This window comes from Halomonas sp. YLB-10 (assembly GCF_003856855.1).
Lineage (GTDB): Bacteria > Pseudomonadota > Gammaproteobacteria > Pseudomonadales > Halomonadaceae > Halomonas > Halomonas litopenaei.
On sequence record NZ_RRCU01000006.1, the window covers coordinates 344212 to 387601 of the forward strand.

47 protein-coding genes and 1 tRNA gene (1 of these 48 cut by a window edge) are annotated in these 43390 nt (G+C 63.1%); 31 read left to right on the forward strand and 17 right to left on the reverse strand.

Translation table 11 applies throughout. The features are described 5' to 3' along the window. Window positions 1–115, reverse strand: partial view of a Fe-S biogenesis protein NfuA gene (nfuA, locus tag EBB56_RS15425; protein ID WP_045992189.1) — the 5' portion only. Its footprint begins 476 nt before the window's first position; 115 of the gene's 591 nt are visible here — the first part of the coding sequence; it begins with the start codon at window positions 113–115; the stop codon falls past the left edge of the window. 320 nt (window positions 116–435) lie between these two features. On the opposite strand from nfuA, the gene metH reads away from it, so the two are divergent. From metH to EBB56_RS15450, 5 genes are all read left to right on the forward strand, one after another. After that, complete coding sequence (metH, locus tag EBB56_RS15430; RefSeq protein ID WP_124804744.1) at window positions 436–4137, forward strand: methionine synthase; 3702 nt, start codon at window positions 436–438, stop codon at window positions 4135–4137. After that, on the forward strand, window positions 4137–5552 hold the full coding sequence (locus EBB56_RS15435) for an MATE family efflux transporter (protein ID WP_185696458.1): 1416 nt from the start codon (window positions 4137–4139) through the stop codon (window positions 5550–5552). The genes metH and EBB56_RS15435 overlap by 1 nt, the downstream gene beginning before the upstream one ends. Before the next feature lie 140 nt (window positions 5553–5692). Next, window positions 5693–7345 (forward strand): nitrite/sulfite reductase, encoded by a 1653-nt coding sequence (locus tag EBB56_RS15440; RefSeq protein ID WP_124804745.1) that lies wholly within the window; start codon window positions 5693–5695, stop codon window positions 7343–7345. Beyond that, complete coding sequence (locus tag EBB56_RS15445) at window positions 7338–7880, forward strand: DUF934 domain-containing protein (protein WP_124804746.1); 543 nt, start codon at window positions 7338–7340, stop codon at window positions 7878–7880. The genes EBB56_RS15440 and EBB56_RS15445 overlap by 8 nt, the downstream gene beginning before the upstream one ends. A gap of 560 nt (window positions 7881–8440) precedes the next feature. Beyond that, window positions 8441–9274: an AraC family transcriptional regulator gene (locus EBB56_RS15450; protein WP_185696459.1), complete on the forward strand. Its 834-nt coding sequence runs from the start codon at window positions 8441–8443 to the stop codon at window positions 9272–9274. A 57-nt stretch (window positions 9275–9331) separates the two neighbouring features. Here EBB56_RS15450 and EBB56_RS15455 read toward each other — a convergent pair whose 3' ends face one another. Then, window positions 9332–9778, reverse strand: a complete 447-nt coding sequence (locus EBB56_RS15455; RefSeq protein ID WP_124804748.1) for a hypothetical protein — start codon at window positions 9776–9778, stop codon at window positions 9332–9334. 244 nt (window positions 9779–10022) lie between these two features. Next, a complete protein-coding gene (gene smrA, locus EBB56_RS15460) occupies window positions 10023–10640 on the reverse strand; it encodes a DNA endonuclease SmrA (RefSeq protein ID WP_124804749.1) in 618 nt (205 codons plus the stop codon). Between the two features lie 168 nt (window positions 10641–10808). Here smrA and EBB56_RS15465 point away from each other — a divergent pair, with 168 nt between their 5' ends. The 5 genes from EBB56_RS15465 (at window position 10809) to EBB56_RS15485 (ending at window position 13385) form a co-directional block, all read left to right on the forward strand. Beyond that, window positions 10809–11240, forward strand: coding sequence for a gamma-glutamylcyclotransferase family protein (locus EBB56_RS15465; RefSeq protein WP_124804750.1), 432 nt, complete (start codon window positions 10809–10811; stop codon window positions 11238–11240). Between the two features lie 81 nt (window positions 11241–11321). Continuing rightward, window positions 11322–11672: an arsenate reductase family protein gene (locus tag EBB56_RS15470; RefSeq protein ID WP_124804751.1), complete on the forward strand. Its 351-nt coding sequence runs from the start codon at window positions 11322–11324 to the stop codon at window positions 11670–11672. 71 nt (window positions 11673–11743) lie between these two features. Further along, window positions 11744–12364: an NAD(P)H:quinone oxidoreductase gene (wrbA, locus tag EBB56_RS15475; RefSeq protein WP_045992200.1), complete on the forward strand. Its 621-nt coding sequence runs from the start codon at window positions 11744–11746 to the stop codon at window positions 12362–12364. Further along, window positions 12361–12765, forward strand: a complete 405-nt coding sequence (locus EBB56_RS15480; protein ID WP_045992201.1) for a DUF2069 domain-containing protein — start codon at window positions 12361–12363, stop codon at window positions 12763–12765. The genes wrbA and EBB56_RS15480 overlap by 4 nt, the downstream gene beginning before the upstream one ends. Before the next feature lie 131 nt (window positions 12766–12896). After that, window positions 12897–13385, forward strand: coding sequence for a cytochrome c (locus tag EBB56_RS15485; protein WP_185696460.1), 489 nt, complete (start codon window positions 12897–12899; stop codon window positions 13383–13385). A 12-nt stretch (window positions 13386–13397) separates the two neighbouring features. On the opposite strand, the gene EBB56_RS15490 is transcribed toward EBB56_RS15485, so the two are convergent. Next, complete coding sequence (locus EBB56_RS15490) at window positions 13398–14225, reverse strand: cytochrome b/b6 domain-containing protein (protein ID WP_124804753.1); 828 nt, start codon at window positions 14223–14225, stop codon at window positions 13398–13400. A gap of 264 nt (window positions 14226–14489) precedes the next feature. On the opposite strand from EBB56_RS15490, the gene pdxH reads away from it, so the two are divergent. Then, complete coding sequence (pdxH, locus tag EBB56_RS15495) at window positions 14490–15131, forward strand: pyridoxamine 5'-phosphate oxidase (protein WP_108133409.1); 642 nt, start codon at window positions 14490–14492, stop codon at window positions 15129–15131. 78 nt (window positions 15132–15209) lie between these two features. Here pdxH and EBB56_RS15500 read toward each other — a convergent pair whose 3' ends face one another. Further along, a complete protein-coding gene (locus EBB56_RS15500) occupies window positions 15210–17957 on the reverse strand; it encodes a bifunctional acetate--CoA ligase family protein/GNAT family N-acetyltransferase (protein ID WP_124804754.1) in 2748 nt (915 codons plus the stop codon). 228 nt (window positions 17958–18185) lie between these two features. Between EBB56_RS15500 and EBB56_RS15505 the strand changes: the two genes are divergently transcribed. After that, complete coding sequence (locus EBB56_RS15505) at window positions 18186–19121, forward strand: histone deacetylase family protein (protein WP_124804755.1); 936 nt, start codon at window positions 18186–18188, stop codon at window positions 19119–19121. 332 nt (window positions 19122–19453) lie between these two features. Beyond that, the gene (locus tag EBB56_RS15510) at window positions 19454–20086 is read left to right on the forward strand and encodes a helix-turn-helix domain-containing protein (protein ID WP_124804756.1); all 633 of its coding nucleotides are present in this window, start codon (window positions 19454–19456) and stop codon (window positions 20084–20086) included. Window positions 20087–20117: 31 nt separating this feature from the next. Here the strand turns inward: EBB56_RS15510 and EBB56_RS15515 are convergent, their stop codons facing one another. Then, entirely contained in the window at window positions 20118–20975 is an 858-nt protein-coding gene (locus EBB56_RS15515) for a formate dehydrogenase accessory sulfurtransferase FdhD (protein ID WP_045992208.1), read from the reverse strand. 223 nt (window positions 20976–21198) lie between these two features. Here EBB56_RS15515 and EBB56_RS15520 point away from each other — a divergent pair, with 223 nt between their 5' ends. The 11 genes from EBB56_RS15520 (at window position 21199) to glp (ending at window position 32042) form a co-directional block, all read left to right on the forward strand. Further along, window positions 21199–21630 (forward strand): DUF3305 domain-containing protein, encoded by a 432-nt coding sequence (locus tag EBB56_RS15520; protein ID WP_045992209.1) that lies wholly within the window; start codon window positions 21199–21201, stop codon window positions 21628–21630. Continuing rightward, on the forward strand, window positions 21627–22439 hold the full coding sequence (locus EBB56_RS15525; protein ID WP_124804757.1) for a DUF3306 domain-containing protein: 813 nt from the start codon (window positions 21627–21629) through the stop codon (window positions 22437–22439). Before EBB56_RS15520 ends, EBB56_RS15525 begins: the two co-directional genes overlap by 4 nt. A gap of 119 nt (window positions 22440–22558) precedes the next feature. Continuing rightward, window positions 22559–24361, forward strand: coding sequence for a 4Fe-4S binding protein (locus EBB56_RS15530; RefSeq protein WP_124804758.1), 1803 nt, complete (start codon window positions 22559–22561; stop codon window positions 24359–24361). A 2-nt stretch (window positions 24362–24363) separates the two neighbouring features. Then, window positions 24364–25017, forward strand: a complete 654-nt coding sequence (locus tag EBB56_RS15535; protein ID WP_124804771.1) for a molecular chaperone — start codon at window positions 24364–24366, stop codon at window positions 25015–25017. 2 nt (window positions 25018–25019) lie between these two features. Further along, a complete protein-coding gene (locus EBB56_RS15540; protein WP_045992212.1) occupies window positions 25020–25232 on the forward strand; it encodes a twin-arginine translocation pathway signal in 213 nt (70 codons plus the stop codon). Window positions 25233–25250: 18 nt separating this feature from the next. Further along, window positions 25251–28106, forward strand: coding sequence for a formate dehydrogenase subunit alpha (locus EBB56_RS15545; RefSeq protein ID WP_108449302.1), 2856 nt, complete (start codon window positions 25251–25253; stop codon window positions 28104–28106). Between the two features lie 34 nt (window positions 28107–28140). After that, entirely contained in the window at window positions 28141–28764 is a 624-nt protein-coding gene (gene fdh3B / locus EBB56_RS15550; protein ID WP_045992214.1) for a formate dehydrogenase FDH3 subunit beta, read from the forward strand. Between the two features lie 9 nt (window positions 28765–28773). Then, a complete protein-coding gene (locus EBB56_RS15555) occupies window positions 28774–29817 on the forward strand; it encodes a formate dehydrogenase subunit gamma (protein ID WP_108133400.1) in 1044 nt (347 codons plus the stop codon). Between the two features lie 149 nt (window positions 29818–29966). After that, window positions 29967–30296, forward strand: coding sequence for a DUF1244 domain-containing protein (locus tag EBB56_RS15560; protein ID WP_108133399.1), 330 nt, complete (start codon window positions 29967–29969; stop codon window positions 30294–30296). A 20-nt stretch (window positions 30297–30316) separates the two neighbouring features. Next, a complete protein-coding gene (moaB, locus tag EBB56_RS15565; RefSeq protein ID WP_108133422.1) occupies window positions 30317–30829 on the forward strand; it encodes a molybdenum cofactor biosynthesis protein B in 513 nt (170 codons plus the stop codon). Beyond that, on the forward strand, window positions 30819–32042 hold the full coding sequence (gene glp, locus EBB56_RS15570; RefSeq protein ID WP_124804759.1) for a gephyrin-like molybdotransferase Glp: 1224 nt from the start codon (window positions 30819–30821) through the stop codon (window positions 32040–32042). The genes moaB and glp overlap by 11 nt, the downstream gene beginning before the upstream one ends. 68 nt (window positions 32043–32110) lie before the next feature. Here glp and EBB56_RS15575 read toward each other — a convergent pair whose 3' ends face one another. The 6 genes from EBB56_RS15575 to EBB56_RS15600 all read right to left on the reverse strand — a co-directional run bounded on the left by EBB56_RS15575 (window position 32111) and on the right by EBB56_RS15600 (window position 35112). Continuing rightward, entirely contained in the window at window positions 32111–32686 is a 576-nt protein-coding gene (locus EBB56_RS15575; RefSeq protein ID WP_124804760.1) for an ACP phosphodiesterase, read from the reverse strand. Window positions 32687–32696: 10 nt separating this feature from the next. After that, window positions 32697–33050, reverse strand: a complete 354-nt coding sequence (locus EBB56_RS15580) for a TusE/DsrC/DsvC family sulfur relay protein (RefSeq protein ID WP_045991752.1) — start codon at window positions 33048–33050, stop codon at window positions 32697–32699. A 9-nt stretch (window positions 33051–33059) separates the two neighbouring features. Further along, on the reverse strand, window positions 33060–33350 hold the full coding sequence (gene tusB / locus EBB56_RS15585) for a sulfurtransferase complex subunit TusB (RefSeq protein WP_108449307.1): 291 nt from the start codon (window positions 33348–33350) through the stop codon (window positions 33060–33062). Between the two features lie 112 nt (window positions 33351–33462). After that, window positions 33463–33843 carry a DsrE family protein gene (locus EBB56_RS15590; protein WP_045991751.1) on the reverse strand — a complete coding sequence of 127 codons (381 nt, stop codon included), beginning with the start codon at window positions 33841–33843 and terminating at the stop codon, window positions 33463–33465. Between the two features lie 83 nt (window positions 33844–33926). Beyond that, the gene (gene tusD, locus EBB56_RS15595; RefSeq protein WP_124804761.1) at window positions 33927–34319 is read right to left on the reverse strand and encodes a sulfurtransferase complex subunit TusD; all 393 of its coding nucleotides are present in this window, start codon (window positions 34317–34319) and stop codon (window positions 33927–33929) included. 121 nt (window positions 34320–34440) lie between these two features. Further along, complete coding sequence (locus EBB56_RS15600; RefSeq protein ID WP_045991749.1) at window positions 34441–35112, reverse strand: Bax inhibitor-1/YccA family protein; 672 nt, start codon at window positions 35110–35112, stop codon at window positions 34441–34443. Window positions 35113–35431: 319 nt separating this feature from the next. On the opposite strand from EBB56_RS15600, the gene EBB56_RS15605 reads away from it, so the two are divergent. The 6 genes from EBB56_RS15605 to EBB56_RS15625 all read left to right on the forward strand — a co-directional run bounded on the left by EBB56_RS15605 (window position 35432) and on the right by EBB56_RS15625 (window position 39791). Beyond that, window positions 35432–35521 (forward strand) — tRNA-Ser (locus EBB56_RS15605). A 53-nt stretch (window positions 35522–35574) separates the two neighbouring features. Further along, window positions 35575–37389 (forward strand): site-specific integrase, encoded by a 1815-nt coding sequence (locus EBB56_RS15610; protein ID WP_260425377.1) that lies wholly within the window; start codon window positions 35575–35577, stop codon window positions 37387–37389. A gap of 87 nt (window positions 37390–37476) precedes the next feature. Continuing rightward, complete coding sequence (locus EBB56_RS15615) at window positions 37477–37761, forward strand: hypothetical protein (protein WP_016854961.1); 285 nt, start codon at window positions 37477–37479, stop codon at window positions 37759–37761. An 880-nt stretch (window positions 37762–38641) separates the two neighbouring features. Next, complete coding sequence (locus EBB56_RS15620) at window positions 38642–38998, forward strand: RNase H family protein (protein WP_311767536.1); 357 nt, start codon at window positions 38642–38644, stop codon at window positions 38996–38998. Between the two features lie 36 nt (window positions 38999–39034). Continuing rightward, complete coding sequence (locus EBB56_RS22415; protein WP_366077750.1) at window positions 39035–39424, forward strand: helix-turn-helix domain-containing protein; 390 nt, start codon at window positions 39035–39037, stop codon at window positions 39422–39424. Window positions 39425–39440: 16 nt separating this feature from the next. Beyond that, window positions 39441–39791: a hypothetical protein gene (locus tag EBB56_RS15625; protein ID WP_045991746.1), complete on the forward strand. Its 351-nt coding sequence runs from the start codon at window positions 39441–39443 to the stop codon at window positions 39789–39791. Here EBB56_RS15625 and EBB56_RS15630 read toward each other — a convergent pair. The 4 genes from EBB56_RS15630 to EBB56_RS15640 form a co-directional block, all read right to left on the reverse strand. Then, complete coding sequence (locus EBB56_RS15630) at window positions 39709–40065, reverse strand: KilA-N domain-containing protein (protein ID WP_083970248.1); 357 nt, start codon at window positions 40063–40065, stop codon at window positions 39709–39711. The two genes, EBB56_RS15625 and EBB56_RS15630, sit on opposite strands and share 83 nt — an antisense overlap. After that, window positions 40010–40438 carry a Rha family transcriptional regulator gene (locus EBB56_RS15635; protein ID WP_083970249.1) on the reverse strand — a complete coding sequence of 143 codons (429 nt, stop codon included), beginning with the start codon at window positions 40436–40438 and terminating at the stop codon, window positions 40010–40012. The genes EBB56_RS15630 and EBB56_RS15635 overlap by 56 nt, the downstream gene beginning before the upstream one ends. A gap of 356 nt (window positions 40439–40794) precedes the next feature. Next, a complete protein-coding gene (locus EBB56_RS21925) occupies window positions 40795–40968 on the reverse strand; it encodes a hypothetical protein (protein WP_157033004.1) in 174 nt (57 codons plus the stop codon). Window positions 40969–41251: 283 nt separating this feature from the next. After that, window positions 41252–41881 carry a recombinase family protein gene (locus EBB56_RS15640; RefSeq protein WP_045991745.1) on the reverse strand — a complete coding sequence of 210 codons (630 nt, stop codon included), beginning with the start codon at window positions 41879–41881 and terminating at the stop codon, window positions 41252–41254. A gap of 321 nt (window positions 41882–42202) precedes the next feature. Between EBB56_RS15640 and EBB56_RS15645 the strand changes: the two genes are divergently transcribed. After that, window positions 42203–43099, forward strand: coding sequence for an FRG domain-containing protein (locus EBB56_RS15645; protein ID WP_083970691.1), 897 nt, complete (start codon window positions 42203–42205; stop codon window positions 43097–43099). Here EBB56_RS15645 and EBB56_RS15650 read toward each other — a convergent pair. Continuing rightward, window positions 43071–43280 (reverse strand): abortive infection family protein, encoded by a 210-nt coding sequence (locus EBB56_RS15650; RefSeq protein ID WP_260425378.1) that lies wholly within the window; start codon window positions 43278–43280, stop codon window positions 43071–43073. The genes EBB56_RS15645 and EBB56_RS15650 overlap by 29 nt on opposite strands. Between the last annotated feature and the right edge of the window lie 110 nt (window positions 43281–43390).

A 43390-nucleotide genomic window follows, 5' to 3' on the forward strand; every position in this document is an offset into this window, starting at 1 on the left:
GCGTGCCCGGCTGGGTGATGAAGATCCGCACCGCGATACCTTCGACGTTCTGCTTCTCGAGCAGCTCCGCCAGGTAGTCCTGTGCGCTGTCGGTGATCTGGATATTCTCGCTCATGGGTCTCTCGCTAGTTCGCCCCGCCTGACAGCGGGCGCTGTGGCCCCGCGGGTTTGGTCAGGACCATGGTAAGCGACACCTGCGTCAGACTCAATCCCGAGTATTTTACTCGGATTTTGGTTTCCGCCTTCGCAGGTACGCTGCCCCTGCCGCCAGGCCCGGTGCTTTGGTACCATATGGCCCCTTCGACCGACTCCCGAGACATCGCCGTGTATTCCGGCATGCACATGGGGGTCCTGCCGCGTGGACACAAGCGCTGGCCCATAAAAATTTTATCGTTCGTCGACCTGACAAGCGTCTAGCTGGAGACACACCCGCCCATGGCCGTAGCAGCACCGACCCCTCAGACAGCCCGCCTCATCGATAGCCTGAAAGACCGCATTCTGATGCTGGATGGCGGCATGGGCACGATGTTGCAGAATGCGGCCTTGAGCGAGGAAGACTTCCGCGGCGAGCGCTTCAAGGACTGGCCGTCGGACCTCAAGGGCAACAACGATCTGCTGGCCCTGACCTGCCCGGATCTGGTGGCGCGCATCCATCGCGACTATCTGCTGGCGGGTGCCGACATCCTCGAGACCAATACCTTCAACTCGACTCGCCTGTCCCAGTCGGACTACGGCATGGAGGAGCTGGTCCCGGAGCTCAATCGCGAAGCCGCTCGGCTGGCCCGCCAGGTGTGCGACGACGTCGGCGAAGAGACCGGGGTGCCCCGCTACGTGGCCGGGGTGCTTGGCCCTACCTCGCGCACCGCCTCGCTGTCGCCGGACGTCAATGACCCGGCCAAGCGCAACGTGACCTTCGATGCCCTGCGTGACAACTACCGCGAGGCAGCCCTGGCACTGATCGAAGGCGGCTCCGATCTGATCATGATCGAGACCATCTTCGACACCCTGAACGCCAAGGCGGCGATCTACGCCCTCGAAGAGATCTTCGACGAGACCGGCGAGCGCCTGCCGGTAATGATCTCCGGCACCATTACCGACGCCTCCGGGCGCACCCTGTCGGGCCAGACCACCGAGGCCTTCTGGAATTCGGTGCGCCACGCCCAGCCGCTGACCGTGGGCCTCAACTGTGCCCTCGGCGCAGAGGAGCTGCGCCCCTACGTCGAGGAGCTGTCGACCAAGGCCGACACCTTCGTCTCGGCTCACCCCAACGCGGGTCTGCCCAACGAGTTTGGCGAGTACGACCAGACCCCCGAGGAGATGGCCGAGATCGTCGCCGAGTTCGCGCGCAGTGGCCTGGTCAACATCATCGGTGGCTGCTGTGGCTCCACCCCCGAGCATATCGCCGCCATCCACCGCGCGATCAAGGACCTGCCCCCGCGCCAGATTCCAGACCGCAGCAGAGCCTGCCGTCTGTCTGGCCTGGAGCCATTCAACATCGAGCACGATTCGCTGTTCGTCAACGTCGGGGAACGTACCAACGTCACAGGCTCTGCTCGCTTCAAGCGACTGATCAAGGAAGAGGACTACACCACCGCCCTGGAGGTGGCGCTCGAGCAGGTCGAGAACGGCGCCCAGGTGATCGACATCAACATGGACGAGGGGATGCTCGAGTCCCAGGAAGCCATGGTGCGCTTTCTCAATCTGATCGCCGGTGAGCCGGACATCGCGCGGGTGCCGATCATGGTCGACTCCTCCAAGTGGGAGATCATCGAGGCCGGCCTCAAGTGCATCCAGGGCAAGGCGGTGGTCAACTCGATCTCGCTCAAGGAAGGTGAAGAGGCCTTCCGCCACCAGGCTACCGAGTGCCGCCGTCATGGCGCCGCAGTGGTGGTGATGGCCTTCGACGAGTCCGGCCAGGCGGACACCTTCGCGCGCAAGACCGAAATCTGCCAGCGCGCCTACCGGGTGCTGGTGGACGATATCGGCTTCCCCGCCGAAGACATCATCTTCGACCCCAACATCTTTGCCATCGCCACCGGCATCGACGAGCACAACAACTACGCGGTGGACTTCATCGAGGCCACCCGCTGGATTCGCGAACACCTGCCCCACGCCATGGTGTCGGGCGGCGTTTCCAACGTGTCCTTCTCGTTTCGCGGCAACAATCCGGTGCGCGAGGCGATCCACTCGGTATTTCTCTACCACGCGATTCGCGCAGGGCTCACCATGGGCATCGTCAACGCCGGCCAGCTGGCGGTCTATGACGACCTGCCGGAAGAGCTGCGCGAAGCCGTCGAGGATGTGGTTCTCAATCGCCGTGATGACAGCACCGAGCGGCTGCTCGATATCGCCGACAAGTACAAGGGCGACGGCTCCGGCGGTGAGAAGAAGGAGGACCTCGAGTGGCGTAGCTGGGAGGTCGAGAAGCGCATCGAGCATGCTCTGGTCAAGGGCATCACCGCCTACATCGAGGATGACACCGAACTGGCCCGCCAGCGCGCGACTCGCCCCATCGAGGTGATCGAGAGGCCGCTGATGGATGGCATGAACGTAGTCGGCGACCTGTTCGGTGCCGGCAAGATGTTCCTGCCCCAGGTGGTCAAGTCGGCGCGGGTGATGAAGCAGGCGGTGGCCTACCTGATCCCCTACATCGAGGCGGAAAAGAGCGAAGACACCCAGGCCAAGGGCAAGATCGTCATGGCCACGGTCAAGGGCGACGTCCACGACATCGGCAAGAACATCGTCGGCGTGGTGCTCCAGTGCAACAACTACGAGGTGATCGACCTCGGCGTGATGGTGCCTGCCGACAAGATCCTCAAGACCGCCCGGGAAGAGAACGCCGACATCATCGGCCTGTCGGGGCTTATTACCCCTTCGCTTGACGAGATGGTCCACGTGGCCAAGGAGATGCAGCGCCAGGGCTTCGAGCTGCCGCTGCTGATCGGCGGCGCCACCACCTCCAAGGCGCATACCGCGGTCAAGATCGAACCCCAGTACGAACAGCCGGTGATCTATGTGACCGACGCCTCACGTGCCGTGGGCGTGGCCGGCAAGCTGCTGTCACCGGGGCTGAAAGAGGCCTACGTCAACGAGATTCGAGACGAGTACGTCAAGGTCCGCGAGCGCAACGCCAAGCGCCGCCCCAAGGCCGCCGACCTGTCCTACGCCGATGCCCGGGCGCGCAAGCCGGCGCTGGACTGGCAGGGGTATACCCCGCCGGCGCCGACCTTTACCGGTCTCAAGGTGTTCGAGGACTACGACCTCAACGAACTGGTCGATCGTATCGACTGGACGCCCTTCTTCATGAGCTGGGAGCTGGTCGGCAAGTATCCGAAGATCCTCGACGACAAGGTGGTCGGCGAAGCCGCACGCCAACTGTTCGACGAGGCCCAGGTGATGCTGCGCAAGTTGATCGATGAGCGCCTGATTCAGGCGCGCGGGGTCATCGGCCTGTGGCCCGCCAACAGCGTCGATGACGACGTCATCGAAGTCTATTCAGACGAGACCCGCGGCGAGGTGATCGAGCGTCTGCACCATATTCGCCAGCAGACCACCAAGAACCGAGAGGGAGTTTGCTACAGCCTGGCCGACTTCATCGCCCCGAAGGACAGCGGCAAGCCGGACTGGATCGGGGGCTTCGCGGTCACCGCCGGTCACGGCGTCGAGGAGCTGTCTGCGGCCTACAAGGCCAAGGGCGACGACTACAACGCCATCATGGTGCAGGCGCTGGCCGATCGCCTGGCCGAGGCCTTCGCCGAACTGATCCATGAACGGGTGCGCAAGGAGTTCTGGGCCTACGTACCCGAGGAACAGCTCGACAATGAGGCGTTGATTGCCGAGAAGTACCAGGGCATCCGCCCTGCCCCCGGCTACCCCGCCTGCCCTGACCACACCGAGAAGGCGACGCTGTTCCGCATGCTCGACGCCGAGGCCAGCACCGGACTCGAACTGACCGAGAGCTTTGCCATGTGGCCGGCGGCGGCGGTGTCCGGCTGGTACTTCTCCCACCCGCAGTCGAAGTACTTTGCCACCGGCAAGATTACCCGGGATCAGGTCGAGGCCCTGGCCAGTCGCAAGGGCATGGAGCTGGACGTCATGGAACGCTGGCTGTCGCCGGTACTGTCCTACGACGCCTGATGCGTTCCCTGCAACAACAGGCCCTGCTGCCCGACCTGACGCGCTGGCGTCTGATCCTGCGCCTGGCGCTGCCGATCATGGCCGGCATGTTGAGCCAGAGCCTGATGAACCTGGTCGATGCCGCCCTGGTGGGCCGGCTCGGCGAGACCGAGCTGGCCGCCGCCGGCATCGGCGGCTACGCCATGTTCATGGTCACCGCCTGCCTGTTCGGGCTGTCGTCGGGGGTTCAGGCCCAGGTAGCGCGGCGCCATGGCGAACGCCATCAGACGCCCGTTGCCTCGGCGGCCGCCGAGCTTGGCGTTGAGCTGCGCCACGATCCACGCGGGGAGCCGCTGGCGGCGGGACTTACCCTGGCCGTCATGATCGGCCTGCCGTTGATGGTTCTGTGTCTGTGGCAGGCCGGTCCGATCATGGCCTGGCTCAACGACGATCCGCTGGTGACGTCGATGGCGGTGGACTACTTTCGCTGGCGTCTGATCGCGCTGCTGCCGGTGGCGATGATCTTCTGCTACCGAGGCTACTGGAACGGCATCCAGCAGACCGGCCTGTACCTGCGGATCATGCTGGTAATGCATCTGGTCAACCTGCTGGCCAGCATCGGCCTGATCTTCGGCTACTGGGGCCTGCCCGCCATGGGCGTCAGCGGTGCCGGGCTCGGCAGCAGCCTGTCGCTGTTTGCCGGTGTCGCCATCTGGGCCTGGTTGAGCCATACGCCTGGCCATCGCGGCACTCGTCACAGGCCGTGTCATTCGCCTTGGCGACTCGGCGGCAGCACCATGGCCACCACCCTGAAGCTGGCCACGCCGCACTCCTTTCAGCAGCTTTGGTTCGCCGCCGGCTACGCCGTGCTGTTCTGGATCCTCGGCCAGGTCGACACCGCCAGCGTGGCGGTGGGCCATGTGCTGGTTAACTTATCGCTGTTGCTGATTCTGCCCGGCGTGGGCCTCGGCATGGCAGCGATGAGCCTGGTCGGCGAGGCGCTGGGGCGCGAGTCGCCGGAAAGGGCCCACCGCTGGGGCTGGGAGGTGGTGCACATGGCCTGGTTGCTGCTCGCTGCCCTGTCCCTGCCCATGGCGTTGATGCCGGAAGCCGTGCTGGGCCTGTTTCTGCATAACCCCGAACTGATCGCCCTGGGCGTCGATCCGCTGCGCCTGACCGCGCTGATGATCGTGCTCGACGCCGCCGCCCTGGTGTTCACCCAGACATTGCTCGGCGCCGGCGCCAACCGTACGGTGATGCAGCTGACCTTGACCGGTCAGTGGCTGGTCTTCCTGCCGCTGGCCTGGTGGTTCGGCGTGCATGAAGGCTTCGGCCTGGCCGGCATCTGGTGGTGTCAGCTAGGCTACCGCGCGCTCAACTCGCTGTGCTTTGCGGTGATCTGGCAACGCCGCCGCTGGCAGAGTCTGAAGGTGTAGCGCCCCGCACGACGCCTATCAACACCTTTTAATTACCTTTTGCACCCAAACTATGACTATTTATTCTTTTATAGCATAATGGCGTGCAGGTAGAGTAACCCGCAACGTCCCGTCATTCCCTGGCTGCAGGAACGCGCTGAATGTATCGCTACGACAACCATGATCAGACCCTGGTCGACGAACGCGTCGCACATTTCCGCGACCAGATGCGTCGCTACCTCGAAGGCAAGATCAGCGAGGAAGAATTCCTCCCGATCCGGGTGCAGAACGGTCTGTACGTACAGCGTTACGCGCCCATGCTTCGCATCGCCATCCCCTATGGCATGCTGGCCTCCTACCAGCTGCGCAAGCTCGGTGAGCTGGCCGCCCGCTATGACCGCGGCTACGGCCACTTCACCACCCGTACCAATCTTCAGTTGAACTGGCCGAAGCTCGAGGACGTGCCCGAAATGCTCGCACAGCTCGCCAGCGTGCAGATGCACTCGATCCAGACCAGCGGCAACGATATCCGCAACACCACCACCGACCAGTTCGCCGGCATCGCCGCCGATGAAGAAGTGGATCCGCGTCCCTGGTGTGAGCTGATTCGTCAGTGGTCGACCTTCCACCCGGAGTTCTACTACCTGCCGCGCAAGTTCAAGATCGCCGTGACCGGCGCCGCCGAGGATCGTGCCGCCATTCAGGTCCACGACATCGGTCTGCGTCTGTGGCGCAACGACGCCGGCGACGTCCGCGTGAAGGTGCTGGTCGGTGGCGGTCTCGGCCGTACTCCGATGATCGGCGAGACCATCTGCGAGGACCTGCCCTGGCAGCACCTGCTGACCTACCTCGAGGCAGTGCTGCGGGTCTACAACCAGTTCGGTCGCCGCGACAACAAGTTCAAGGCGCGCATCAAGATCCTGACCAAGGCACTCGGCATCGACGAGATGCGTCGGCGCGTCGAGGAAGAATGGGCCCACCTCAAGGACGGCGCCCAGACCCTCAATCAGCAGGCCATCGACGACATGGCGGCGCACTTCGTCGATCCGCCCCGTCGCAAGGTGGATGACGCCGCCATCGAGGCCTTCGAGGCGTTGCGTCGGGACAACCGGGCCTTCGCCCGCTTCGTCACCAACAACGTCACCGACCACAAGGTGCCGGGCTACAAGGCCGTCACCCTGTCACTCAAGCGCAGTGGTCACTCGCCGGGTGACGTCACCTCCGAGCAGATGGCCCAGATCGCCGACCTGGCCGATGAATACAGCTTCGGCGAGCTGCGGGTGACCCACGAGCAGAATCTGGTGCTGTCCGACGTGGCCGTCGACCGCATCGAGGAACTGTGGCACAAGCTCGAGGAGCTGCGCCTGGCCAACCCCACCGTGGGCACCCTGGCGGACCTTATCTGCTGCCCTGGCGGCGACTACTGCGCCCTGGCCAACGCCAAGTCCATTCCGGTGGCCCAGGCGATCCAGGAGCGCTTCGACAGCCTCGACTTCCTCTACGACCTTGGCCCGCTGGATCTCAACATTTCCGGCTGCATGAACGCCTGCGGTCATCACCACGTCGGCCACATCGGCATTCTCGGCGTGGACAAGAAAGGCGAGGAGTATTACCAGATATCCCTCGGCGGCAGTCAGGGCAACGAATCCTCGCTGGGCAAGATACTCGGCCCCTCCTTCTTCCGCGAAGATGTGCCGGAGGTCATCGACAAGGTGCTGCAGGTGTATGTTGGCGCCCGCGAAGCCGACGAAACCTTCATCGACACCTATCGCCGCATCGGTCTGAAACCCTTCAAGGAGCACGTTTATGCCTGAGCAGACGCCGCAACGCCCGCTTATCAAGGAACGCCGCCTGGTGGAAGACGCCTGGGTGCTCCAGTCTGACGTCGATGACGAGGGTGCAAACCCCGTCAAGCCCATGACCATCGTCCGCCTGGACGTCTGGCTGGCCGCCGAGCGTCGCGACGACCTGGCGCCCTGGCTGCCCAGCGACACCCAGCTCGATGAGGACACCGTCGCCGCACTCAGAGACGCGCCGCTGGTCGCCATCGACTTTCCCAAATTTACCGACGGCCGCGGCTATTCGCTGGCCCGGGTACTCAGGGAGCGTCACGGTTTCAAGGGCGAGATCCGTGCCGTGGGCGACGTACTGATCGACCAGTTGTCCTATATGGCGCGCTGTGGCTTCGACGCCTTTTCGCTGCGCGAAGACCAGGTCGTGGAAGACGCCCTGGCTTCGCTCACGGTGTTCTCGCGCCACTACCAGGTGTCCGTCGACAACCCGGAGCCGATGTTCCTGCGCCGTCAGCGCGAGGCGCGTGAACGCCAGCGGGAAACTGCCGTCGCCTGACCCTATCCGGGTTGGACAGCTTGCCTGGTTCGACCGACCTCCTGCCAGGCAAGCAGGAAGCATCACCATCAACAATGCCGCGATCTCCGGCGCCATCGCCCCAGTGGTGACAGGCTGGCGCCAGCAGGAATCGCGGCATTGTCGTGTCTGGTGGAAGGGGCACCAGCAGATGGGATATCGATGTGCCGCGCTTTATACCCGTTCATGCCCATCCATGCTTATTCATGCACAATATGTAAGCCATAGATCCTGAAAGACGAGCCAATCTCATCTTTTTCTCAGGCATTGGAGGTAGCTCGCCACTGGCCGCCGAACCAGTTGGCGTAGTGATCTATGCTGAACAAGCGCTGCTCGAACGCGCAACAGATGATGATCACGCACCCCAGACCTTGTTCAGGCTCCTTATGTCCAGCGAAGCGCCATCCCCCCTGGCGGCCTTTCAGCGTCACTCGACGATGGTGGTTGCACCAGAGTTACGCTTTGACTACTGGCGCAGTCTTCATCCCTCCATAGCGCTCGACCTTCCCCAGGGCCGCCATGCCGGCGACTATCGAGCCTGCGTGATCAGTGCTTCAAGCGCTGGTGGTGCCGTCCTTGGCTGGTGTACCAACGACGACACCGCTGCTCACTTTGCCCAGGACAATGGCAACTGTGTGCTGGTCAGTCTGACGCTTGCCGGGGAGGCGCGCCTGCGGCAAGGCCCTGACCGACGACTTCGTGTCACCAGCCAGAGCGGCCTGGTGGTGCTGGATAGCTGCCAGCCACTTTCCAGCCTCGCCATGCGACATTCGATGCTGTACCTGATGATTCCTCGAGATCAGGTCCACGCCAAGGCGCCCGGTGCGCTTACGCTGGCCGGGTCGAGCCCTTTCTCCCTGCCCGACAACGCCATGACACGCATGCTCACGGCCCATCTGCTGGGTGTCATCAAGGAGCGAGAGGCCTTCGCTGGGGAGGCTCTGGAGTGCGCGCTAGATACCGCCTGCGACATGAGCCTGGTGGCGCTGGCACAGTTGAAAGGGCCGCTGTCGCTCGAGTGGGAGGCGACCCAGCGCGAAAGCCTGATGAATGCCGCCTGTCGTTATATCGAACTGCACGCCGGTGAGCCTCGGTTGAACGTCGACAGCATCGCTCACGCCTTGGGCTGCTCCCGTGCCGGGCTCTACCGCGCCTTTGCGGCCCATCCAGAGAGCGTGGCCGAGACCCTCAGGCGAACCCGGCTGGAACAGGCAAGGGCCAGACTCAAGACCCGCCATCCGCCCAGCATCGATCAGCTGTCGTACCACTGCGGCTACCTTAACGCCGCCAGCTTCACCCGTGCCTTCAGGCGTCAATACGGTGCCAGCCCCCAGGACTGGCACCGAGAGTGGTGCGAGCGTCAGTTGCTGCTCTGATGTCTGGTGACATCAATGTCCTTGTCTGTCGTCTCCGCCCCCGATGCCAGAGGTCGACTAGCCAAGCTCTTCGAGCAGATGGGCCCGGGCATCCTCCAGAGGCTCGATGACGTGAAGCGTGTAGAAAGACAGCAGCAAGGCCCGCTCTTGCTCGTCAAGCGGTCGAGAGCTCCCCTGGTCGCCCAGCGCCAGCCGCTGCTGACACCTTGTCGCCGTTTCACTCGCCTGCTCGACTAGTGCCATGGCGCGATCACGCAGATGATCCAGCTTTTGCTGGTCATGGTCGGTGAATACCGGGCCGAAGTCCTGAATCCGCCGGTTCGCCCGGTCCAGCCGGCGCAGCAATGGCATCAGCTCATCGCAGTGCCAGTAGGGGTGCCCCAAGGTAGGTATCGAGTGATGCTTGAACCACTGCCAGTGGTCGTGAAGTTCCGCGATGATCATGTAGCCCCCTGCCAACTGAATGACGTCGTAAGGCCACTGCACCGGCAGTGGATGACTCATCAAGTCGCTCCCCACCTTGCCGTGACCCTGCCAGCGCATTGCTTGCCACTATCGCGCTATAGGAACCCTAGTCGCGGCAGCCAGTGCAGACTGTTCCAACTTGATGCCGATTGTCTCGATGGCGTCCTTGGCGAGGCCACGCAAGCGATACGGCGCCATCTGCAGGATGGCGCCGGGTGGAAAGGAGTAACAAGAGGATCGATGCAGGAAAGCGGCCGGGAAGCCGCAACAGGCTTCGCCAGGTCTATCCGCGACGCTTCTGCTGGCGTTCACGGTTCGCCGCGCGGGCACGCTCGCTCTTCCTGAGCATCACCCAGGTGGCGCCGAGTCCACCGTCAGCCTCCTGAGCAGACACGAACGCCTGGACCTCGTCGAGGGCGGGTAGCCACTTGGCCAGACAGGAGCGCAGCACATTGGCGGCGCCATCGATCTCGCGGCTGCGTCCATGGACGATCAACACCGAGCGCAGATCCGCCGCGTAGGCGTCGCGGATGAACTGGGGCAGACTCCCCCGGCATTCATGCAACGGGCGCCGCAGCAGGTGAAGACTGGCCTGCACCGGATACCCGCCCTGCCGCAGGCGCTCGACCACCCCGGTCTGAATGCCATCGCGGCGATATTCCAGCGGATCGAAGGGAGGCACCAGGTCGACGAAGTCGTCACTGAGCCCGTCAAGCCCGTCGTCTCCACTCAGGGCATGACGGCGCCTGGCCATCTGTGATTCGGTTGGCGCGCCTCGGCGACGGCCGGCATCGGCGCGATTGTTGGCCTGGCGCAGTGGTTGGACGTCCCCCATCATGGCCTTGAAGTCCACATCATCATGGGCACCATCAAAAGACTCGGCGCGGAGAAATTCGCTCATGGGGCACCTCCTCGTCTTGGCGGGAATCTTTATCCTAGCAAGGCCGGGACCGCCGCCGATAGAGGGAAACCTCGGTTCGACAAGCCGGCCGCCTGGTGAGAGGCTAGTCAAGCGAGACACGCCACCTTTCGATTTCCGGCACACACCGCTCATTTGTCACTGGTCCCCATGAACACCCTGACGCTCTGGCTTGCCCGCCTGCTCTGTCTTGTTGGCGCACTGATCATCGGCCTTTATGGCTGGTTCTGGTACACCTACCAGAGCCCCTATGGCTATACACCTCCGGCCGCCATGGAGCAGTCCGCTGACGGCCCCCACCCAGTCTTTGTCTACGGCACCCTGCGCTCCCCATGGGTGCGCTGGCTGGTGACCGGAGAAAGACTCGAGTCGACGCCCGCACTGCTCCCGGGGTATCGCCGAGAGGGGCTCGACCTGGAGGTCGATCGTGACGACCAGGTGGCCGGACAGCTACTGGCGGTGGATAGCGAGACCCTGGCCGAACTGGACCGCTACGAGCGTCTGGGCGTGCGCTACGAGCGCGTCAGGCTAACCCTCGCTCGCGGCGCTGAGGTCTGGGCCTATCGCCTTCTCGAGCAATGACCTGTCTTGGCGGCGCGTCGTTGTGGCCGGTCGCGCCGGCGATCTACAATAGCCGCCGATTCCCACTCGACCGGAGCTGTCATGGCTGCACTCACGCTATTGCATAACCCTCGCTGTTCGAAGTCCCGCGAAGCCCTTGCCCTGCTGGAGCAGGCCGGCGCCGAGGTCCAGGTCCGCCGCTACCTCGACGATCCCCTGGACGGTGAGGAATTGCGTGGCCTGATCGCCCGGCTGGACGGCAAGCTCAGCGACCTGGTGCGCGCCAACGAGACCGAATGGAAGAGCCTGGGCGCCGACCGTGAGGATGAATCCCGGGTGGTGGCTGCCATCCTGGCCCATCCTCGAATCCTCCAGCGCCCGATTCTCGACAACGGCGAGCGAGCGGTAATCGGCCGCCCGCCCGAGGCCATCACGTCACTGCTGGAGAGTTGAGGCCAGCCAGCCTCTTCGCCCGTTGCCTCGGGCTTTCGTCAACCCATAGGCTCTTGCCATAAGGAAAGTGCATGTCGGATCTGCCCTACGTTCTGGTCCTTTACTACTCCCGCCAGGGCGCCACCCGGGCGCTGGCCGAGCGCATCGCCGCCGGTGTCGAGTCTGTCGCCGGCGTCGATGCTCGCCTGCGTACCGTGGCTCCGGTGTCACCGACCTGTGAAGCGGTGGACCCGGAAATTCCCGCCGAAGGCGCTATCTACGCTGACCTCGACGATCTTCGCAACGCCAGTGGCCTGGCGCTCGGCAGCCCCACACGCTTCGGCAACATGGCGGCTCCTCTCAAGCACTTTCTCGACGGCACCAGCGAGCTGTGGCTGTCAGGAGCGCTGATCGACAAGCCCGCCACCGCCTTCACCTCCACCTCGAGCCTGCACGGCGGCCAGGAGACGACGCTGGTAACGATGCTGATGCCGCTGCTCCACCATGGCATGGTCTACGCCGGGCTGCCCTACAGCGAGACGGCCCTGACCCGCACCCAGGGCGGAGGCACCCCCTACGGCGTCAGCCACCTGGCTGGCGTTCGCAGCGATCGCCCGCTGGACGAACACGAGCGTGAGCTGGCCTTCGCCCAGGGCGCGCGCCTGGCGCGGCTGACGCTCGCTCTGGCTGACGCCCGCAAGGGGGCCTCATGAGAGCCTGGCTTGAGGGGGTAGAACAGCGGCGCGGGCTTGACCGCCTGACCCGACAGTCGCGCCAGCTGGTGCTGGTCGGCTTTGGCCTGCTGCTGGCAATGATGGTGTACCGCGGTATCGCGGTGGAAGCCGACGGCAATCGTTTCGGTCCGATGATCGCCTTCGTGCTGCCTCTTGTGCTGTTTCTGCCATCCATCCTGACCCGCCGTCCACGGGGCCATGCCTGGCTGGCCTTCGTCAGTCTGCTCTACTTCGCCCAGGGGGTGATGATCGCCACCCTGCCGGGACTCGGTCTGCGTGGCGTCGCTGAGGCACTGGTGGCGCTGGTGCTGTTTACCGGCTGCATGGGCTACGCACGCTTTCGCTCTCGTCAGATGCGACAGCACCAGGGCAATTCATAGCTCTTGTTCAGGCCGACCGTCATGCCCTTCTGGCGGCAGCCGCTCTCCTTGCTATCTTGAGAATGTCGTTGCATTCGCGACGCCATCCTCGACAACGCCCGGCCCATGTCGCCAGGCAAGGAGTAAGGACAATGACCGTGACCCCGTTGCATGCCCTCGTGACCGGACTTGGACTAACGTTGGCCAGCGCCTGTGCACTCGCCGAGGAACTCCCCGATGCCAGCGTCGAGATCGAAGACGCCATCGAATACCGTCAGGACGCGCTGGGCGTGATGGCCTGGCAGATCGGCCCGCTGGGCGCGATGGCCCAGGGCAAGCGCGACTTCGACGCCGACCTGTTTCTCGAGAAGGCGCGTCGCCTCGCCGCCGTGGCACCGCTACCCTGGGAAGGTTTCGTCAAGGGCTCACTGCAGGGAGACGACCATGGCGTCGAGACCGATGCCCTGGCGGACATCGCCGATGACTACGAAGACTTCGACCAGCGCTACCACACCCTGATCGAGGAAACCGCAAAACTCGCCGAGATGGCCGACGGTGGTGACCAGGATGCGCTGTTCAAGCAGGTGGCCACCGTCGGCAATACCTGCAAGGGGTGTCACGACAACTTCCGCGCCGAGTGACCCTTCGCCGCTTCACAAGCGCCCCCACAGCCACATCACACACCCCGTACTGAACAGGGCCAGCAGCGCCGCTCGTACCATCAGGGCCGAGCGGCCAGGCTCTACCCCTTTGCCGCTGCTTCCAAGTTGCCCCTGCTGCTGATCTGACGTCCGATCTAGCTCTTGATCTGACTGTTGCTCTGGTTGTTGGTGGGTCTCTGTGTCCGTCTCGGCCCAGTGCGCACCCCGCGGCAGCGTCTTGCGGCCGCTGAACATGGCGCCTACCAGTCGCTCGCCGAGGCAGCGATGGGCTAGCAGAGCCCCCAGGTGAAGCACGATCAGCGCCAGCAGCACATTCGCGTTGAGGTGATGAATCCACAGAGCCGTGTCGCTGACTGCTGCTGGCACGAGGGTATGCAGCGGCGCCTCGAAGAAGATGTCATCGGTGACAAAGAGCCCCGTCAGCGCCTGAATCGTCAGGCTCGTCAGCATCGCCAGCACCGCCCAGCCCCCCAGCGGATTGTGACCGGCAAAGATATCGGCACGTCGCTTCATCAGGTCTCTGGCATAGGACAGCGTTACCGAAGGAGAGCGCAGCCAGGAGCCGATGCGCGCGTGGTGATCGCCGACCAGCGCCCACCCCCAGCGAAACAGCAAAAGCCCAAGCGCTATCAGCCCAGCCCTGGCGTGCACGTTCTGCGGAAAGTCGAACAGGTCGGTCTCCACCTTCATGGTCAGAAATGAGAGTACAACGCAGGCCACCAGCCCCCAGTGGAATAGCCGGATGGCCAGGCTCCAGACACGCCGGCTACGCCCTGACGGCCTGTGCTCGGCGGCTGACGTTGACTCGACAGATGGCATGGTCGCTCCCCCTCGCTGATAAAGGCACCACGCCTGGCGCCAGTGACGATATACTCAAGATAGCCACTCCCTGTGGTGGCGCCTTGCCAAAGCGGTACTTGCTAAAGCTGTAGCAGCTGACATTCATCATGACTCGCGACGATGACGGTGGTGTTCCCGGCGACGCGGGGCGACATCTCGGACACAAGGTGCGATGATTTATCAATTGGACGACGGTACCCCTAGTGGCCGTCCTTTTTTTGTCTGATTCCACCGGAGATACCGATGACCCGTGATATTGCGGACATTCGACGTGACTATGAAGGCGGCAGCCTGGACGAAGGCCAGGTACCCAAGGATCCCTTCACCATGTTCGATGAGTGGTTCGCCCTGGCCCTGGATACCGATCCCCAGGATGCCAATGCCATGACCCTGTCGACCGTGGACAGCCAGGGCCTGCCCCACGCGCGGGTGGTGCTGCTCAAGGGGTTCGATCAAAACGGGATGGTCTTCTACACCAACTATCACAGCCACAAGGGTAGCGAACTGGCCAACGTCCCCCATGCGGCCCTGACCTTCTGGTGGCCCAAGCTGGCGCGCCAGGTGCGCATCGAGGGACGCACCGAGCAGGTCGCCGAGCAGGAGTCGGACGAGTATTTTGCAAGCCGTCCCCGCGGCAGCCAGCTCGGGGCCTGGATCGCCACCCAGAGCGTGGTCATCCCCGATCGCGACTGGATCGAGCAGCGCCAGCGGCGCTTCGAGAAGGCCTACGAAGGCCAGGATATCCCGCGCCCGGTGCACTGGGGCGGCTACCGCGTCGTCCCCGAAATGATCGAGTTCTGGCAAGGACAGCCCAGTCGCCTGCATGACCGGGTTCGCTACGGCCGCCGCGATGGCCACTGGGAAGTGGTGCGGCTGGCACCCTGAACGAATCATCCGACCGGCTCCCGCCTTGCAAGCACAGGCGGGAGGCCAGGCCGGCGGTCCTGGAATCGAACCGACCTGCTACTCCATCGGCCGTTCCAGGCGGTGGCGCTGCCAATCGTTGCCCGGCTCGTTGAGGCGCAGCACTGCGTCCACCACCTGCTCCTCCATGTTGAAGCTTTGTCGGAACCCGAGGTGCTTCATCAGTGCGCGCATGGGGTGATTGTCGATCATGATCTTGCCGACCATCTCCAGGGTGCCGACCCCCTTGCAGTAGCGGATCATCTTTTCCATCAGACGACTGCCGATACCGAGCCCCTGAAGGTCATCGCGGATGATGATCGAAAACTCGGTTCGGATATTGTCGGGATCGTTCCAGACCCGAACCACCCCCAGCATCTCCTTGCTGCCGTCTTCGCAAAGACGCTCGGCGATAAACGCCATCTGTCGGTCGTAGTTGATATGGGCCAGGCGCGACAGATCGCCCTGGCTTAAATCGGTCTTGTTGTGGAAGTAGCGAAAGCGGATGCTCTCCTCGGACAACTGCCCGTGGAAGTCGGTAATCAGCGGGGCATCTTCAGCCCGAATGGGCCTGAACTCGACGTCCCAGCCGTTTCTGAGCTTGACCCACTCCCTCAGTTCTTCGGGATAGGGCATGATCGCGAAGCGCGCCGGAGAACCGAGGTCCATGGCGAAGTCCACCGCCACCATGCCGTCTCGATTGAGCAGCAGCGGGTTGATCTCGAGACCACGCAGCCGAGGCAGGTCGGTGGCCATCTGCGACAGGGTGACCAGTAGTTGGCACAGCCTTTGTTCATCGCGCTCTGGATCACTCGAGTGTTCACGAATCAGCCGCGCGGCGTGGGTACGAGACACCATGTCTGCGGCCAGCGTCATGTTCAAGGGCGGCAGGGAGACCTGTCGATCCGCCAGGATATTGACCTTGTAGCCGCCGATGCCGAATAGGATCAGTGGTCCGAAGACCGGGTCCCGAGTGATGCCCGCACACAGCTGCATCGAATGCTTGCCCCGTTGCATGGGCTGGAGGCAGAACTCTCGCACGCGAAAGCCGGGAAATTTCTCTGAGACCTTCTCGCTGAGACGATCCACCGCCTCGGCCACGTCGCCGGGTCCGGCCAGATCCTGGACCAGCCCCGCCGACAGCTTGTGAGGATGTCGCCGGTAACGAAATGGCCGACTGTTGCCGTCGTGCACGATCTTGATCGCGAAGGGGCCCGTCAGCTCCCGGGCGGCCTCCTCGGCGGCCGGGGCACCGTCGGGATAGCGACTCTCCACCACTGGCAGGCCGTAGGCCTTGAGCACCTGGGCGGTCTCGCTATGGGTCAGGCTCTCGCGACCATCGGCGAGCACCTCGTCGATCAGCCGGTGGCAGCGCTCTCGCACCTCGGCCGAGGTCGAAAACGGCAGGCTCGGGGGCGTCTGCTGCAATAACGACTGGACCCGCTGATAGTCGACCATGTGCATGAAGGCCTTCACCGCCTTCTCCGGCGACAGATAGGTGGGTACACCCGCTTCGTGACACAGGTGACGAGCGCCGATCGCCTGTTCGAAGCCCATCCAGCTGGTCAACAAGTTACGCCGAAAGCGCTTGCGTTCACGGATCAGCGCCTCGGCGGTCGCCTTGGAAGGCGCCAGACGCGTCGGAGCATGGACCACCAGTACGGCGTCCACATTGGGGTCGGCGGCGACGATCTCCAACGCCGCCACGAAGCGTTCCGGGGTGGCGTAGCCCCCGAGATCCACCGGGTTTTCGCCGGGCTTGCTGATATCGAGGTCTCGCTCGCGCAGCGACGCCTGGGTAGCCTCCTCAAATTCGGCCAGACGACCTCCGGCGTTGATCAACTTGTCGATGGCCAGCATGGCCGGTCCCAGCCCGTTGGAGACGATCGCCAGACGGTCGCCCTTGAGTGGGCGCATCCGTGACAGTGTCTCCAGTGCGTCATACAGCTCGTCGGAATCGTTGACCCTTACCACGCCAGCCCGCGCGAAGGCCGCGTCGAAGACCCGATCACGGTGGGTGACGCCTGGTGTCGGTGGCAGGCCGCTGAGGTCGGCTTGGCTGGTCCTGCCACTCTTGATTGCCAGTACCAGCCGATTGCGCGACGCGTCACGCACGGCGGTCATGAAGTGCTGGGCGTCGTGGACCCGTTCAAGGTGCAACAGGATCGCCTGGGTGGGCGAGTTCTGGTTGATGTAGTCGATCAGGTCGGGAAGCATGACATCGACGCTTTCCCCCAGCGTCAGCAGGTGAGAAAAGCCGATCCCGCGCCCGGCCGCCCAGTCGATCATGGCGTTGGCCAGCATGCCCGACTGCCCCAGATACGCCACCTTGCCCCTGGGCACCGTATGACTGGAGTAGGACGCATTGAGCCGTCGTCCCGGCACGATCAAGCCCATGCACTCCGGCCCCAGGATTCGAATGCCGGAGGACCGGGCCGCATCGAGCATGCGCTGGCGGATCGACGACTTGCCGCCTTCGTCCTGTTCCAGCTGACTGCCACCGGACAGTACCAGGGCCGCTCGCACCCCGCGTTCACCCAGCCGGCTCAACAGTTTCGGCAGGGTCGAGACCGGCGAACACAGGATCGCCAGGTCCACCACCTCGGGAAGTTGAGAGGTGCGAGCGACGCACTCGACCCCGTGGACGCTGGCGTACCCCTTGGGGTTGACCGCCCACAGCTTGCCGCCGTAGCCGCCGTCAAGCAGATTGCGAATGACCTGCCCACCCGTGGACTCAGGCTTCTCGGAGGCACCCACCACGGCGATCGAGGCGGGATCGAAAAAGCGACGAAGAAACTGGGTGCTCACAGGTGGTCTCCTCAGGCGACGGGTAGCCGACACCCTGGCGGCGAATTGTGCGCACTTGCGCACTTGAACGTTATGGAAATAGTGCCGGAGTGTGGCGCTACCCCACAACCACGTCCAGCGCTAGCTTGACCAGGAACAAGGCATCCTTGGCATCACGCTTCGACCATTTGCCACTGTCTCGGGGTCCGTATTACTCCTAAGGTGGCGCCAGACCAGTCGGAGATATCGATGATCACAGCCTTTCTCAGTCACCCGTACTGCCAGCGTCATGACATGGGGCCGGATCATCCGGAGAGTCCCTTGAGACTCGATGCCATCAGGGCGCAACTGATGCGCTCTGGCGTGCTGCAACACGCGATGCAGGCAGACGCTCGGGAGGCCACTGAAGAGCAGTTGCAGCGCGTGCATCCCGAGGCGCACCTCGCTCGGCTGGAGCAGGCTTCGCCCCAGGAGGGGCACGCCTCGATCGACGCCGATACCCTGATGAACAGCGACAGCCTGCAGGCCGCACGTCTGGCCGCCGGCGCCGTGGTCAAGGGGGTCGATCAGGTGTTCCGCGGTCAGGCCGACAATGTCTTCTGTGCGGTCAGGCCTCCCGGTCACCACGCCGAGGCCCAGGAGGCCATGGGCTTCTGCTTCTACAACAATGTTGCCGTCGGCGCGGCCCACGCCCGCGCCGTCCACGGAGCGCGGCGCATCGCCATCCTCGACTTCGATGTCCACCAGTGCAACGGCACCATCGACATCTTCAAGAATGACCCCGAGGTGATGGTCTGCACCAGCTTCCAGTATCCCTTCTACCCCTGGCGCTATCTGGATACCCCTTACCCCAACGTGGTCCACACGCCGCTGCCCGCCGGCACCGAAAGCGCTGGTTTTCGCGCGGCCATCGAGCGTGACTGGTGGCCCGCTCTTGAAGACTTCGGCCCTGAGCTGATACTGGTCTCGGCGGGCTTCGACGCCCATCGCGACGACCCCATGGCAGAGTTGTGTCTCGCCGACGAGGACTACCACTGGATCACCCAGGGTATCCTCGATATTGCCCGGCGACATGCCGAGGGCCGCGTCGTCTCGGTGCTGGAAGGGGGCTATGACCTGGCGGCGCTGGGACGTTCGGTGGAAGCCCATCTGCGGGCCCTGCTGGGGTTGGCCTACCAGCCCTGACGACGGCGACTGGAGCCGTCTTGGCGAATCGCCTTTCACCTGGTGGCTTGGCTCACCCCTTGCCCTTGCTTTGCCTTGTCCTTGCTTTGCCCTGCCCCAGCCCCTTACGTCGGCCTGTGTTTCCCGATGCCGGGAAACATGTCCGGGAAATATCGACGCGCCGAACCGCCTCATGGTGGACTCGGACGCCAGGCTGTCAGCAAACTCCAGTAGCAGGCCGGGGCAGATAGTCCAGATAGAAAACCCGGGTCGAATGCCCGCCGAGACACAGGCAGGGAGTGGCGACGCTGTGGTAGCCTAGAGGAAACCTGGTTTCCTATTGTGAACACGACATGGCGCAACACACCGATCAGGAGGCGGCACTCAAGATCGCCTCCGGCCGCAAGGCCTTCGTCGAACCCCTTCGTCTGGGGGAGCGACTCAAGGAGATTCGTCTGGCCAACCAGTGGACCCTGGAGGACGTCAGCCAGAAGACCGGTCTCGCGCGCTCGACCCTGTCGAAGATCGAGAACGATCAGATCTCGCCGACCTTTACCGCCGTTCAGAAGCTGATCGGCGGCCTCGACATCGACCTGCCCCAACTGCTGTCACCGCCCAGGCAGCAGACCCGCACCATGGGCAGGCGAGACATGACGCGCCGCGGCCAAGGCCAGCGCCACCCTACCCCAACCTACGAACACGAGCTGCTCAGCTGTGAGCTGGCGCAAAAGCGCATGATCCCGTTCAAGACCATCGTGCGCGCCAGACACTTCGAGGAATTTTCCGAGTGGGTGCGCCATGATGGCGAGGAATTCCTGATGGTGCTGGACGGCGAGATTCTGCTGTACTCGGAATTCTACGAGCCGCTGCGCCTGGTTGCAGGAGACAGCATCTACTTCGACAGCGACATGGGTCACGCGCTGGTTTCGGTGAGTGAAGAGGACGCCACCGTACTGTCGGTCTGTACCCGTCGCGAGAACACCTGAGCGACAACGTCTGGGAAGCCCCCGATGGCGCCTAGTCTTTCGTCTGCCGGCGCTTGATATCTCCGGGACGCCGGGCCGGCTGTGCGTCGAAGTCGAAGCGCTCGCGCCCATGGACAATCTGGAGCCTGCGCCCCTTGGCCCGAGCGATCAGCAGCACGCCGAAGCGCCGGGCTAGCTCCACGCCCTTCTGGGTAACGCCTGAGCGCGACACCAGCACCGAGATACCCATCTGGGCCACCTTGAGCACCATCTCAGACGTCAGCCGTCCGGTGGTATAGAAGATGTCCGCCTGGCCGAGCGGAAGGTCGTCGAGCCACTCTCGGCCAGCCAGGGTGTCCACCGCATTATGCCGGCCCACGTCTTCGACAAAGTCGAGCACCTCGGTCTGGCGACATAACGCACAGCCATGGACCGCCCCCGCGCTGCGGTAGGTCTCGTTGTAGTCTCCCAGGTTGTCGAGCAGCCGATAGATCACCGACTGACTCACCCTGGCCTGGGAAAGCCGGGTCTGTGGCACCGCATCGAGCAGGCGACCGAATACCGTGCCCTGGCCGCAGCCGGTGGTAACGGTGCGCTGGCCTAGCCGTTGCTCCAGATCCTCCGGCGAATGGCGAGTGACAACCGCCGCAGCCTCGACTTCCCAGTCGACCATCACCGCCTCGAGGTCTTCGCGCTGCGTAATCAACCCCTGATTGCGCAAATAGCCCACCACCAACGCCTCCGGGTCCGCTCCCAGCGACATCAGGGTGACGATTTCCCGCCGGTTGAGGTAGACCGTCAGCGAGCGCTCCGCGGCGATAGCCTGACGGTGCGATTCGCCGAACTCATCGACGACGTCGATCTCGATGGTGGGCGGCAACAGGGCGTGACTACGTTGTATGGTCGACATCTCGATCCCCGAGAAACATTTCCGATAGGCCTTTCCGATCGACCTTCCCATCGGACAATAAGCGCTGAGGTGGCCGGATAACGTCGAATTGACGGCGTGATGCGGAAACTGCTTTGCTAATACTGCTTGCTGACACGAGTCGGCCGATAAAAGCAGTCGGAACCACGGATCAGGTTCGACGGCATGACTGACCGCATCCTGCCATTGCCAAGGACATTACGCCATGACGAGGCTAGCCAATCGCCGGCCACTCAGTGTGACGATCACGCCACAGGACAAGGTAATCAAGGGCTTTCGCCAGCGCAGCTGGGCAGTCGAGCGTCTGGAGCCTGGCGATCAGGGGCCCAGCGTCGTGACGCTGGTGCTCAGCCTGACCGAGCGGGCGGCTTATCGGTTCAACCTTCAGGCCGCTGCCCCACGTCTGTTTATCCGCGCCGGACACAGCGACGGAGAGCCCCATATCGATGCCATCACCGCCAGCCAGGACGTCGCGGCCAATTGGATGGACGGAGAACACCGCGTGCTCGCCACAGAGATGCCACTGGCGATCCAGGCCTGGATAGAGGCCTATCTGGTGGCCCATGGCGAGGCGCCGATCGAGGGTCGCAAGAAAAAGCGCAAGGGTGCCGGACGTGCGCGGGAGAACACCCCATGAGTCGCCTGTCACAGTGGTCCCGCAGAAAGCTCAAGGACCCGTCGGTTGTCGACGGCACACCCCCTGACGCCACCGCCGCCAGTGATGCTGCTCTCGACACGCAGGGAGCCCCCGCCGCCCCAATTGCCAGCAGCGATGCCGAACCGTCCCACTCCGAGGTCGATACCGCTGCCGCGCCCGAGCACGATGCGCACGACGGCGCATCAATTGCGGACGCGACCTCTGATGCGGACGTCGAGCTACCGCCTCCCGAGTCACTGGCGCCCGGCAGCGATATTCGGGCATACCTCGCCTCGGGCGTGGACCGGGCGCTCAAGAAACGCGCCCTGCGCCAGCTGTTTCGCGGTGAACGCTACAACCTGCGCGACGGGCTGGATGACTATGATGATGACTTTCGCGCCAAGCTGACCCCCTTGCCCAGCGAGACCGCCCAGCGCCTGCGCCGGTGGTGGGATAACGTCGATGACGAGGAGGCCGCGGAAGATAGCGTCGCCGACTCAGCGGGCGAAACGCCAGACGCTCTTTCAGACACCCCGCCAGACGCCCTGCCAGACACCCCGCCAGGGCACAGCGATCAGGGAGACGGCGCTAGCGACGAGGACGTCGCCGATACCACCACGACGCCATCACCGTCACAGTCACAGTCGCAAGCCAACGCCACAACGTCGGAGGCCATGACACAAGCTGGCGAACGAGGTGTCTGCCACACCTCCGCATCCGCCAAGGCAGGCCGTGCAGCACCAGCCGCTGGCTGGGCGCTGGCTGCCAGCGAGGAAGATCCCGAGGGGCCTGGTCCCACCTCGTCATAGCGGTGCTTACCGCCTTCGACCAAGGAGTGTTGGCGCATTTGATGTACAGCGCTCACACTTGGGGATGACACATAAGAAAAAAATCATAACGAACACAAAGTTTTCGACCGTGAGTCAGCATGAACCAGAAAATCGCAACCGTGCCGGTGGACACCGAGGTCAACCGGCAGGCCCGTGAGCGAGCCCTTGGCGCCGTCTCGTGGCCGCTCAATCTCGTCGCAGCAACGGTGGGTTACCAAAGCCACGGCCATCTACTGGCGATTGGCGACAGCGCGTCCCTGCTGGAAGTACTGGTGCGTGCACGAGGGCTTGAACAAGGGCTTGCCAGTATCACGCTGGTGGTGACCGATGTGCCGGACGATGCGCTGTTGCAGCGTGCCGAGGCTGCCGATGTGCAGCTCCAGCCGCTACTCGCCTCCCAACTCGGACGGCTGCACCTGGAAGGCTACCTTGGCCACTTCAGCGCCTGGCTCGAAGGCCATGAGGGCCCCATCGAGCTTGCCCGGGCACTGCTGGGCCGAGAACACCATGACCTGGTGCTGGACCTGACACCGACACCGCGCCTGCCCCTGGAACTCCCGCCTCCCGGCTATTTTCATTCCCCGGTCGCCGGTGAAGCGCGCACGACACTGATCGACGGCCTCGGCGACTATATCGGTGAATTCGAAAAGCCCCGCTACTTCGAGGTCCACGCCGATCGCTGCGCCCACTACACTCGTGGCTTCGGTGGCTGTACCCGCTGTCTGGAAGTGTGTCCCGCCGACGCCATCAAGAGCGTCCCCGGACGCATCGATGCCCGCATCGAGATCGATCCCTACCTGTGTCAGGGGGTCGGTAGCTGTACCAGCGCCTGCCCCACCGGGGCCATCGAATTCCGCCAACCGCATAGCCTGCGCCAGCAGGACACCCTGCTCGCCTGGCTCGACCACTACCACGCCGCCGGCGGCCAGTCGGCGGTGCTGCGATTCGTTCAGGCCGATCAGGCCCTACACGTGCAATCCGACGCGGCCGGCCACGTCATCGATGTGGCGCTGGAAGATCTGGGTTCTGCCGGCGTCGACCATTGGCTGTCGGCCATTGCCGCCGGCGCCTGCGAAGTGCGCATCCAGGCCTACTCCGACATGCCGGACAGGCTGGTCGCTCACCTGGAGGATCAACTGGCCCAGGGCAGAGCGATCCTCGAGGCGCTGGGGCATGATCCCGGCCGATTGCAGTGGTTCAGCGATGAGGAGCAGGAAAGCTCGCTCGCCCTGCCTCGCCATGCGGGTCTGACGCCTCGGCTGCGCTCCCTGGAACAGGCTCAAGCGTTCGGGAGCGACAAGGACACCCCGTCGGCCACGGTACAAATGGCCGGCGGACGACCCGGCAATACAGGGGCAACAGATGGCGCAGAAGCGCCCGGCAAGCGCGAGCGTCTCACCCTGGTACTGGACCATCTGGCCGCCACTGGCCATGTGGACGGCGAGCGGCACCCGATGCCTCCGGGCAGCCCATTCGGTGGCATCGAGGTCAATGCCGATGCCTGCACTCTGTGCATGGGCTGTGTTGCCAGCTGCCCGACCGGCGCGCTCGGCGCCGGAGGTGACACCCCGCGCCTCGACTTTCGCGAAGCAGACTGCGTCCAGTGCGGCCTGTGCAGCAAGAGCTGTCCAGAATCCGCCATCCGCCTGTCTCCCGGCTTCCTCGCCAGCGCGGAACGCAGCCAGTGGCGAGTGTGCCACGAAGACGCACCCTTTCACTGCATCGTCTGTGGCAGCGCCTTCGCCAACGCCCGCACCATCGCCGCCATCCAGCAGAAACTGGCCAACCATGCGTACTTCAGTGGTGACCAGGCACGTCGGCTGGAAATGTGTCAGGACTGCCGGGTCAAGGACGTATGGCACGAGATGGCGACCAATCCGGAGGCCCAGCTCAAGCTATGACCATGCACGACATTCCTGACTCCCGCACCGAAGAAGCCGATCTGAGGGCCGACATCTACGCCCTGCTGGCGGCACTGCTGCGCGAGCCCCCCAGCGAAGCCCTTCGCCAGTGGCTTGCCGGCCTCGAGGGAGAGCCGGACGACATTCGTCTGAGCCAGGCCTGGAGTCGGCTGGCCGCCGCTGCTGCCGACAGCGACGTCGAACGCCTGGAGCGTGCCCACTTTCGTCATCTGATCGGGGTCATCCAGGGCGACGTGCTGCCCTACGCCTCCTACTACCGCGAAGGCGGCCTGATGGAAGCATCACTGGTCGCACTGCGCCGGGATCTCAAGGCGCTGGGCATCCAGCGCTCTGCCGACGTCTCGGAGCCGGAAGATCATCTGGCGGCAATGTGCGAGGTCATGGCGATGCTGATCGGCCAGAACGATCAGCGAGCCGGCAGCTTCTTCCATCGCCACCTGGCACCCTGGGCCAGCCGCTGCATGCACGATCTTGCCCGGGTCGACACCCCCTTCTATGCGGCGCTGGGTGAACTGGCGACGCTGTTTTTCCAGCGCGAGAGCGCCATCCTGATCGACAACACTACCCTTGGAACCCCTGTGCCCGGCACCAGCGTCCACGAGGACCGAGGCCAGGCCCTTGGAGCAGGAGAATGAGCATGAGCACAACGCCCAACACTCAACGCCGTCGTCTTCTCAAGGCCCTGGGGGGCGGCACCGTGGCCGCCGGTGCCGCGGTGGTGGTCGGCCAGGCCTCGGTAGCGGTTGCACGCGATGACAGCGCCACGACCGCCACCGAGAAAGCCGATGACAGCGCCGGTTACCGCGAGACAGAACACGTACGTGCCTTCTACGCATCCCTGCGCGACTGACAACAAGGAGAGCCTGCCATGCGACTGACACGTACCTCCACCACACCCAAGGTCTCCGGTCTCGGCATTTCCCGGCGCCAGTTCCTCAAGCGCAGTGGCGCGGCGACCAGCGGTGTCGCCGGTCTTGGACTCTTCGGCTCACCGATGATGCAACGCGCCGAAGCGGTCGAGAAGACGCCCTACAGCGATGCTCCGGTGGAAACCCGCCGCACCATCTGCTCCCACTGTTCGGTGGGCTGTGGCGTCTACGCCGAGGTCCAGGAAGGGGTCTGGACCCACCAGGAACCAGCCTTCGATCACCCGATCAATCGCGGTGCCCACTGCGCCAAGGGCGCTTCACTACGCCAGCACGGCCACTCCACCCGCCGCCTCAAGTACCCGATGAAGCTGGTCGGGGGCGAGTGGCAACGTCTGTCCTGGGACCAGGCCATCGACGAAATCGGTGCCAAGGTGCTGGAACTGACCGAGCAGCATGGCCCGGACAGCGTCTACTGGCTCGGCTCGGCCAAGTTCAGCAACGAACAGGCCTACCTGATGCGCAAGTTCGCGGCGCTGGCCGGTACCAACAATACCGACCACCAGGCGCGCATCTGCCACTCCACCACCGTGGCGGGCGTCGCCAATACCTGGGGCTACGGAGCGATGACCAACTCGCTCAACGACCTCCAGAACAGCCGCTCGATCATGTTCATCGGCTCCAACCCCAGCGAAGCGCACCCGGTGGCGATGCAGCACATCCTGCTGGCCAAGGAGCGCAGCCAGGCCGAAATCATCGTCGTCGATCCGCGCTTCACCCGCACGGCGGCCAAGGCCGACCACTACGTGCGGATCCGGCCGGGTTCCGACGTGGCCTTCATCTGGGGCCTGCTCTGGCACATCTTCGAGAACGGCTGGGAAGACCAGCAGTACATCGACCAGCGCGTCTACGCCATGGACGAGGTCCGCAACGAGGTTGCCAACTTCCCGCCGAGCGAAGTGGAGCGCATCACCGGGGTGCCGGAAGCCGCCATGTACGATACCGCCAGGCGGCTGGCAGAAAACCGTCCCGGCTGCATCGTCTGGTGCATGGGCGGCACCCAGCACACCACCGGCAACAACAACACCCGGGCCTACTGCATCCTCGAACTGGCGCTGGGCAATATCGGCAAGTCAGGCGGCGGCGCCAACATCTTCCGGGGGCACGACAATGTCCAGGGGGCGACCGATCTCGGCCTGATGTCGCATTCGCTACCCGGCTATTACGGTCTGTCGGAAGCCGCCTGGAAGCACTGGGCGCAGATCTGGGACCTCGATTACGAATGGCTCAAGAGCCGCTTCGATCAGACCGAGTACGCCGACGGCTACCCCATGCACTCCAGCGGCATCACGGTATCGCGCTGGATCGATGGCGTCCTCGAGGAAGACCAGGACATCTCCCAGCGCACCAGCCTGAAGGCGATGTTCTACTGGGGTCACGCGGTCAACTCCCAGACCCGCGGCACCGAAATGCAGAAAGCCATGCAGAAGCTCGAGATGATGGTCATCGTCGACCCCTATCCTACCGTCGCCGGGGTCATGCACGATCGCAGCGATGGCGTCTATCTTCTGCCGGCGGCCACCCAGTTCGAGACCTACGGCAGCGTCACCGCCACCAACCGCTCTCTGCAGTGGCGTGACCGGGTGGTGGAACCCGCCTTCGAGGCCAAGCCCGACCACAGCATCATGTACCTGCTGAGCCAGCGCCTCGGCTTCGCCGACGAGCTGTTCAAGAACATTCAGATCAACGGCGAGGAGCCGCTGATCGAGGACATTACCCGGGAGTTCAACCGCGGCATGTGGACCGTGGGTTACACCGGGCAGAGCCCGGAGCGGCTCAAGACCCACCAGCAGAACTGGCATACCTTCAGCTTCCGCGATCTGCGTGCCGAAGGCGGCCCGGCCGACGGCGATTACTACGGCCTACCATGGCCCTGCTGGGGTACCGCGGAGCTCAATCACCCCGGCACCCCCATTCTGTACGACACCAGCAAACCGGTGTCCCAGGGCGGCCTGACCTTCCGTGCGCGTTTTGGCATCGAGCACGAAGGCACCCCGATTCTCGCCGACAACTCGTTCAGCGCCGGTTCCGATCTCGAGGACGGCTACCCCGAGTTCAGCGCCCAGATGCTCAAGGACCTGGGCTGGTGGGATGAGCTGACCGACGAAGAAAAGGCCGCGGCGGAAGGCAAGAACTGGAAGACCGACCTGTCCGGCGGCATCCAGCGCGTTGCCATCGCCCATGAATGCTCACCTTTCGGCAACGCCAAGGCGCGCTGCAACGTCTGGACCTTCCCCGACCCGATTCCCAAGCACCGCGAGCCGCTCTATACCTCACGCCGGGATCTGGTCGAGGACTACCCCACCTGGGATGACGTCGCCTCGCACTACCGCCTGCCGACGCTGTACCAGAGCATTCAGCAGAATGATGCCAGCAAGAAGTACCCGATCATCATGACTTCTGGCCGCCTGGTCGAGTACGAAGGCGGCGGCGAGGAAACGCGCTCCATGTCCTGGCTGGCCGAGCTGCAGCAGGAGATGTTCGTCGAGATCAACCCTGCCCTGGCCAACGACCTGGGGGTCAAGGACGGCAACATGGTGTGGGTGGAAGGCGCCGAAGGCGGCCGTATCAAGGTCAAGGCCATGGTGACGCCTCGGGTAGCGCGGGAAGTGGTGTTCATGCCCTTCCACTTCGGCGGCATGTTCCAGGGCGAAAGCCTGGCCGATCGCTATCCGGATGGCACCACGCCTTACGTGATCGGTGAGGCGGTCAACACCGCCACCACCTACGGCTACGACTCGGTGACCCAGATGCAGGAAACCAAGTGCACCCTGTGTCGCATCGAACTCGCCAGCTAGACACCGACGTCACCGAACCAACAGGAGTTTCGACATGGCCCAGATGAAATTCATGTGTGACGCCGAGCGCTGCATCGAGTGCAATGGTTGCGTCACCGCCTGCAAGAACGCCAACGAGGTCGAGTGGGGCATCCAGCGCCGCCGGGTGGTCACCCTGAACGACGGCGAGCCGTCCGAGGTGTCCATCTCGGTGGCCTGCATGCACTGCGATGACGCACCCTGCATGGCGGTCTGCCCCACCGACTGCTTCTACAAGACCGACGACGGCATCGTGCTGCACGACAAGGATCTGTGCATCGGCTGCGGTTACTGCCTGTACGCCTGCCCCTTCGGCGCGCCGCAGTTCCCCCAGCAGGACGCCTTCGGCGAGCGCGGCAAGATGGACAAGTGCACCTTCTGCGCCGGTGGCCCCGCCGACAGCCCCGAAGAAGAGTACGAGAAATACGGCGCCAACCGCATCGCCGAGGGCAAGCTGCCGCTGTGCGCCGAAATGTGCTCGACCAAGGCGCTGCTGGCAGGCGATGCCCAGACCGTTGCCGACATCTTCCGCGAGCGGGTGGTGCGCCGTGGTCACAAGGATGGCGCCTGGTCGGATATCGGCAATGGCTCGCCCTCGGCGATCGACGCCATGGCCTACGACGCCACACGTAACCAGTGAGGAGGCCCCATGAACCTTCGTGATGCCTTGCCTCGACCGGGTGGAGCCCTGGGGCTGGTGCTGCCGGCACTGCTGCTGTTGCTGCTGGCCTGCGCCGCTCCCGCCATGGGTGCCGATCCCAATGCCGAGATCGCCACCGCCGTACCCAGCGCCGACGCCGACACCTGGCGCCAGGTGAAGGATGGCGAGTCCTTTATCGATACCCGCCATGATTCGACCTACAGCCTGATCAACCAGAGCGGCGAGAGCTGGCGCCAATGGCGCAACAAGTGGGTCTCGCCCTTCGGGCTGATCGCCGTGGGCGGCATGCTGGCGATGATCACCATCTTCTATCTGATCGTCGGTCGCAGCCGCCTCGATGAGCCACGCACCGGGCGTAAGCTGTTGCGCTGGTCGGTACTCAGCCGGGCGCTGCACTGGACCCTGGCGACGCTGTTCATCATCCTGGCGCTGACGGGCCTCAACATTCTCTACGGCAAGTTCGTGTTCAAGCCAGTGTTTGGCGACGCCTTCTGGGCTGCGATGATCAGCGGCACAAAGTTCCTGCACAACTACATCGGTCCGTTCTTCGGTCTGCTGCTGATCTTCGTGCTGTTGCGCTTTCTCAAGCACAACTGGATCAAGGCCCACGATATCGAGTGGTTCAAGCAAGGCGGCGGCATGGTCGGCGACAAGCATCCAGACGCCGGCTTTGCCAACGGTGGCGAGAAGGCCTGGTTCTGGCTGTTGGCCACGGCCGGCATGGTTGTCTTCGTCAGTGGCCTGGTACTGGACTTCCCGAACTTCGACCAGAGCCGGGACACCATGCAGTGGGCCAACATCATCCATGCAGTGGGTGCCCTCGCGCTTACCGCCGTCTCCTTCGGTCACATCTATATCGGCACCCTGGGGACCGAGGGTGCGCTCGAGGGCATGACCACCGGCTACGTCGACGAAAGCTGGGCCAAGCAGCACCACAACCTGTGGTACGAAGAGGTCAAGGATCAGGCCGAGGCCCCGGCTGACGTCGAGGCAACGGACGATACCAAACCGGAATCTCCCAGCCCCTCCTGAGCGCAGCCCCACCCACGGTGACCGCTATCCCTCTCGCCGCCCCGGGCTCACTCGGGGCGGCATTCTTTTGCCGCTGTTCTTGTGACGGTCTTGCGTTACCATCGTGGGACAGTCGCCCGACTGATCGTTTTCTGTTACTGGAGTCCCCCATGCAGCACCTCGATGAGGCCACTCGCACCGAACTCGAGGCGGCCGCCTTCCGCCGCCTGCTTCGCCACCTTGACGACAACAAGGATGTGCAGAACATCGATTTGATGATTCTGGCGGACTTCTGCCGCAACTGCCTGTCCAAGTGGCTGGTCGCCGCCGCCGAAGAGCGCGGTGAGACGCTCGACTACGAAAGCGCCCGTGAACACGTCTACGGCATGCCCTACAGCGAATGGAAGGACATGTATCAGGCCAAGGCCACCCCCGAACAGATGGCGGCCTTCGAGGCTCGCCAGCAGGCCAAGCAGCAGCGTACCGGTGACAAGGAGTGACGCCAGTGAGTCAGGACACCATGATCGGGTTGAAGGTGGCGGTGCTGACCGTCTCCGACACCCGCACCGAAGACACCGATCGCAGCGGTCAGGCGCTGGTGCAGCGGCTCGAGGCCGCCGGCCACCAGCTCGCCGACAAGCAGATCGTGATCGACGACATCTATCGTATCCGCGCGGTGGTGTCAGGCTGGATCGCCGACCCCGAAGTGCAGGTGATCCTGACCACCGGCGGTACCGGCTTCACCGGACGGGATTCCACCCCGGAGGCGGTATCGGCCCTGCTCGACAAGCGCATCGAGGGCTTCGGCGAGCTGTTCCGCCAGCTGTCCTATCAGGAAATCGGCAGCTCCACCGTGCAAAGCCGCTGCCTGGGAGGCATGGCCAATCACACCGTGGTGTTCTGCCTGCCGGGCTCCACCGGCGCTTGCCGCACCGCCTGGGACGGCATCCTTGCCGAGCAGCTCGACAGCCGTCACCGGCCCTGCAACTTCGCCAATCTGGTGATACCGGAGCGGGGGCAGCATGACGTCTAGCCACGCAGCGTCACTGGCGCCCATGGAGGACGCCCTGGCCACCCTGCTCGAAGGCGTCGCGCCGCTGCCGGTGGAGCGCCAGCCCTGCGAACAGGCCGAAGGCCGTGTGCTGGCAGCCCCGGTCGTGGCGGCCCTGGATGTACCGCCGTTCGACAATAGCGCCATGGACGGTTACGCCCTGCACCATGAAGACGCCGGACAACGCCTGCCGGTGGCCCTGCGAGTGGCCGCCGGGGCCCCGGGCGAGCGACTGGAGCGCGGCCGCTGTGCCCGCATCTTTACCGGTGGCCAGCTGCCCGAAGGCGCCGACTGCGTGGTGATGCAGGAGAAGGTCCAGCGTGAAGGTGATGAGGCCGTCATTCCCGCCGACATCCCGGCGGGCGACAACGTGCGCCGGCGCGGCCGCGACGTACGCGCAGGCGCCCCGCTGCTGGACGCCGGCACTCGGCTGGACGCCGCCGCACTTGGCCACCTGGCAGGCCAGGGTATCGTCGAAGTGGACGTCCACCGCCGACCCAGGGTGGCCTTGCTGTCCACCGGCGACGAGATCATCGATCCGGGCAAGCCCCTGGCAGCTGGCCAGATCTACAACTCCAACCGCCCCATGCTCAAGAGCCTGCTGGAGCGCTTCGGCGCCGAAATAGTGCTCACGCGCAGCGTACCGGATAGCCCGGAGGGTACCCGCGCCTGTCTGAAGGAGGCCGCCGAGGTAGCGGACCTGGTGGTCTCCACCGGCGGCGTCAGCGTCGGTGAGGAAGATCACGTCAAGGCGGCGCTGGAGTCACTGGGCACGCTGAACCTGTGGCGCCTGGCCATTCGTCCCGGCAAGCCGCTGGCCCTGGGCCAGATGGAAGGTCCTGGCGGCACGCCGGTGCGGTTTGTCGGCTTGCCCGGCAATCCGGTGTCCAGCTATGTCGGTGCCTGGCTATTCTTGCGCCCACTGCTGGGTGCCCTGCAGGGCTGTGAGTCCATGGCGGAGTTACCGCGGCTGTGGGCCCGCAGCGACTTTGCCACCTCCACCGGTCCGCGCCAGCACTACATGCGGGTGCGCCTCGCCTTCGGCCCACAGGGCGTCAGCGCCCTGGCGTTTTCCGACCAGAACTCCGGGGTACTGTCATCCTGCATTGATGCCGACGCCCTGGCGGTGATCCCGCCCCATTGCGAGATAGCGCCGGGCGACAAGGTGGAATGCCTGTGGCTGCGTACCTGGTAGCGGTCCGCTGAAGCAGCGCGGTAGTCGCTAGGCGCGGTCCGAAAAGTCGACGAGCGAAGGTTAGAGCCCTAGGAACCCGAGGTCTCGAGTTCCGCGCGGGTATCGCGCCACAGGGTCGCAAAGTCGTCGTCCAGTTGACGATAGTCATCGCGCAGATGCGGTACCAGTTCGGCCAGTCGGTTGGGCCCGGACAGGCGTGAGCCAATGCCGGCGATGGCACGGCAGGTGAAGGCGAGGCTGGCGTAGCGGCGCAGCCAGTCCTCACGCACCAGTACCGGCACCATGGTGGCCAGCCGCTGCGGTGCGCCGTGGTACTCGAACAGTCGATAGCATCGCTCGATCACGACCTCGCGCTCGTGCGGGTCGCTGGTAGCCAGATCCCGAGCGAGAAAGTGGTCCCACATCAGATCCAGGGCGATACCGGCCACACGACGACTCGCCGCAGGTGCCCGACGTCGAGCGGCAAGTACCGAGGGATGACGATCGACGAAGGCGTCTACCCGCCGGTGATGATGTATGCCTGCTGCGACGCCTTCGGGCCACTGGCCGAGATCGCGCCCCTTGACGCCGTCGGCGATCAGGTTGCCGAGCAGAAAATCGTCGTCACCGGCACGAGTGAGCCAGGCGTGGGCGAGAAAGTTCAACGCCGCACGTCTACAGGCAGTTGGTTGGTTTGGGCAGGCCCGCCAAACGGGCGCCCAGCTTGGGGGGACTGCCGGGGAACAGCTTCATCAGGTACAGCGAGCTCCCCTTGTCCTTGCCCAGCGCCTGGCCCACCGCCTTGACCAGCGGGCGCATGGCCGGTGCCTGCTCGAAGCGCGCATAGAAGTCTCGCAGGACGTCGATCACCTGCCAGTGTTCGTCGCCGAGGGTGATGCCCTCTTCCGCCGCCAGCGCCTCGGCGACGGCGGGACTCCAGTCATCGAGATTGACCAGATAGCCTTCCGGGTCCAGGGGGACGGAGGCCTGGCCGAGATCCAGGGTTCGTGCAGTTTCAGTGCTTGCCATCGTGTTACCTCAGTACCAGCTGACCACTTTATCGGCCTCTTCGGTGAGCCTGACAAAACCGTCCACGTCGACGACTTCGATGCCGGTGGCACAGTGTTCGCTCAAGCCGCGCGCCTCGAGATCTTCGGCCAGCGCCAGTAGACGACCGGGTAGAGACGACCACAGCGCCTGCTGGGCCGGCAGAGCGCCAAGCACGGCGTCTTCGATCAATAACAGCTTGTCGTCTTCTGCCAACGCCCGTAGCGCCTGCCGATAGACCGTCGACTCCAGCGGTGAACGATTGAGGGTGTGCAGTATCATCCCGATTCCTGGTATTGGTCGTGGGTGAGTCCAGTGGCTGACGTCGATGGGTGAAACCTGGTGGGAGCGAGCCCCGACAGAGACGCGGTCTCGAGTCGTCTGTGACGCCGATTCAGAAGGTCAGCACCAATGCGTGCTCCGCCATCAGGGCGGCAATGGCGTCACCCTCGATGACAGTGGCATCCGGCGTCAGCGTCTCGGGCGCCACGCCCAACTCGGCAAGTCCTGCCCCATCCACGAACAGCCGGTCGATGTCGTACATCTCGAGCATGGCCAGCGTCGGCTGGGTGCCCTTCTGCCCCAGCGGACCGGCGCCCTGCCCCGGCACCAGTGCCGCCACGCCACTGGCCATGAACAACAGTGATACCCGGCGCCCGAAGGCGGCGGCCACCAGCGCCGTGTCGAGACCTTCTTTCAGGTAGCTGGTGCCATGGGGGCCATGACGAAGAATCACCAGCAGATCCCCCGAATCGTCGTTGGGTTCCTCAATCATCGACCTTCCACTCTTCTCTCGGTTCAGCGTTGCCCTGCTCGGGACCCATTGCCTGGCGGCAGTCGGCAGCAGCTCGGTGTCGTTCAGGCACCAAAGGTTACCAGCCTGTCACACTCGAGGCCCAGGTCCACCAGCTGCCCGAGGCCGGTCAGCTCGAACGGCGCCTGGGCACTGTGGCCTTGCTTGCCGTGCCTGGCCGCCTCGTCGGCGTCGACGATGCCTCGGCGCAGTGCGGCGGCGATGCATACCTCGAGACGCACGCCATGCTCCTGATTCAGCGTGGTCCAGCCGTCGACCAGATGAGGCTCGTCCTGGGGCGGCGATGCCAGGCGCGCGGCGTTGTGAACGCCATCGCGATAGAAGAAGACGGCCTCCAGGTGGTGACCGCGGGCGATCACCGCACGAGCGAAGCGCAGCGCGCTGTGTGCGGCCTGATGGCTGTAGGGGGCACCCAGCAGCAGGATGGCATAACGCATGGTATTCCCTTGGCTCCCGCCAACGTCGGGAGTTGAACAAAGCGGGTCATCAAAAACACGTCGGCCCCGCCAAGGCGGGGCCGATAGTGTACGACAGTTGTGCCAGAACGTCTTGCGACGATCAGTCCTGGCTTACCACGCCCAGCAGCGACAGCAGGCTGATGAATAGGTTGTAGATCGACACATAGAGAGTGATGGTGGCGAGGATGTAGTTGGTCTCGCCGGCACGGTGCACGATCTCGCTGGTCTGGTACAGGATCGCCGCGGAGGAGAACAGCACGAAGCCAGCCGATACCATCAGCGACAGCGACGGAATGTTGAAGATCAACGCCGCCACCATGGCCAGGATCAGCACGATGGCGCCAGCCATCATGAAGTTCGCCAGGAAGCTGAAGTCCTTGCGAGTGATCAACGCCACCGCCGACAGACCAAAGAAGGTCAGGCCGGTCATGCCCAGTGCGGTCATGATCAGCTCGGGACCGTTGGACAGCGTCAGATAGGCGCTCAGGATCGGGCCGAGGGTGAAGCCCATGAAGCCAGTGAAGGCAAAGGTCGCCAGCAGGCCGAGGGCGGAGTTGGCGGTCTTGTGGACCAGGAACATCAGGCCGTAGGCGCCGATGAAGAACACCAGAATGTTCATCTGCTGTACACCGAGGGCCACGGCGGCCCCTGCGGTGATGGCAGAGAACAGTAGTGTCATCGCCAGCAAGCCGTAGGTGTTGCGCAGAACCTTGTTCGTCGCAGCGACCTGCGTCTGGGTCTGACGATTCACCTGTGACTCTTGATAAGCCATGTATCCAGAGCTCCCTGTTGGTTGACATGCATTCGACACAGCATGCCCCCAGCAAGTTCCCGACGCAAGCCGCCTGGCGACGGGGTTTCAACGCCGTTCAAGCGATCAGACTGGCCCATGGGCCCGCCATGGGCAGCGCGAACACTGTTTCCTATCGGCGACAAAAAATTGCTTAGCTGCACAATTTTTGCGCAGTCACCCTATTGCAACAGCTCCCTTGAAGGCATCAGGGAGGGGTGTCGCTCTCTCGCGTAAGACATTGATCGCACAGAAGTGTTGACGTGAGGAGAAAAGCTGGTAAAGTACACCGCCGTGAGCCGGAGGGATGGCAGAGCGGTTGAATGCACCGGTCTTGAAAACCGGCAAGGGTTAACGCCCTTCCAGGGTTCGAATCCCTGTCCCTCCGCCACTCGAACACTAGGCCCTGAGGAATCAGTAACATACTGTCCTCGGGGCTTTTTCTTGCTTGGCTGTCCCATTGAAGTGTTACATTGGGAGGCCATGAAGACCGTGAAAGTCACCGGACATCCTCGCCTGTATCGCCGTGGCGCTCGCTACTATCACCGGGCCGCCATCCCACAGGACATCCAGGCCAGCTACCCCAAGGCTGAAGAGACCTTTTCCCTCAAGACCTCCGACTATCAGGAGGCGCTACGCCGTGTCCGTGAGGCAGCCGCCGAGGTGGACCGGAAGTTCGACCATCATCGTCGCTGGGTGGCAGCCCAAGCCCAGCCCCTCGACGCCCTCACCAATGAACAGATCGAGCACCTTGCAGCCCTCTATCATGCGTCCCTACTGGAAGCCGACGAGGAGATAAGGACGGAAGGCATCTTCGAGGAGGAGCCCGGCGAGCCCGGTACGGACTGGGAACGCTGGGACTTCGATGAGTACGCCGAGGAGCTTGAAGACAGCATAGGCCATACCCGCCACCTCTACGCCCGTGGTCGGATGGACACCTTCTTTATGGACGAGGCCGAGGACATTCTGTCATGGAATGGGGTAGAGCTTGCCCTGTCGCCGGACTCTCCAAGCTGGCGTCCGCTGGCTCGGGCACTACAGGCCGCCTACATTCGCGCCGGTAAGGACCAGCAGTCGCGCAACGAGGGCGAGATAGTCCCGACACCCACCGTGGACTCGCTGCCATCACAGGCCACCGCCCCAGCGTCGGAAGCTCGCCAGAGTCTCGCGGACGATGGACAAGGCCCGCTGCTCTCCGCCGTGGCCAAGGAATGGATCGCGGAGAAGTCTCTGAGCTGGGCGCCGAAGACCACCAACGATCACCGGACCACCCTCGACAACTTCATCACGGTCGTCGGCGACAAGCCGCTGGACGCCTACGCGAAGGCCGATGGTCGCGCCTTCAAGTCGGTCCTGATGAAGCTCCCCAGCAACTGGACGAAGCAAAAGCCGCTCCAGGGACTGGCCATCGACAAGGCTGCCGAACGAGCCGACGAGCTGGGCATGGCGCCGATGTCGGGCAAGAACGTGAACAAACTGATCGGCTACGCCGCTGCCTTCTGGAACTGGGCCGCCAAGCACTATGACGAGTGTCCGCCCAATCCCCTGAACGGCTTGAAAGTGGCCATCAAGAAGCGTGCCCGCGAAGAACGCGATCCCTTCACGCTGGAGGAGCTGCGGGCCATCTTCCGCGCCCCTGTCTTCACCGGCTGCAAGTCGCTCCATCACTGGCGCCAGCCCGGTACGCTGGTCCCTCGGGACTCGGGCATGTTCTGGGTGCCGCTGGTTTCGCTGTTCACCGGGGCCCGGATGGGGGAAGTCCTGCAACTCTATGTCTCGGATGTTCAGCACGAGCACGGTATCGACTTCATCGACATCAATGGCGACGGCGATGACAAGTCGCTGAAGACCACCAGTAGCTGGCGCCAGACGCCCATCCACCCTGAGCTGAAGCGGCTGGGCTTCCTCGATCACGTCGAGAAGATGCGCCAGCAAGGGAGCCAGCGGCTGTTCCCTGACATGCCCATGGGGAACGACGGCTACTACTCGTCCGTCTACTCCAAGCGGTTCCGGGCGCTGCTCGACTCCCTCAAGATCAAGCACGGGCAGAACGCCTTCCACTCTCTACGGCACAACTTCGAGGACGCTTGCCGGAACTCGGGCGTTGATAAGTATGTGATGGACGCCCTGCAAGGCCACGCCGAGGCGGGCATGTCAGCACGGTACGGGTCTGGCTACGAGCTGGAGACCCTAAACGACTCCATCTGTCGCCTTGAGTACCGGGGCCTTGACTTGAGACACCTGCATCAAAGTAAATGACCTAACGGTACAGCAACAACTGACCATTTAGGGAATGGCGCCATAGACCGCCTTCTCAAGTACGTCGACTATTAGCGCGGGACATCTATGAAGCAACTGACCTTGGCCATACTCATCGCTGCAAGCCTGTCGGCTGGAACGGCATTCGCTCATGATCGCTGGGGCGCAGATCATTCCTGCTCTCAGCCCATCAAGCCCTTTGAGTTCACCAGCCAGTGGCAAGTCGATCAGTTCAACATGGAGGTAGATAACTACCGGATGTGCATCCAGAACTTCGTGGATGAACAGAATGACGCCATAGACAACCACAGCAGTGCAGCCGAAGAAGCTATTAGCGAGTGGAATAATTTCGTGGACTTCGAGCTGAACTAACCAGCGCATCGCCATGCGCGCCCGCTCACGGATCTTTTACCGTTGGGCGGGACTCACCCCCCCATAAGCGCTCACAGCGCCACACAGCGCCAAATTGATTGCGGCCCACCTATGGAGAACCAACCGTTCTCTGGGGACCGCTCTAAGAAGGCTAGGCATACTGCGACCGACTTCGACGCCCCTGCTCACCGTAGCTTAATCGCCTTCGAGATGACGCTAGTAACTGCCCCGCTTGTCGGGGTGCTTGGGAACGCGGAGATGCTCGACGTAAGGACACCGGGGAGGTGGTAGCCCCCGGCGCAGTCCGGGCGACCTGTCGCGCCAGCGACGGGCTGCCTACGGGTAGCAGGGGACATCTAGAAGACTGGCACCTGCGCCCTTCCGTAGGTCCTTCTCTTCTAGTCCATCTGTAAGACGCACCCCCTGAGCACACCCGGCGCCATCGCTGGCGTCGTTATCGTCCATGATCCACCCATGACAGACTAGGGCCGTGGACCTCTTCCAGTGCTCCCGGTCGGCTGCCCTTGCTGACCACCTATCGGCTTTCCCCTTGGGCCGACGTTCCGACACTCCCTCGCTGCTCAATGCGTGGGCGCGTGTCTGGGATACATCATCACCATCATCGAACCCAGCACATTCTCGAAGGCAGTCGGGCAGTCAGGCGGTATCGTCCGTCTTGCTGGTCCGCTTGGCTGAAGGGGCCGACTGTCTCCGACAATGAGGACGAACGATCACCATGGTTCAACCGACCACACCCACCGACGACACACGGCCCACCATCTCCATCTTCACGGACGGCGCTTGCAGCAACAACGGCCAGAGCAACCCGCAAGGCGGCTGGGGCGCTGTCCTGATGAACGGCCACGGATAACGCCTGAAGATCGCCGGGAAGCTCCAGGGCGACACGATCACCAACAACCGGGCCGAACTGACGGCAGCCATCAAGGCATTGGAGGCCCTGAAGCGGCCCGCCCATGTCGAGCTGACGACAGACAGCGAGTATGTCCAGAACGGCGCGACCGAATGGCTGAGCGGCTGGAAGCGTCGAGGCTGGAAGACGGCCAGTAAGGCCCACGTCAAGAACGCCGATCTATGGCGCCAGCTTGATGCCCTGCTTCAGACCCACGCCGTCCGCTTCCACTGGGTCCGTGGCCACGACGGACACCCGGAGAATGAGCTGGCGGACTCGCTCGCCGTGGCTGGCGCTGAAGGCGCGTCGGTGAAGGAGTACGGCTAACCCGAGAACCTGAGAACAAGGACAAGGATGGAGGACATGTCACACACGGATACGAGGAACTCTGAAGCCTCACGGAAGCCCGGCCCGAAGCCCAAGGTAGATAGGCAGGAGGTCATCCAGTGGCGACAGCAGAACGGAGCCACTCGACGCGCCACAGCCGAACACTTCGGTATCAGTGACACGCAGGTCAAGGCCATCTGGCGAGAGGCTGGTCTGTCCTACACGTCCACCGTGCCCTCAGGGGCTATGCCCAAGATCGACCCGAAGACGGTCGCCGATTGGCGCTGGACCCGGCAAGCATCCATCGCTGAGACTGCCCGACACTTCGGCATCGGGAGAACGACCGTGTGGAGGGCCTGTCGGGCGCATGGCGTGGATCTGAGCCATCGCTGGGAAGAAGGCAAGTTCCGACGCACAAGACGATAGAGAGGCATGCACCACCATGGCCATCGAGGTTCACACTGTCCGCCAGCTCAAGGGTGCCAGCCCACGGACCAAGCTCCACCACCTCCACAAGACCGTCTGTCGGCGAGGGATCAATGTCCATCTGACCAATGATGACATCCACGTCACGCCCGCTGTCATGTCGATCCTTCTCCAACGTCGCCCCGAAGACCTCGACAAGGGCGACTCACAGGCCCTCCGTACGCTGCTCGGCCTCAGGCACGACCGGGAGGCCAGCCCATGCCTTGCGCCAGCGAGTGAGACTTTCAAGGCGCAGTCACGGGACATGGAGGCAGCGGCGGGCCTGTTCTATCTGCTCGTCGGGGGACCTGCGGCTGAGGCTCAGTGACCATCTGGTCGTATGCACGGATCACCTTCAGGTGGAACGCGGGGCTGATCCACATGGCATAGGCGTAGACCAGCTCCTTGACGACGAAGGTGCCACCATTGCGGCCGGCCCGTGAGACGCTCGGCTCGAAATTCTGCGAATCCGCAGAGTTTGCGAGTTCAGCGATAAGGGCATACGTCTCCGTCCGGCGGTTGAAGAACGCGGGCTGGTCATTCGGATTACCACCGGCTGCCTTGTGGAGGTCGTTGAGGTTGAAGCGGCATGGTTCGGCAATGCCTCGCCTTCACTGTCCAAACCAGACGCAGCGCCTCGGCGAAGGACTGCGGAACTTGCGGCTGGGCCACTTGCTTCTCCAGCTCTTGCCAACGGTCCACCAAGCGGGCGGTGAACTCCGGGGAAAGCTGGGCGACGATCACATAACTGTCGCGCTTGTTGACGTAGTAGACAGACGCGGACTCAGCTCGGCGGGACTGCTGAATGCTGACTTCCCCCCATTGGGGACGTGAAATGACACCATGGGATGCCAGTCGTGAGATGGACAGCTTCACCTTGTCGTGACGTTTCTCGACCACCTCCGCGATCTCGCGGCTGCTCCTGGTGGGCTCGGTGGTGGCGCTGGCGCTCTCTCGCGAAATCTGGAGGACCATCAAGGCATTGGCCCTGCCGAGTTGCTCACATGGCTGCATTTCCAGTGGCCACGCCGAGGAATCGCCACGGTGGCGCGGACAGCAGACACGCAGGAAGATGATCTACCTGTGTTCGCCTGACTCCGTGTGTCCGTCGCTGAGCCAGAGGAACGGGACTCCGAGGGACTCCTACAGGCGACCACCCCGGCCATTTTGTGGCGCACATCTGAGCCGGTAATTGAGTCTATAAAGGGAACGCGCTTCCCCGTGCCCCGCCCCGAGCGGGCGCATGGTGGCGGTTGGAAGTCGATCTTCATGGCACCCACGGGGGGATGAACGAAGCAAGGCACCCATCCCCCATGGCTGAGCGTCAGCGCCTAAAGCACCGGCTCATGCTTGGCATCTGCCCAGCGATCCGGGGACAGGCCGCACTGATTCCAGGCCAGTAGCCCGACCATCGGCATCCGCAGGAAGACATCTCCCGCGACCAACCTGACGATCAATCCCATGATGGCCAGCTCTATGCCCCAGCGAGCGAACTCAATACGCATTGCGTCGTCTCCTTGCTGTCTGATGGTAGTCCTTGGCGCCCGGCTCTGAGCGCCAGCACCGGGCACGCTACAGGCCATGCCATACATAAATAAATAATTAATTAATTATAAAAGGATTAACCCGCTTTCGGGTCTGGTTCGGCAGGGGATGAATGGACTTCTCTCAGGCTGCCCGCGCTGACTGGCTCCCGGTGACAACCGATTCACCAGGGGATGGCTTCAAGCCGACACAAAAAAGTAGGACCGCCAGGCCCTGCCTCGATGTCACACCGCATGTTGTCCCTCACTGAGCGGGCTGCTCGGCTCGCTTCATGGCGCGTTGGACGGTGCTGACACCACAGCCCACGATGTCGGCAGTCTTGCGGACACTGAAGCCTTGCTCCCGAAGCTCCATGACCCGCCGATGTAGTTCCTCGTTCACCGGACGGCCCTTGTAGCGGCCATCCTGCTTGGCCTTCTCGATGCCCTGGGCCTGACGCCTACGCCTGTCCTCGTAGTCCTTGCGGGCGACTGCCGCCAGCATGTCGAGAAGCATGGCGTTCACTGCATCAAGCATCCGCCCGGTGAAGTCGTCACCGTTGCCCACGGTCAGCGCCGCATGGCTCGTCGGTAGGTCCAGGGAGACGACCCGAAGGCCCGCGCTTTGGATGGCGCCCTTGAGCCTGTCCCAATCGCCTTTCGTCAGGCGCGTCAGTCGGTCCACCTGCTCGACCAACAGCACGTCGCCGGGGTGGGCATCGTCAATGAGTCGCGCCAGCTCAGTACGGTCGGCCTTGGTCCCGCTGGCGTTCTCGATGTACCACGACGCGACTGTCACTCCCTTCTCGCTGGTGAAGCTGGTCAGCGCCTCACGGGCACGGCTGGCGTTCTGGTCATCGGTGGAGGCGCGGAGATAGGCACGGATGTAAGCCATCGTCGTTCACTCCCTTGTCGAGCAGCGTGTTCACTTGGATGTGTTCACAGTAGGTGTGCTCGCTAGGGTCGTCAACCCATGTATGTGAATACGGATACAGGACGCCTTGAGACGTGCTCGCTGAGGTACACCCTAGTGGTCACGGATCGACGCCGCACTGACAGCAGACCGACGCGAGCCGAAGGATGGACGCCGGGTACGCACAGCTTGTAGATTATTCGTTCACCTGTGTGCCTTGGTTTATTTTTGCGAAACGCCCTAGACATGTCAGGCACTCGATCTGGAATGGACATGAATCATCAAAATAAGAAGGAATAATCGATGTGGGATGAGATACCTCAGAGTGAGCATCACAATGCTTCAGAACTTCTGAAACACTTTATTGACAACCAAAGTGCGGGCATTATTTATAGAGGGCTAGGCCATCAGTCCTGGACTCTCAGTCCATCAATTTCAAGGGCCACAGGGTCTCGCAAGTTGAATGCCATCTATGCTGATGACTCAAGAGCATTTAAGGAAATTGCGTACTTAGCAAGATTTGTAAATGCTTGCGACGATGCTGGGATAAAAGTGGCTGGAGATAGCGACCAGCTAAGAGATTTTCTGTTAGAGCCAAGAGGGACAAACAGTTATGGGCGCGTCGTAGATTTATTTAAGTACCCAAGCCTTTGGCCGTCAGACGACAATGCTGTATTTCACTTTCTCGCACAAGCACAGCACCACGGGGTTCCTACAAGACTTTTAGACTGGACAACTTCACCATTAGTTGCTTGCTACTTCTCTGTTTCTCAGGCCATACATGAAAGGGGAAGGCTGCTTTCACAGAGAGAAGATGCAAATCTTTCAGAGTGGATGCTTGCCGTTGTAGAACTTGACACAATGCAAGCAGCAGGATTCAAGGAAACCTTTAGGATTAGAAATGCTCCAGGCTCCACCAGCCAGAACTTAGCCGCTCAGAAGGGGCGCTTTACGTTCATCAAAGGCTTTGATCTTGGCGATCTTGATCTTTTGAATCATAGACATTCCCGGAGCTATCTAAAAAGGCATCTTCTTCCTCTTTCGGAAGCATACAATCTGATGCGACAGATAGAAATGTTAGGAGTGACTACAGCGACACTCTTTCCAGGTCACGACGGTGCTGCGAAAGACTCAATCGAAACCATGCTTCTGGAAGATTTAGATCAGGAAATTAGGGATTTTTCCTTACCTCGAGTGTAGCAATCAAAAAAGCAGCCATGGTTCCCGCAAGGTTGACTGCAAATTCAGCATGTCGAGGACTCGGCTTAACTGGCCGAGGCCCTTGGCCATGAGCATCTCCAACTTTATTACGAAGCTCACCAAGACCAGTAACTATGTTAGAGCATCCTCCAAGAATACGCTTGAAGGTTGGCGGTCTCAATGAGCAAGTGCAACACCTGATCGATCAGGTACGCTATCGCTATGACTCATTGCTACCACCACCTTACTACTGAAGAACGTGCCACCATCATGCTGATGCGTGAAGGTCAC

What these genes read in the sequence shown, in the direction of transcription:
- metH (WP_124804744.1), top strand. Translation starts at nt 436, where the DNA reads ATGGCCGTAGCAGCACCGACCCCTCAGACAGCCCGCCTCATCGATAGC.
- EBB56_RS15435 (WP_185696458.1), top strand. Translation starts at nt 4,137, where the DNA reads ATGCGTTCCCTGCAACAACAGGCCCTGCTGCCCGACCTGACGCGCTGG.
- EBB56_RS15440 (WP_124804745.1), top strand. Translation starts at nt 5,693, where the DNA reads ATGTATCGCTACGACAACCATGATCAGACCCTGGTCGACGAACGCGTC.
- EBB56_RS15445 (WP_124804746.1), top strand. Translation starts at nt 7,338, where the DNA reads ATGCCTGAGCAGACGCCGCAACGCCCGCTTATCAAGGAACGCCGCCTG.
- EBB56_RS15455 (WP_124804748.1), bottom strand. Translation starts at nt 9,778, where the DNA reads ATGAGTCATCCACTGCCGGTGCAGTGGCCTTACGACGTCATTCAGTTG.
- smrA (WP_124804749.1), bottom strand. Translation starts at nt 10,640, where the DNA reads ATGAGCGAATTTCTCCGCGCCGAGTCTTTTGATGGTGCCCATGATGAT.
- EBB56_RS15465 (WP_124804750.1), top strand. Translation starts at nt 10,809, where the DNA reads ATGAACACCCTGACGCTCTGGCTTGCCCGCCTGCTCTGTCTTGTTGGC.
- EBB56_RS15470 (WP_124804751.1), top strand. Translation starts at nt 11,322, where the DNA reads ATGGCTGCACTCACGCTATTGCATAACCCTCGCTGTTCGAAGTCCCGC.
- wrbA (WP_045992200.1), top strand. Translation starts at nt 11,744, where the DNA reads ATGTCGGATCTGCCCTACGTTCTGGTCCTTTACTACTCCCGCCAGGGC.
- EBB56_RS15480 (WP_045992201.1), top strand. Translation starts at nt 12,361, where the DNA reads ATGAGAGCCTGGCTTGAGGGGGTAGAACAGCGGCGCGGGCTTGACCGC.
- EBB56_RS15485 (WP_185696460.1), top strand. Translation starts at nt 12,897, where the DNA reads ATGACCGTGACCCCGTTGCATGCCCTCGTGACCGGACTTGGACTAACG.
- EBB56_RS15490 (WP_124804753.1), bottom strand. Translation starts at nt 14,225, where the DNA reads ATGCCATCTGTCGAGTCAACGTCAGCCGCCGAGCACAGGCCGTCAGGG.
- pdxH (WP_108133409.1), top strand. Translation starts at nt 14,490, where the DNA reads ATGACCCGTGATATTGCGGACATTCGACGTGACTATGAAGGCGGCAGC.
- EBB56_RS15505 (WP_124804755.1), top strand. Translation starts at nt 18,186, where the DNA reads ATGATCACAGCCTTTCTCAGTCACCCGTACTGCCAGCGTCATGACATG.
- EBB56_RS15510 (WP_124804756.1), top strand. Translation starts at nt 19,454, where the DNA reads ATGGCGCAACACACCGATCAGGAGGCGGCACTCAAGATCGCCTCCGGC.
- EBB56_RS15515 (WP_045992208.1), bottom strand. Translation starts at nt 20,975, where the DNA reads ATGTCGACCATACAACGTAGTCACGCCCTGTTGCCGCCCACCATCGAG.
- EBB56_RS15520 (WP_045992209.1), top strand. Translation starts at nt 21,199, where the DNA reads ATGACGAGGCTAGCCAATCGCCGGCCACTCAGTGTGACGATCACGCCA.
- EBB56_RS15525 (WP_124804757.1), top strand. Translation starts at nt 21,627, where the DNA reads ATGAGTCGCCTGTCACAGTGGTCCCGCAGAAAGCTCAAGGACCCGTCG.
- EBB56_RS15530 (WP_124804758.1), top strand. Translation starts at nt 22,559, where the DNA reads ATGAACCAGAAAATCGCAACCGTGCCGGTGGACACCGAGGTCAACCGG.
- EBB56_RS15535 (WP_124804771.1), top strand. Translation starts at nt 24,364, where the DNA reads ATGCACGACATTCCTGACTCCCGCACCGAAGAAGCCGATCTGAGGGCC.
- EBB56_RS15540 (WP_045992212.1), top strand. Translation starts at nt 25,020, where the DNA reads ATGAGCACAACGCCCAACACTCAACGCCGTCGTCTTCTCAAGGCCCTG.
- EBB56_RS15545 (WP_108449302.1), top strand. Translation starts at nt 25,251, where the DNA reads ATGCGACTGACACGTACCTCCACCACACCCAAGGTCTCCGGTCTCGGC.
- fdh3B (WP_045992214.1), top strand. Translation starts at nt 28,141, where the DNA reads ATGGCCCAGATGAAATTCATGTGTGACGCCGAGCGCTGCATCGAGTGC.
- EBB56_RS15555 (WP_108133400.1), top strand. Translation starts at nt 28,774, where the DNA reads ATGAACCTTCGTGATGCCTTGCCTCGACCGGGTGGAGCCCTGGGGCTG.
- EBB56_RS15560 (WP_108133399.1), top strand. Translation starts at nt 29,967, where the DNA reads ATGCAGCACCTCGATGAGGCCACTCGCACCGAACTCGAGGCGGCCGCC.
- moaB (WP_108133422.1), top strand. Translation starts at nt 30,317, where the DNA reads ATGATCGGGTTGAAGGTGGCGGTGCTGACCGTCTCCGACACCCGCACC.
- glp (WP_124804759.1), top strand. Translation starts at nt 30,819, where the DNA reads ATGACGTCTAGCCACGCAGCGTCACTGGCGCCCATGGAGGACGCCCTG.
- EBB56_RS15580 (WP_045991752.1), bottom strand. Translation starts at nt 33,050, where the DNA reads ATGGCAAGCACTGAAACTGCACGAACCCTGGATCTCGGCCAGGCCTCC.
- tusB (WP_108449307.1), bottom strand. Translation starts at nt 33,350, where the DNA reads ATGATACTGCACACCCTCAATCGTTCACCGCTGGAGTCGACGGTCTAT.
- EBB56_RS15590 (WP_045991751.1), bottom strand. Translation starts at nt 33,843, where the DNA reads ATGATTGAGGAACCCAACGACGATTCGGGGGATCTGCTGGTGATTCTT.
- tusD (WP_124804761.1), bottom strand. Translation starts at nt 34,319, where the DNA reads ATGCGTTATGCCATCCTGCTGCTGGGTGCCCCCTACAGCCATCAGGCC.
- EBB56_RS15600 (WP_045991749.1), bottom strand. Translation starts at nt 35,112, where the DNA reads ATGGCTTATCAAGAGTCACAGGTGAATCGTCAGACCCAGACGCAGGTC.
- EBB56_RS15615 (WP_016854961.1), top strand. Translation starts at nt 37,477, where the DNA reads ATGAAGCAACTGACCTTGGCCATACTCATCGCTGCAAGCCTGTCGGCT.
- EBB56_RS22415 (WP_366077750.1), top strand. Translation starts at nt 39,035, where the DNA reads ATGTCACACACGGATACGAGGAACTCTGAAGCCTCACGGAAGCCCGGC.
- EBB56_RS15625 (WP_045991746.1), top strand. Translation starts at nt 39,441, where the DNA reads ATGGCCATCGAGGTTCACACTGTCCGCCAGCTCAAGGGTGCCAGCCCA.
- EBB56_RS15635 (WP_083970249.1), bottom strand. Translation starts at nt 40,438, where the DNA reads ATGGTCCTCCAGATTTCGCGAGAGAGCGCCAGCGCCACCACCGAGCCC.
- EBB56_RS21925 (WP_157033004.1), bottom strand. Translation starts at nt 40,968, where the DNA reads ATGCGTATTGAGTTCGCTCGCTGGGGCATAGAGCTGGCCATCATGGGA.
- EBB56_RS15640 (WP_045991745.1), bottom strand. Translation starts at nt 41,881, where the DNA reads ATGGCTTACATCCGTGCCTATCTCCGCGCCTCCACCGATGACCAGAAC.
- EBB56_RS15645 (WP_083970691.1), top strand. Translation starts at nt 42,203, where the DNA reads ATGTGGGATGAGATACCTCAGAGTGAGCATCACAATGCTTCAGAACTT.